Origin of the sequence: Pseudomonas graminis (assembly GCF_001705435.1) — a bacterium.
Lineage (GTDB): Bacteria > Pseudomonadota > Gammaproteobacteria > Pseudomonadales > Pseudomonadaceae > Aquipseudomonas > Aquipseudomonas graminis_B.
On the sequence record NZ_MDEN01000060.1, the window covers coordinates 57,672 to 115,342 of the forward strand.

Consider the following 57,671-nt stretch of genomic DNA (forward strand, 5'->3'; position numbering starts at 1 on the left):
GATCCGACGCCGATCACTGGCACCACCGGCGGCGACATCATCGTTGGCGACGTCAGCGGCACGACCATCGTGCAGGGCAAGAGCTACAACATCGCCTTCATCGTCGACAGCTCGGGCAGCATGGGCAAATCCCTCGACACGGCGAAAACCCAGCTGCAGTCGGTCTTCGAGAAACTGGCGAACGGTGCTCAGACGGCCAACGCCGGCAAGATCAACGTGCTGCTGGTGGATTTCGATACCAACGTGCGCTCGACCGTTTCTGTGGACATGTCTGACAAGGCTGCCGCCTTGAAAACCCTGGCCGCTGCTCTGGCGACCATGACATCGGGCGGTACCACCAACTACGAAGATGCCTTCAAGACCACGGCGAACTGGTTCGCCGGTTTGAACAGCACCAACCCGACGGGCGAGAACCGCACCTACTTCATCACCGACGGCGAGCCTAACGTTTACCAGAACACCAGCACGGTGCTCGGTACGGTGAACGGCACGGCCATCACATTGGCGACGGGCCTGGAAAGCTGGCATCTGGGCAGCACGTATTCGGTGAACGGCAAAGTCGCCATCGACACCGTGGGCCACGTTTACAGCTACGCCAGCAGCACGACCGGCAAGCTGATGGGCACCCTCGCCAGTCATGCCGACGGCAAGGGCGGTACGGAATACAGCCTGAATTCGCCTGAAACCAACGGCAGCAGCGTCGTGCTGGCTGAAGCGGACACCGGTTACGCGCTGTTGCTGAAGCAGTCGCCGACCATCGAAGCGATCGGCCTGAACTCGGCGGTCAAGACGAGCACGCTCAATCACTACGACAGCGACGGTCACGCGCAGACCAACGTCAACGCTGACGATCTGGCCAAAGCGGTACTGGGCGACCAGAAAGATATCGCGCCGGGCAGTGACACCCTCAACGGTGGCGACGGCAATGACATCCTGTTCGGTGACCTGATCACCTTCAACACCCAGGGCGGCATTACGGCGCTGAAGGCGTTTGCGGCGGACACGCTGCACGTCAACGTGTCGACCATCGATGACAAGACGCTGCATTCGTTCGTGACCAACAACCTTGACGCAGTGGCTCACCTGGCCAATTCGTCGTCGACGTCGCAGGACGGCAACGACACCCTGCTGGGCGGCAATGGCAATGACATTCTGTTCGGCCAGGGTGGCAACGACATCCTCAATGGTGGCAACGGCAACGACGTCCTGATGGGTGGTAAAGGCAACGACATCCTTACCGGTGGCGCAGGTGCCGATACGTTCGCCTGGAAAGCAGGCGACACCAACAGCGGTGGCTTTGACGTGATCAAGGACTTCAACAAGGGCGAAGGCGACCGGATCGACCTGCGTGACCTGCTGCAGGGTGAAGACACCGACACCCTCAGCAAGTACCTGCAAGTCACCAACGATGGCCGTGACACCATTCTGCAAGTCAGCACCACCGGACAGTTCGCGTCGAACGTGACCGCAGCCGCCGCTGCCAACACGGCCGACGTGCACATCAAGGTGGAGGGCGTGACCTGGAGCAATGCCATGGTTAACTCGCTGGTGAGCGGTGCGGATCCGACCATCAAAGTCGATCACCACTGATAGCTGAGTCGCGAGAGCTGTTGTACTGTGCTGGCATCCGTCGCTGACGGTTGCCAGCCCGGTCAGTCCCTGAGGAATGAGCCATGTTTTACGTTCAGCGCGATGCCGATGGCACGCTAATTCGCGTGGAAGCGACGGCCTTTGCCGAAGCGAGCGAGCAACTGCCCCCCGATGACCATCAGGTGCAAGCCTGGTTTGCCAACGAAGTGGTCGAGAAGAGCCTGATCCAGCTCAAGTCCAGCGACATGGACATGATCCGGGTACTGGACGACCTGATTCAGGTCCTGACCAGCAAAGGCATCCTCAACATCACCGACCTCCCCGCCGCCGCACAGGCGAAATTGATGGATCGAACCCAGGCCCGGGAAACACTGGGCGGCCTGAGTGACTTGATCAATGATGATGAACAACGGCTGATCTGAAGCTGTTACTTTCAGCACTTACCTTTCTGCAAACGACGTGCATACCCGATCTCGGGTATGCCCGTGTTCGCGTGCGCTGCCAGCCGATCGCGGCTAAGGCATGGTAGGCTATGCGCCGAAATTTTAGGCAGGGTCCAATCGGTTTTCGGGCCCGAGAAAGTATTGAGCGGCATCTACAACTGACAGGACGAAACGAGCATGGCAGGTGGCAAGGACACAACCACGAATGAGAGCGAAAACGCCGAGTTTTCAATTCCGCAGTCCGGCGGCGCTGCAACTCAGCATTCCGATGTCCGGGGCCCACAACGGATGTCAATAGCGTCCGAGGGCTTACAATCCTCCACCGCCAGCAAACCCCAACGGAAACTGGTCTCGATCATAATTCCTTTCTACAACGAGGAAGATAACGTTGCGGCGACGCTGGAAGAGATTGGCCGGTGCGTCAATCACGATCTTTATGACTGGGAGGTGATCGCAGTCAACGACGGCAGCAGCGACGCAACGCTTGCTGTGCTTGAGGCAAGCCGACCTCATAACGTCTCGCTGGTGATCGTCGATCTTTCCCGAAACTTCGGTAAAGAGGCTGCCCTTTCGGCAGGTCTTGAGCAAGCCCGAGGCGCCGCGGTCATTCCACTGGATGCGGACTTGCAAGATCCACCGGAGCTACTGGCCGAGATGCTGGCGCTCTGGGAAAACGGCCATGACGTCGTTCTCGCCAAGCGCATCGACCGATCCAGTGACGGCGCGCTCAAGCGCATGACCGCCAGGGCTTTCTACAAAGTAATCAATCGTCTGTCCGACGTTGAAATCCCTAACGATGTTGGCGATTTCCGTCTCATGGACCGACGTGTTGTGGACGTCCTGTGCTCTCTTCCTGAAACCCGCAGGTTCATGAAAGGCCTGTTCGCCTGGGCAGGCTTTCGCACCACTACTGTCAATTACACCCGTCCAGAACGCGCACTCGGCACCACTAAGTTTTCAGGTTGGAAGCTCTGGAATCTGGCGCTCGAAGGCATTACTTCCTTCTCCATTGCTCCATTGAAGATCTGGACCTACATCGGATTCGGGGTCGCATTACTGTCTTTCATGTACGGCGGTTTCATCGTCATAACCACTCTGATGTTTGGCGCCGACGTACCGGGCTACGCATCGTTGGCCTCAATGATGCTGTTCATGTCAGGGTTACAGATGATGGGCCTGGGAGTTCTGGGCGAGTATGTCGGCAGGACTTATCTGGAGTCCAAGAACCGTCCGCCGTATGTCATTCGCTCGGTCCGAAACCGCAAGGCGCAAAAACATGACGGCTAATGGCGACCTGCATAAATTCATCAAATTTGCGATGGTGGGCCTGCTCAACACGGGTATTCATATCGCAGCGGTTTACCTGCTGGTAGAACAGGCAGCGGTCGAACCGCCACTTGCCAATGCGATCGCGTTTTTATGCGCTAACGCATTTTCGTACCTGATGAATTCTATGTGGACCTTTAAAGCGCGCAAGGAACTGAAGGTTTACTTAAAGTTCCTGACGGTGAGCACGGTAGGATTGGCCATTTCGTGGACGTGCGTGTATTGCACGCGATTCTTCGATATCAACTACATGTACGGTGTCGTCGCGTCCGTATTCGTTGTTGCCATCGCCAGCTATTGGCTAAACAGCCGTTTCGTTTTTGTCGAATCCCGAGCCAACCCACTGAACTAAGAGCTTTATATCCCGGCTACAGCAGGCCGGGATCATTCACTCCCATGGCGTCGGATCACCCACAAGTTGCCCTTGCACGCCCTCGATACCCATTTCGGCAATCACCTGACGTTCGCCCTCGGTTTCTACTCTCTCGGCAATTAGAGGCAAATCGATACTATGCGCGGCACGTTGCACCGCTTCTATGAACAGACGCTTGTGGCTTTCCTCGTCAATGGAGCGAATGTAGCTGCCGTCGATCTTCAGATAAGCCAGGCCCAGATGCGCCAGATTCCCGATCATGCTGAAGCGCCCGCCGAATCGTTGTAGTGCCAGCGAAAAGCCATGTGCCTGAAGCCGTCGGGTAAGCTGCTCCAGCACTGATTGTTCAGGTAACTGCTCTTCGCCGATTTCAAAGGTCAGGCGGGGGCCGAGCTTTGCATGCTGTCGCAACAAGTCGAATATTTCTTCAAGCGCTTGCGCATCGGCCAGCGTAGCGGCGGAAAGGTTCAAGGCCAGGGACCGGTCATGCTGGCGTAGATCCGACAGTACGTTGCGCAACATCCACAAGTCCAGACGACTGGACCAGCCAAATCGCTCGATCCACGGTAAGAAGCGTCCAGCCGGAATTGCCTGGCCCTGCTCATCGACCAATCGGGAAAGTACTTTGTAATGCATCACCCGAGTGATATCGCTCGTCCTGACGACTGGCTGGAAGAAAAGCTTAAAGCCACCCTCAATGAGCGCCTGATCAAGCACGCGATGCCACGTGTGCTGGTCATCACCGGCACTTACGACTGCACCGTTCTCGGCATAACTCCAGGTTTGCTCACCTTGGGTTTCAGCCAGTGACAAAGCCTGATCCGCAAGGCCTAGCAAGGTGAGCGTCGCCTCCCCCGGCATGTAAGCTGCCAAGCCCATATGTGCCACAGGAGAAATGTCAGAAACCCCGGTGGCGCCAAGGTCTTTGAGAGCGTTCTCTATATCCTCAACCAGCTCCAGCGTTTCCTCTCGCCCCATCCCCGGCGCAAGCACTGCAAATTCGCCCCCTCGAGAACGACTGATCAGGTGGCGGATCTTGGGGTACTTCTCACAGTGGCTGACAAGTAAGTGAGCCACCGCGACCAGTAACGAATCAGTTCGTTTTCCACCAAGGCGCAGGTTAAGCCCGGCCAGATCTTGAACCCGCAATAACAACAGATGCCCTGCGAGCTCCTCCTCCGGATTGCTGACGTGCATTTTAAGCTGCATATCGAAATAACGGCGATTGGACAGCCCGGTCAGGCTGTCCTGATACGACTCAATGCGCAGCTTCTCGCTGCGCTCGGTGCTTTCCTGAAACAGCGCCTTGAGCTTCTCGACCATCTGGTTCATCGCCTGCACCACCCGGCGCAGCTCCGGTGTGCGCGGCAGTTCGGGCAGAACGAGAAACTCGCGACGGCCAATCGCCTGGGATTGCGCCACCATGTAATCCAGCGGCTTCAGCTGCCGGCGCAACAGCATCGCGCCGAGAATCGCACTGACCACGCCGCACACCAGCAACCAACCCAGGCTGCCCAGCGCGCTCTGCCACAACTTCGCCAGGGCGAACATCGGGTGGCTGACCACTTCGACCCGCGCCGTCTGCTGCCAGCCACGGCTGACAATCGCCTCGCCGCCTGCCGGCTCAAGCCCGATGGCGTTGATGAACCACTGCGGCACGCCCTGATTGTCCGGCGTCGCGCTGCGCTCGACGAGCGCGTTGCCACTGGCCAGATCCACCACGCGGATGCTCGCGTAATAACCGCTGTCGAAGATCGATGCCACCATCAGCTCGACCATCGCCGGGTCGTCGATATTGGACGTCAGCGACAGTGCCAGCGAGGTCGCGGCGTCCTGGGCGTGGGAGCGCAACTGATTGACGTACTGCGCCCGCGAGCTTTCCAGGCTGACGACAAAACTCCCCGCAAAGGCAACCACCATGAACAGACAGATCGCGATCAACAGCTGTTTGAACAGAGACATCAGTACTCCTAATTCTCGGGCTCGGTGGGGAAGCCTTCTGCAGACATTTTTTTCAGCACGTCCTGCCACCGGGACAGACGCTTAGTGTCGCTCACTTTCTTGTTGCCCTGCGCGCCCGGCAGCCACAGCCCTTCAGCGTTGAAGGCATACACCGGCAACAGGTCGGTTCGTTGGCTGGCGGGTTTGATGTCGTCGATCAGGCTGTCGAGCACCAGCGGCATGGCATTGGGGCTCGAGTAATAGGTCAGCACCATGTGCGCGCGGTTCAGGCGCAGCGCCTTGACGTAGGTGATCAGCAGCTTCTCGCTGGGCACGCCCAGGCGGCGCAGGCTGAAATACTTGGCGATCGCGTAATCCTCACAATCCCCCGCGCCCTTGATCAGCGACTCGATCGGCGTCGCCCAGTAATCGACCTCGTGCCACAGGTCGATGTCTTCGGCGTAGCGCATCTGCTTGTTGAAGAACAGGTTCACGACCTTCAGCTTGTCCAGCTCGCTGACCTGCTTCTCGGTTGCCAGCAAATTCTGCCAGGCATCGATGCGCTGCTTCCCGGCGCCCAACGGTCCGTACAGCGCCTCGGCGCGGCGGCTGATCAGGGAGAAATCCCAATCCGCGCTCAGATAGCCGACACACGCCGTGCACGTCAGTGCAAGCGCCAGAAGCATCCATAATCCGGGGCGCTTTTGAGCCGGGCGTGTCGCCAATTTGTCTCGTCCATCAGGCAATGGATAACGGAAAGCGATGGTGAGGGGTTGGGGAGGGAAACGCAATGGCGCGGTGAGATCATGACGACCTCTGGACCGTTGTTTTTAAAGGGGACCCGCCACACTGCGCCTGGGCAACAGGCTGGTCGATGACGGCCATGCTCAGTGCGGTTAAAGTGTGCCGCTTGTTCTGTCCACCGTTCTTATGAGAGATAAAGAAAGCATGCACGCGACCCCACTCGCTATCCCCGATGTAATGGCTTTCGAGCCCAAGGTGTTTGGCGACGAACGTGGGTTTTTCTTCGAAAGCTTCAATCACAAAGTTTTCGAAGAGGTACTCGGACGCCAAGTCAGTTTCGTTCAGGACAACCATTCGCGCTCGGCCAAGGGCGTGCTTCGCGGGCTGCATTATCAAGTCAAGCAGCCTCAGGGCAAGCTGGTGCGCGTGATCAGTGGTGAGGTGTTCGACGTTGCGGTCGACTTGCGCAGGCGTTCTCCCACCTTTGGCCAGTGGGTGGGCCTTCACCTGAGCGCAGAGAACAAGAAGCAGCTATGGATTCCGGAAGGGTTCGCCCATGGGTTTGTGGTGCTGTCCGAAGTGGCGGAGTTCGTTTACAAAACCACCGACTACTGGGCGCCTGAGCATGAACGCAGCCTCGCCTGGAACGACCCGACAGTAGCGATTGACTGGCCGCTGGACCGTGCACCGAGTCTCTCGGGCAAAGATCAGCAAGCGGTCAGTCTGACTGCCGCCGACGTATTCGAATAAAGGTAGCTCGAACGCGCCGTCAGACCTGTCTCCACGTGTGGGCTACCCCTTGGCCGTCCACACGTAAGCGATGCCGATACCCTAACGCTGCTGACCGTCCAGCAGACCGCGCAAGTACTGGCCGTAGCCAGTCTTCTTCAGCTTCTCGGCCTGTGCCGCCAGAACCTCGGCGGAAATCCAGCCGTTGGCGTAACCGATCTCTTCCAGGCACGCCACCTTCCAGCCTTGGCGCTGTTCGATGGTGTGAACGAAGTGGCTGGCCTCCAGCAGCGACTCATGAGTACCGGTGTCGAGCCAGGCAAAGCCGCGCCCGAGCATCTGCACGGTCAGACTTTTCTGCTCAAGGTAAGCGCGGTTTACGTCAGTGATTTCTAGCTCGCCACGCTCGGACGGCTGGATGCCTTTGGCGATCTCGACAACCTGATTATCGTAGAAGTACAAGCCAGTCACTGCGTAGCTGGACTTCGGTTCGGCTGGCTTTTCTTCGATGCTCAGCGCACGGCCGCTCTCGTCGAACGAGACCACGCCGAAACGCTCGGGATCGTTAACGTGATAACCGAACACGGTGGCGCCTTCGGTCTGCTCGCACGCAGCGCGCAGATTGTCCGAGAAGTGCTGGCCGTAGAAGATGTTGTCGCCCAGGATCAGGCAGCAAGGGTCTTTGCCGATGAACGCTTCGCCGATGATGAACGCCTGGGCCAGGCCATCCGGGCTCGGTTGTTCAGCGTAGTTCAGCTCGATACCGTACTGACTGCCGTCGCCCAACAATTTGCGGAAGCTGGGCAAGTCTTCCGGCGTGGAGATGATCAGTATCTCGCGCATCCCGGCCAGCATCAGAACCGACAGCGGGTAAAAAATCATCGGCTTGTCGTAGATCGGCAGCATTTGCTTGGAGACACCCAAGGTCAGCGGGTGCAGACGGGTTCCCGAACCGCCAGCCAGAATGATTCCTTTACGATTAGTCGTGTTCATTTGTTCAGAGCTTCCATAAGCATGCGGGTTATGCCACTTTGCCAATCCGGCAAGTGTAGAGAGAAGTCGTTGCGGAGCTTGTCAGTTGCAAGACGTGAGTTCAGCGGACGGCTCGCAGGGGTCGGGTATTCAGTGGTCGGAATGGGGTTGATCGTCTCGACTGCCAGCACCTCGCCGTTGGCTCGCGCGAAGTCGATGACATAGCTGGCGTAGGCGTGCCAGGACGTTTCACCTGTCGGCGCCAGATGGTAAATACCGCACAGCTCGGGACGTACCAAGGCCTGCTGCAACGCCGCAACAGCGACGTCCGCCAGCAAATCGGCGCCTGTTGGCACACCGATCTGATCGGCAATCACGTTCAGCGACGGCCGATCTTTGGCCAGTCTCAGCATGGTTTTGGCGAAATTGTTGCCGCGCGCCGCATAAACCCAGCTGGTGCGGAATATCAGGTGCTTGCAGCCAGAGGCAGCAATAAGCTGCTCGCCCTCCAGCTTGGTGGCTCCGTAGTAATTGACCGGCGCGACGATGTCGGTTTCTTTCCACGGTGTGATGCCGCTGCCGTCGAACACGTAGTCGGTCGAATAATGCACAAGCAGCGCGTCGAGCCGCTTCGCCTCTTCGGCCATCACCTGGCTCGCCAACGCATTGATCGTATGGGCCAGTTCGCGTTCGGTCTCGGCTTTGTCCACTGCGGTATACGCAGCGGCATTGAAGATGATCCGCGGAGCGACGCTGCGGATGGCTTCCCGCAGACCGGCGAGGTCCGACAAATCGCCCACCAGCGTGCCGTAGGGAGTGGCAGCCGGATGGCGATCAAGTGCAATCACCTCACCCAACACGCTCAACGCGCGTTGCAACTCCCAGCCGACCTGTCCGTTTTTACCCAGCAGAAGAATCTTCATGCCTTGTCAGCGCGCGCGGCGTAGTTCTTGTCGATCCATTGCTGGTAGCTGCCGCTTTTGACGTGCGCTACCCACTCAGGATTGTCGAGGTACCACTGCACCGTTTTGCGGATGCCCGACTCGAAGGTTTCCTCCGGAACCCAGCCCAGCTCACGCTGAATTTTGCTGGCATCGATCGCGTAACGCAGGTCGTGGCCGGGACGGTCCTGAACGTAGGTCAGCAGCTCAACGTGAGGACGGAACGCTGAATCAGGACGCAATTCGTCGAGCAACGCACAAATGGTGCGCACGACGTCGATGTTCTGCTTCTCGTTGTGCCCGCCGATGTTGTAGGTCTCGCCCACTTCTCCTTCGGTGACCACTTTGTACAATGCGCGAGCGTGATCTTCTACGAACAGCCAGTCACGAATCTGGTCGCCTTTGCCATAGATCGGCAGTGGTTTGCCTTCCAGTGCATTCAGGATGACCAGAGGAATCAGCTTTTCCGGAAAGTGGAATGGCCCGTAGTTATTCGAGCAGTTGGTGACCAGCGCAGGCAGGCCGTAGGTGCGAGCCCAGGCGCGAACAAGATGGTCAGAGCTGGCCTTGCTGGCCGAGTACGGCGAGCTTGGCTGATACGGCGTGGTTTCGGTGAAGAGGTCTTCCGGCCCTTCGAGGTCGCCATACACTTCGTCGGTCGAAATGTGGTGGAAACGGAAACCGGCCTTTCGGGTTTCTTCCAGCGACGACCAGTAGTTGCGCGCCGCTTCCAGCAGCACATAAGTGCCGATGATGTTGGTCTGGATAAACTCGGACGGGCCGCTGATGGAGCGATCAACGTGGGACTCGGCTGCCAGATGCATCACGGCGTCCGGTTGATGTGCGTGGAATACGCGGTCAAGATCTTCGCGGTTGCAGATATCGACTTGCTCGAAAGCATAGCGCTCGTTCTGGCCAACCGCCTGAAGCGACTCGAGGTTGCCCGCATAAGTCAGCTTGTCGACGTTGACGACCGAATCAGTGGTGTTGGCAATAATGTGCCGTATGACAGCGGAGCCGATGAAGCCTGCGCCGCCAGTAACTAGAATCTTCACTAGCGTTATCTACCTTGATCTGTCAGCAACGCCCTCTTGGCGCTGCATGAGTATGTGGCACACAGGCCTCCCGCGTGAGTCGGGAAGAATTCTGAGCAGAAGCACTGTCGCCCATTGCCAACTGACGGAGAATACAAGCTCTCACGCATCATTTACAGATTGAACGTGTCAGGCAGTACCGCGCGAACGTAAGCTTTCCAAGCGGTCTTCCTGTGCGAGAAATGCCTGAACTGCGAACGCGTGGTAGTCTCGCCAGCTTATTTTCATGACTCGCCGTTTTAGATTGAGAACACCTATGAATATTGGTTTGAGCTGCACCGTCTGGGCAGGATGTGAACGTGCCGGTCATCTCGATGGGATCGGCGTGTACACCCGCTCTCTGTGGCAGGCGATGGAAGCGCTCAAACAAAGCGAAGCCCCCGGCATCACCATCAAGCCCTACGCGTTTGGCCGCAATCTGCCCGAACTGGCGTGCGGCGTACCCAAGACGCTCTCGACTGATTTCCGCATTCAGGTGCTGGCGAGCGGCTTGCTTAGCCTGCCGCTGCCCAACTCCTCGGCAATCGCTCGCGATGTCGACATCGTCCACGCCTCCGATCACCAGATCCCGAGAATCAGTGGCGTCCCCGTGATTGCTACGGTCATGGACGCGATTCCGCTGATCCATCCCGAGTGGATCAGACAGAACCTCAAAACCCTCAAGGGCTGGCTGTTCGCGCGAAGCGTGCACAGCGCCGATCACCTGATCACCATTTCTGAGCACAGCAAGCACGATCTCGTCACGCACATGGGGATCGCCCCCGAGAAAATCAGCGTGACGCCGCTGGGCGTGGACCCGGTCTACTTCGAGCGCATCCCCCTCGAAACCCGCGACGCTGTGCTCGACAAGCATCAACTCAAACCCGGTTTCTTCCTGTTCATCGGCACGCTGCAGCCGCGCAAAAATTTGCCGAAGGTGCTGGAGGCGTTCAACGCGTTGCCGGAGTCGGTGCGCAAAGAGCATCCGCTGATTGTGGTAGGACGTGACGGCTGGGCTAACGAAGATTTGATCCCGCAGCTCAAGGTGCTGGAAGAAAAAGGCGAAGGGCGCTGGCTCAGTTACCTGCCGCAATCCGACGTGTTCGCGCTGCTCCAGAGCGCCAGCGCGCTGGTATTTGCGTCCCTATACGAAGGATTTGGCCTGCCGGTCATCGAAGCCTTTGCTGCCCAGTGCCCGGTTATTGCATCGAACACCACGTCCCTGCCGGAGGTCACCGGCAATGCCGCCTGGGGTGTCGACCCGCTGGATGCTGCAAGCATTTCGGCGGCGATGCTCGACGTGTTGAGTAACGATGCGCTCAGGACCGAGCGGATTGAGATAGGGCTGGAGCGCGCCCGTCAGTTTACTTGGGAAGAATGCGCGCGGCACACCCTGGCGGTGTACCGCAAAGTGTTGGCGGCACACCCCAAGGCGTAAGTCGCTGCAGGTTACTTAGGGGTTACTTTGATGTTACTGGGGGCTGAATTATTCAAGTCCTTTAGTGCTTCCGAATCATCGCCGCCCAGCCACACGTTCACGCTGGCAACGCTCTCTTGCGAAAGCTTGCCGGCCCAACGATTCAGGATGAACAGGTTGGTGATGAAGTCGTACTGCGATTTCAGCAGATCGCTGCGGGCTTTGAACTCGTTCTGCACGGCGGTCAGGACGTCGACGGCGTTGACGATCCCATAGCTAAAGGCTTTCTGTGCCGCGATGCTCGATTGCTTGGCTGAGGACAGGGCGTTCTGGCCTGCGCGGATCTTGTCTACGGCAGATTGAGCAGTGAGATAGGCGTTAGTGGTTTCCTTCACCACTTGCCGGCGCACACCCTCAAGGTCTTGCTCGGCCGCATACTGCTCATCATACAGCCCGCTCACCCGTGCTGAAGTCGAGCCGCCGCTGTAGATCGGCACTTTCAGGCCAATGGTTGCAACGTAGCTGTCACTGCGCGGAGTCAGCGTGTTGTCGTAGCCGACGTCACTCTGCGAAGCCCCGAGGTTGAAACTCAGCGAGGGATAGTGCCCGCCCTTGCCTTCACGGACTGCAGCATCTGCCGCCGCGAGGTTACTTTCGTAGGCTTTGAGCCGGGGATTGCTGTCGAGCGCTTGAGCGATCCAGGCGTCGAGCGGCAACGTCGGCGCCTCGAGCGCGATATCGTTACGAATTCGGCTCAAACGATCGTTGATCGGGCGACCGACAATCTCTGATAGCCCTTCCCGTGACAAACGCACCTGATTGCGCGCTTCAATTTCCTGGGCCAACAACGAGTCGACTCGCGCTTTGAGATCGAGCATGTCGGTAATCTTGGCCATCTGCTTGGCGTACATGGCATTGACGCGATCAAGGCTGCCTTGGGTGGCGCGCCGCTCGGCCGAGACCAGTTCCAGTGCATCGTCGGCAGCGAGCGCCGCAAAGTAACGCTTGGCCAGATCCACTGTCGCTTCGGCCTGCGAGTCCTCGGACTGCGACGCTTTCTGCAGCGTGACGCTCTTGGCCTTTTGATAGCGCTCCCACGCTTCCTTGTTGTAGATGAACTGGCTGAGGTTTAGCCCATAGCTTTTGTTGTCGTAGATTTCTCGCGACTGTTCATCCTTGCGCAGAATTCGGTTGATGTTGCTGCTCGCAGAGACCTGCGGCAGTAACCCACCGAACGCCTCTCTCTCCTGCTGTTTGGCAGACCGCGCGTGCGCATAGGCAGAGAGAATGCGTGGATCTTCAAGCCGAGACTCTTTGTACAACGTCATCAGATCAAGCGAGTAGGTAGAAGCGCTGACCTGTTGCGGAACCTCAGGCTGCGCCGCATTGGCGTTTAGTGCGAACAAACCAAGGAGGAGACCGGGAAGAAAACGGACCACTGTCATTCCTCGATCATCGACTTGGCAAACATGTTATTAGCAGGTTTCAAGAGGTACTGCAGCATCGTGCGGCTACCTGCATTGATCAACACGTCGGCGGGCATGCCCGGCTGGAGACGGCGATCACCCAACCGCTTTTTACCTTCTTCGGTAACCTTGACTCGAACAAGATAATAACCCTCACCTGATTTTTCGTCTGTCAGGCGGTCAGCTGAGATTCGCGTTACTTCGCCTTGAATCACCGGAGTCGTCGCACTATTGAATGCACTAAAACGGATATCTGTCCGCTTGCCGACAGTGATGCGGTCGATGTCATTGGTACCGACATGCGCCTCGACCACCAACTCTGAAGCCTCCGGCACGATGTCGAGCAAAGGGGTCGCCGCGCTGACTACACCGCCGATGGTGTGGACCTTCATGTCGAGGACCATCCCGTCCTCGGGCGCGCGAATAACGATGCGAGACAAACGATCTTTAAGCGCAGTTGCCTTTTCTTGCAGGTCAAAGACCTGGGCCTGCACATCACTCAGGTCCTTGGCGACATCGGAGCTGAATTTCTGGTTGGTCTGGACAATCTGCATCTCGGTTTCGTTGATCTGCAGACGCGTTTTGGTGATCGTCGATTGGTGGTCAGCAACCTCTGACTTGAGCATGTCCAGCTTGCGTTCTTGTTCCAGCAGACGCTGGTTATCGACGAAGCCTTGGCGCAGCAGATCCTTAAGCTCAGTGATCTCGCGGGTGTAGGACTTTTCCAGATTGACCTTCGTTCCGATCATGTCGTTTAGACCAATGATCTGCTGCTTCAACTGGCCAATCCGCTCTTTCTGCACTGAGATCTCGCCCAGCCTCGCGTCGTGCCGCGACCTGAACACCTGCGCTTCACCGTTGATGGCCTCACGCGCGCGATCACTCTCGACACCGTCGATGACCAGTGCGGGAATAGCAGGCAAATCATCACGCTCGGCGCGCAGGCGGGCTTCTTTGGCGCGCGCCGTGATGAGCTGGTTGCGGGTGGATTCGTATTCGGAACTCAGCTGGCCATCATCAAGCACGATCAACGGATCGCCCTTATGCACGGTATCCCCGTCTCGAGCGAGCAGTTCTTTAACAATGCCGCCTTCCAGATGCTGCACCGTTTTACGATAGCTCTGAACGGTGACGATACCGGTGCCGTAAACAGCGTTGCCCAGTGGAGCAAAAGCGGCCCACGTGCCGAACAGGCCAAAGGTCACCAGAACAATTGTCATCCCTACCCGGCGAATACCCCGGTCGGAGGTCGGCATATCGGCAGTATTTTCTTCAAGCACGGTCATGGTGTTGCTGGTCATTCGTGAATTCCTTTCAAGCGCTTGGCTGTTCTTCACCCGATGCCGCCGGTGCTGCTGCGGGCGCGGATGGCGTTGCCGCTGCCACACGAGGGTGAGCCTGACCTTGTGCCTGGGCTTGAGCCTTGGCCTGTTGTTGAGCCAGTTCCGCAATGACTTGGTCACGTGCGCCATACATGGAAAGCGTGCCAGCGTTCAAGACCATAACGCGATCCAGACGGGACAGAATGTTCGGACGGTGGGAAATAATGAACACCGTTGCGCCAGTTTCCTTGATCTTCTGCAGAGCCACGCCAAGTGCACGTTCGCCGACTTCATCAAGGTTGGAGTTTGGCTCGTCGAGTACAATCAGGCGAGGGCTGCCATACACCGCACGAGCAAGACCGATACGCTGCCGCTGACCACCGGAAAGATTCACACCTTCACTGCCTATAACGGTGTCATAGCCGTTAGGTAGCTGAAGGATCATTTCGTGAACGCCTGCGATACGCGCCGCCAGCACCACCTGCTCAGGGTCTACCTTGGCAAACCGGGCGATGTTATCGCTGATGCTGCCTTCAAAAAGCTCAATATCCTGAGGCAGGTAGCCTAAGTGCGGACCGAGTTCCTGCTTGTCCCAGGAACTGATGTCCGCGCCGTCCAAACGCACCGTGCCGTGCTGCGGCGGCCAGATGCCAAGCAGCGCGCGGGCCAAGGTCGACTTGCCCGCTGCGCTTGGCCCGACGATGCCGACGATGCTGCCCGCGGGAGCCACGAAACTGATGTTCCGGATAACCGGTGCCTTTGCGCCGGGTGGCGCAACTACAAGGTTTTCGACCTGCAAGTGCCCCTCTGGATCTGGTAACGACATGCGATTAGGCTCGGCGTTAAGCTTTTCAAGCGTGTCGTTCAGACGCTGGTACTGCATGCGGGCCGCTACGAATCCCTTCCAACTGCCGACTATCTGATCTATCGGCGAGAGCGCACGGCCAAGCAGCAACGAACCGGCCATCATAAGCCCTGGGTTTATCTCGTGGTTGATGGCCAAATATGCGCCGGCGGCGAGCATCATCGACTGGCCCCAGTTCCGGAAGGTTTTCGAGATTGATGTGATGACCCCACTCTTATCACTGGCTTCGGATTGGAGTACCAGCACACGTCGCTGGCGGACTGCCCAGCGTCCTATCAACGTGTCGAGCATACCCATGGACTCGATCACTTCTGCGTTGCGCAAATTCTTTGTAGTGTGAAGATTTGCGGTGAGGCTCTGCTTGTTGGCCTCCGCCAGCGTGTTACTTGTGTAGCGATGAGTGAGGTATGCCAGTGCGATTAATACTGCCGCAGAACCTACGGTCATCCAGCCAAACCATGGATGGAACATGAACATGACAGCGGTATAAATCGGTAACCATGGTGCGTCGAAGACCGCGAACAGACCGCTACCGGTCAGGAACTGTCGAAGCGAAGTTAAATCGTTCAGGGATTGGGCCGAGGCGTCCATCCCACCGCTGGCTAGCGCTCTCTTGAAGCTCGCACGGTAGACATCACGGCTGAGTAGCACGTCCAAGCGATTGCTGATGCGAACCATAATCCGGGACCGAACCCACTCCAGCGATCCGAGTGTCGCCATTAAGAGGGTCAAGATTAACGTCAGCATGATGAGCGTGGACGTGCTATTGCTAGGGATTACCCGACCTGATATCTGGATCATGTAGAAGGTGGGGACCAACATCAACGTGTTGACGAAGAAGCTGAAAAACCCTACTGAGATGAAGCTGCCCTTACAAACCTTGAGGGCAGCTTGCAGATTGTTTTCGTGTGAGCGACTCATGGAATCCATTACTGATGAGATTGGGCTGCGAACGCGGCCGAGTGTACCATCGGCATCGTCCCCGGGCAGCATTAAAGGGCCACCAAAAAGACGCCCATCCGGCGGATTTCATGAAACTTTTTTTAAAAAAGCAACTACCTGTCTAGCCCGGGCCTTACAGATTCCTCCGATCGATTGGTAACTTGCCGGAATCGCCTAACTGCCCCTCTTATAATTTCGAGATATTTCCTTATACAACTTCTGAACTCCGCAGGAGTGGCCAGGAACGGCTTTAATATGCGCAGCTAATGCGTCATTAGTGTCGCTTACCGCCCTCATAACACCATCCCACCCCGCCCTCATTTGGAGGCTTTGGCAAACGAGAACACGGGCAAGAAACGAGTCAGCGAGCCAGCGATACCGAAGCAGCACAGGAACGGCGGACGCGCAAAATAGAAGCAAAAATCCCCATAAGGCGCGCACTCATCAAAAATATTTTTTTAGTCCTTCTCCCATGACGAAAGCGCTCTAGGACGGGCTAAAACGGCTGGCGCCCGCAGTTGCAACGGCCGCGCTGTCAATTTCTTTAGCGCCAAACGACGATCGGTCATGATTTGTAAATATCGCCTCACCGCGGCCGGCTAGGCTCGTCGAAACGACTGCTCAACCCTTCGGCTTTTGAGCTGACCAACGGTCCCCACAAATCAGTGAATCCATATCACTATGCCTGCCGGGATGTTCTTACCTCATCTGAGGAAATTTCCTACCAATGAATTGACATTTTCGTTGGATCCATTAGTCTCAGCTCTCGGCAAATGCCACCAGTACGCCATTAAGTTGCACGGTATCTGGAGTGAGTTGATTGGATTGAGACTCTCAACTGCTGTCAGCTCGGGATAAGAAGGAAACTTATTGAGTGCAGTCGCAAACATTAGATGGCTTGAAAATTACCTCCCGCGTAACTCTGCTTGAGCCCGGGATGTATATCTTTCGCTACGCCTCCCAGCCCATTGCAGAGCGCAGCGTCTGCATTGCCTTGCAGCAAGCGCCGCTCGGCAAGGGCGTCATTGATTTCTTTCCTGCGGAAGGCGTGTCCAAGAACATGCTAACCAAGCTCGGCGACTGCATCATCGGGCGGGTCAAGGGCGCGGTAACAACCGTCTTAATCACTGAATACTATCTGGCCGACGTCGCCGTCGACCCTGTCGACTTGCGCATTGACCGCATCGATACCTCTCCGGCAATTATGCGCAATTTCCTGCCAGCGAGTCCGACCCCAGAGGCCGTGGCTTTCTCACGCACGACGGCTGTGCGGGCCGTGCTGAAGCTGACCGGCCATGTAGAAAAAGCCGGCGACATTTCCGTAGTGGATGAATGTCTGGGTGACGCGCGCAGTAGCGAACGCCTGGAAGGCTTTTCCGTTCACTGGGATAACAAACCTACGGGCGTTGATCTGGCTTACACCAGCACCATCGCCGGCGCAGGTCCCAGTCAGAAGGTACTGACGGGCAGCTTCACAGGGGCCCGCAATAAGAACGCATCACTGACCGCGGTTGGCTTCGGGCTGACTGGCCCTGATCGTTCTCAATATGAATTGACTGGCTACGTCGTGTTTGCGGGCGCTGCGCCCCAGCCTATCGTCGCAGAACAGATGCTTTTCGGACCCAGGGGCAGTGAGCCGCTGGTTGCTATACAGCTTTCGATTACTCCCGTTACCGAGATCAACGCTCTCCGCCATAAGTCTCTCAGGGAAAAACCTGCGTCTACGCAGACAGATAGCAACATCGGCCAATTGGCCTGATACATCAGGAATATGACTCATGGCATTGCAATACGATACTCCGGTAACAGCAGCAGACCTGTCCTCCTCCCTGGCAGCCAACCCATCGATCTCCGACTCCACCATCGCAGCTATCAGCTCCCTGCTGAATCTCGATACCGCTAGCACTACCGTCGCCGTTGCGTCTTTCGATGCAACCACCGGTGTTGTGACTGGCCCAGAAGGCGTCACTCCAGAAGTCGTCACTATCTCGGCAGACGTGAACACGCTGGCACGCGCCGCTGCTCCTCAGATCAATGTTGATCTGAAAGCCGTTGCTGATGCTTCCGTCTTCATCATCCAAAGCGATGCAGGCGTGACTGCGACCCTGGCTACAACTGCTGGCGCTGACAAAATCATCGTTGGCGGTAACGGTAACGACAACATCACCGTAACCGGCGATGCGAACGTAACTGTTGACGGCGGTGACGGCAACGACGTAATCACCACTGGCGGGGGCAATGACACCGTCATCGGCGGTATTGGCGTTAACTTCATCACCACCGGTGCAGGCAACGACACCATCATCACTGGTGCTGGCATTGCAAACACCATCGACGCTGGCACAGGTTTCGACACTGTTGCAATCGGCGGCGCACGCGGTGACTTCACCGTTGCTCAGTCGGGTTCGACTCTGATCCTGAACGGCGACGACCAGACCACCAGCGTTACTCACGCTGAGTTCCTGACCTTCACTGACGGCCAGACTCTGGCTATCGCTGACAACGCTGACGATGCTGCTGTTCTGCGGCTGTACGAAGGCCTGCTGGGTCGCGACGTCGATGCCAACGGCGCTGAGTTCTTTACCACAGCTCACGACAACGGCGTTAGCGCTGCTTCGCTGGCTGATGTCGTCGTTAACTCTGCCGAGTACAAAGACGTCCTCGTCGATAACTACCTGGACAGCCTGTACAACAACCTGCTGAATACTGGTACTGGCGCTGACCAAGCTGGTCAGGACTTCTGGTCCAATGCTGTCGCAAACGGTCAGAGCCTGGCTCAAGTTACCGCGAGCATCGCTGCATCGGCTGAAGCTCAAGGCACCACCATCACTGATACTGCCTTCGTAAATAGCCTGTATGAGTCTGCTCTGGGTCGCGCTGCAGACACCAGCGGCCTGGACTTCTGGGTTGACGCTCTGTCCAACGGCACCAGCCGTACTGACATTGCTTCGGGCATCATCACTTCGGGTGAAGCCGCTGACCACGCTAACGTCGAGTTCGTGAACTCCCTCTACGCCAACGCTTTGGGTCGTGACAACGACGCAAACGATGTAGGCGGCAAAGCGTTCTGGCTGACCGCTCTGGACAACGGTGTGTCGCAATCTCAAGTGGCCATCGACATCGTCGGTTCTGCTGATGCACAAGCTCACATCACCAACGTTGTAGTTGTACCTGGTTCGGTCTAACTCACCGCTCCTTAGTCACCCCGAATACCTTCGACCGCAAGGTCGGGGGTTTTCAAAAAAGGGGCACCCTCTCGGGCGCCCCTCTTTATTTATATGCGAATCAGCCAATGGCCACTTCTACCCAACTTGACCTTGAGCCAGGCACGCTCATGGAAAAATTCCAGCTCGCTCGTCAAGGTGGCGAGTCGGACCGGGCCATTTTTTTTCTGGAAAAAGCGCTCCAAACCCCCGAATACCGATCCGAAGCCTTGATATGGAAAGGCATCGGCGCCATGCAGAAACAGCAGCTGCACCAGGCATTTCTCTACCTCAGTTCAGCGGCCGCCTGGCTACCGAAACGGGCAGACATCCAGGCATTGACTGGGCGTGTCGTGTTGGCCCTCGGAAAACCCATGTTGGCGACGCAATTACTGAAAGCCGCCTGGAAACAAAACCCCACCGACGCCGCATTGCGCTCGATGCTCTGGCAGGCACGCAGTCGGACTGAGTCGCCCGAGAAGCTGCGCAAGCTGATACTCGCCCTCCTCCCTGAAATCAAAGACGCGCAAGAGTTGCAACTGATCGCCGGTCTGCTGGCGAAGCAAGCAGGCGCTTCGAGTTTCCTTGGAGTCGCGCAGTACGATGCCGAGCGTTGTGAAGTCTCGGGCTGGGCGATCAATCTCAAGTCGCCGGAAAGTCATGTCCGTGTGGCCGTCCACTCTCAAGATGAACGTCATGAATGCGTGGCTGAGCATCCCCATCCGTTTTTGACTCACTCAGGACTGTGCCTGGATCACGGTGCGTTCCGGCTGCAGATCAAAGACCCGGCTAAGACGCTCCATGTCCTATTCGAGGACGGAACCGCGTTGAGCGGAAGCCCCCTTTCCAACTTGCCTGTGTTTGTTCCCCCGGCGCCCGTTGGCAAAAACGCAGCTCGCCTCGAGCCTGTTGACATACTGGTGCCAGTTTATGACGGCCTGGAAGAAACACTCGAGTGCCTGCACAGCGTGTTGCGCAGCCGTGAGTTCAACCGCACAGCCCACCGTTTAGTCGTACTGAACGATGCAACTCCGAATCCGGCCCTGCGTCAGGCGCTCAGGGACCTGGCGGCTACGGGCGATATCGAACATGTCGAGCACGCCACCAACCTGGGTTTTATCCGTAATGTGAACCGAGGCATGGCGCTGAGCCCGGAGCGCGATGTGGTGTGGCTTAACGCCGATACCCGTGTGCACGGCAACTGGCTGGATCGCTTACGTGCTGTAGCGTACAGCGCAAAAGACATCGCCTCCGTCACGCCATTCACCAACAACGGCGAACTGATGAGCTTCCCGGTGAGCCGGGTAAGCCACACGATGCCCACTGCCCGGGAGCAGGCCGGGCTTGATGAGTTGGCCCGAGTCACCGACAGCCCGGCCGTGGAGATCGAAACCGGATGCGGTTTCTGCCTTTACATCAAGCGCGATGCCATCGATGAAGCAGGCTACCTCGATGAAGTCCACCTACTGCGCGGCTACGGTGAGGAAACCGACTGGTGCCTGCGGGCTCGCTCCCTGGGCTGGCGCCATATGGGGGCACCGAATGTCTTCGTCGCCCACCAGGGAGGCATTTCATTCGGTGAAGAAAAGTCCCTGCGTGTTGCGCACAACAACGCCATTCTTAAACGCCGATACCCGAATGCCTCCGCACGCTACCAAGACTTTTGCATGCGCGATCCACTCAAACTTCCCCGGCAAGCACTCCAGCGGGCACGCCTTGAGCAACTGGCGGCGTCGATGGCGAATGCATCTGCCAGCGCCCGCCCGCCTAACCGGCTGAGACAGTTGCATATCCATAAGGGCGCATCTTTTAAAACGCCACTGAGCCTCACTTGGCACTTTGAGGGCAGCCATACGGTTGTGACACTGCAGGCCGAGTTGCAGCCTTTGCTGCTTAGCCTCGAGTACCGACTGCCCGCCGAGGCAGGCGACTTGATCAACGACTTGCGCAAGCTTCCGCTGGACGAGATCGTGTATCGACAGCTCACTGCCTGCCCGAAAGAACTTGTAGCGCTGGCAGCCACGCTGGAAAAACCGTACCGCATCCTGTGCCAGGACGATGAGCTGCTGGATCAAGAAGCCTCTCGTGACTGGCGGGAGTTCGGCGCACGGGCGATGAGCGTTGTCGTGCCGTGGAAAGCGCAGCGGGCCCGGTATGCCGATGCTTTGCCGAACGCCACTATCACTGTCGACAGCAAAAAAACCAGGAACACGCGGCCCAGCAAAAAAGCCCCGCAGGTGTTACTGATTGCCGATGAACTGCGTAATGCCGAGGTCGCAGGCCAATGGATTGATCTGGCGCGCAGGCTTACCCGGGAGCGCCTCAACGTAGTGTTGATCGCCCTCGGCGATGGCCCGTGGCTAAAAGTATTGCTGGCCACTGGCGCAGTTCATGCTTTACCCGAGGTTCAAGGGCTCGATCAGGCTGAGTGCCTCAACCTCGTCGACTGCCAAGGCGCCCTCAGCCTGGATAAGGATCCCGGGGCCGGATGGAAAGCACCGGAGCTGGCAACAATGCTTGGGCTGCCGCTTTACGCAGTGCCCGGACCGGTGTCCCGCGATGCCGGTGCCTTGCCGATCAATCAACTTCCCCTTTCACTGAGCCGGGCATGATGTCAGAAGAAGTCGTAACCAAGCCTGTCCCCAGAGCGCAGGTCAACCACAGCTCACTGCGTGGCGCTATCACGGGGCTCTATGGTGACGTGGTGCAAGGCTGGGCACTTAACATGGCCGACCCGGATGAGCGCCTGGTCATCGAAGTAATGGTGGACGGGGCCTGCGTCGCGCTCACGCGCGCAGATCAATTCGAACCCAATGCAGACCTCGGCGACCAGTTCCATGGCTTTGGCGTACAGCTGCGAAAAAGCTGGCTAGCCGATGCACGACACATCACTGCGCGTGTCGCTAACCGGGAGTTCCATCTCAGTGGTGACCTTCAGCTTCCCGCCGCGCCAAGCAAAGAACCCGCCCCCGTCGCCTCGCAAGTGTGGCACAGCGGCGGTTTGCGGCTGAGCGGGTGGTCCTGGGACCCTGACGCACCGCAGCGGCATGTCCAGATCACTGTTCGTGAGGAGGACAGCGTGCTGGTACGCGCGTCTTGTGATACTCACCACCAGGCACTCGTATACCGCTCTACCAGCGACCACGGATTCACTGTTGATTTGCCATGGGATTTGGCCGACGGCAAACCCCACACGCTGCACATTGAAAACGACATGGGGCACGAACTCTCTGGAAGCCCTATAAAAATGTGCTGCTGGCCGGAGGGCCTGGAAGGTCTTCTAAAACAGCACGACTCCCATGGCCCCGACGAGCAGACGCTCGCGTTGCTGAACAGCGTGGCAAAGGAGCAGACACTGCGCTCACCGAAAAGCGCAGGCTTCAACCATTACCCGCAATGGTTCGAAGTGTTCCAGTACAGCCCGCCGCGAAACCCTCAGCCTCAAAAGACAAAGCCAGGCGTGCTTTTGCTCAGTGAAGGCGATATGACCCTGGAAGGCGTCAGCCTTGCGAGTCTGCGCGCGCACAAAACAACCCCGTTTGAGGTCGCCAGGACGTCCGCAGATAATCTGCTGCCGGCCCTGAAAGAACTTTTGAAAGCGGGCTGCGATTGCGTCGTTCCTCTGAGAGCCGGTGATCACCTTGCCAGCCACGCGCTGGACCATTTGACCGGTCTGCTCGATGACAACGTTGCCTGGGCCTATGCCGACTGTGATCGTGATGGCCCCAATGGAGAGCGGAGCCTGCCGTGGCTCAAACCGGTATGGGACGTGGACTTCTTCATCGGCGCGGACATCTTCACACCCGGGGCGATTTTCAGCACGGACATACTTCAGGCTGCGCTGTCCTTGCTTGCGCCCGCCAGCGAGTTGCAATCGTTGAACTGGGACTTTTTGATCGCAGGTATCGTCCTCGCCACCGAAAAACTCGAGGCGAGCGTCGTGCACTTGCCCCAAGTCATTTACCACCGGGACCACCGAGCGCCGGCCAGCCCGGAGCAGGCCTGGCCATCGATGGACCGCCATCAAGCAATCGCATGGCTGTGTCACTCGCTGGTACCCGGCACCACCGTTAAAGCGTTGCCTAGGTTCCCCGCACTGCTGCGGGCCCATTGGCCGCTGCCGCTTACCCTGCCCCGGGTCAGCCTCATCGTGCCGACGCGCGACCAAGTGGGTTTGCTTCGAACATGCGTTGAGGGGCTGCTTAACAACACCGATTACCCGTATCTGGAAATCATCGTCGTCGACAATCAGTCCAGCGACCCGGCTGCGCTGGAGTACCTTCGCTATTTGCCTACGCAAGGCGTTAAAGTGCTCCCGCATCCGCACCCATTCAATTACTCGACGATCAACAACCGCGCCGTCGAACATGCTTCCGGGGGAATCATTGGCCTGGTCAACAACGACATCGAGATCATCGAATCGGGGTGGCTGAAGGAAATGGTCAGCCAATTGCTGCGCGATAATGTCGGTGCTGTGGGGGCGAAACTGCTCTGGCCGAACCGCATGGTTCAGCATGGCGGCGTGGTGGTTGGCATCAATGGCTTGGCGGCACATGCAGGCAACAATCTTGAAGAAAACGATGCGGGTTACCTGGCGACCAACCAGCTCACTCGGCGTCAAAGCGCGGTAACGGCGGCTTGCCTGCTGGTACGTAAATCGGTTTTTGAAGAGTTAGGCGGACTGGATGAAAAAGCGTTCCCTGTTGCGTTTAACGACGTCGACTTTTGCTTGCGTATTCAGCAGTCGGGGTTGAATTTGGTTTGGACAGCGTTTGCGAAGTTGATCCATGCTGAGTCAGCGAGCAGGGGGAAGGATGCAAGCCCAGAGAAACAAGCCAGAGCTCATCGCGAGCAACAGAGATTTATAGAGCGCTGGACATTGGGGGGATACAGGGATCCCTATTACCATCCAGCATTGAACTTAGAGTATCAGTTCAGCCCCTATACTGGGCTCGGGTTATCTCCGGGGGTCGAGACATTAGGCAGAAAACCGCCACGCAAACGAGATTTTTCGCGCTGACTCAGCCGTCTCTCAGATTGGTGAAATCAACGCCAGTATGATTTTGCTCTAAATCGCGTCGCAGGACGTCAACTCAAAACGACATATTATCCACCATGAAAATACACGCGGACGATTTGAAAAACCTAAGTTTGCAGCCTGACGAAATCACACCGACGATCAGTCCATCTTTTGTCAGAGCTTGGTACAAAGAAAAGACCCTGCTGACAGACGAGGAAATTGTCGACTCTCTTTCTCATGACAAAGATCAGTGTAGTTACATCTTAAATTTCGAGAATTTGTTAGAGGCTCACAATCTTTCATTGAGAGATGTACCACGAAACGTAGATTGGACGTCTTACAGCAAGCAACATCCAAGCATTAGCGCGGGGGCAGGGACTGAATATCATATTATATTTCATTATTTGAAAGAGCGCAGCCGGTCTAAGCATTTCAATATTGATTTCTACCGCGGGTATTACGGAATAGATCACAGCATTACCGACAGCGAACTTATCACAAATTGGAATAGCGACACAGAGCAAAACAAAAGATTTTGCTCATTTGGAGAACTGTTGTCTTACAACGGCCTTGACAACATATTTATTGATGAAAAAGTTGTATTAAAGGAGCTCATCGAGAGAAACCGCTGGGGCCAACGAGAAGCGTGGGACGATCTTGTAACAGCACTGAAACTGATGCCGATGAGAGTCCTGCAACTGACCGGATCCAGAGAGACAAACGCAGGTATCTACGAAAGTCTCCATCGCAACTTCATTCAGATGGGGCTCATTCTAAAAGCTTCGAAGCTGGAGTCACTAATAGTCGAGCTTGGCTTAAAAGCGCATAGCAATATAACAACACGCTTTAATTCCGATGAAATAACAACCTCAAAGCACACCAAAATAGATCCGGACTTCTATTTCAGCTGGTACAGCGACCTCAAGTTCGGTGACAAACTCTTTCTAGAGCAACACTGGCTAAACTTCGGATTTGATGAAGGCAGGTCACCCACTTTCGAACATGCACTTCACCGGCTGGGGCTGAAGATTGAGAAACTTCCCCTTGAATTTGACTGGCGAGAATATATCCAGAACACAGCCGAGCTTCATTCAAAAGATAGCTTCTACAAAGCAGCAGCTCATAAAATAAAGAACACTGATGATGATTTTAGCTTTGATACCGACTTCTACACCTCAGCATATGAAGATGCCAGACATCTTAAACACCAACCAGTTAATGCTGAGCTGCACTGGAAATCTAAAATGCTCGTAGGGATGCGCGCCCGTAGCCCGAAAGAATTTATGAGCTTTTTGGAACTGCCCTCTTCGCTTTATCCGTCTTGGCTTGATATAAACAAGGTTGAACGCCTTAATCAAGAGTTGCCTCAGGATGCTTTAGATACATTAAAGGACTTATTCACATCCACTCCAGCAGTGCGCTTAAGAGTAGCCGAATCAGACCAGCTAAACTCAGAGTTCTACTGTAATATTGGTACTCATTACGAATCCATAGGACAAAGAGGACGTGCTGAAGAGCTATACCTGATTGCAAACGGATTCTTGACAAACGGATTAGCCCTGGAACACCTTGGCAATATATATCTAAACTCCGGATTGCACAGCAGAGCAGGCACATTCTATTCTCTTGCTATCGCAACTGGCAACTGCAGCGAATGGGCTTATATTAACCAAGCTGGATGCATGGCTGCGCAGCTGAATATCGATGAAATTGACAGCGTATACTCCAAGGCATACACTCACTTCCCAGAAAGCAGTAAATATGAACTTTCCATTAAAGAAAACATCGCCACCATCTGGAACATAGCTTCCAAAAAAAGCGCGTCTTTGATTAAAGAAAACCATCGCTCAAAACTTATATCGCTCGTTTCGAACACCACCAACTCGATTTATCATATTAATGCCACTCAGATCCGCTTGGGCAAATTAGATCGCTACCGAGGAAGTATTAATAAGAAAAACGTGACGATCATTGGTGACTTTCATCTACCTCAATGTAAGCGCTACAGGATAGATCAAAAAATTGAACAGCTACAGGCTGCCGGGATAACTCCCAATGTTGCCTCATGGACCGACATCCCATATGCCCAACAGCTAATGAGCTTTAGCGACGTGTGCATATTCTACCGATGCCCAGCCTTACCTGAAATAGTGAAGCTTATCTCCACTGCAAGTACTTTAGGCAAGGTAACGATCTACGAAATTGATGATCTGATATTTGATCCTGCATACCCTCAACACATTTCAACTTATGGGGGATATGTATCGCAAGAAGAATACAATGACCTCGTCATGGGAATGGCGCTTTATCGATCTGCAGCCATGTTATGTGACTATGGAATAGCCTCCACGCAACCTCTATCAACAGAACTTGCAAAGCTAGTGCGTACAAATAAGAGCTTCGTTCATAGAAACGCTTTAGACAAGTACAGCTTAATGCTCAGCCCTGGCCGCAGCGCAGAAACACAGTATGTGAATATTTTTTACGGCAGTGGAACTAAGGCACATAACTCTGACTTCATTCATGAAGCACTGCCTTCAATCCTACGTGTGCTAAAGGAAGAGCCACTTGCGCGTCTGACAGTGGTTGGCTATTTACAACTACCCAAGAAAATTCTAGAAGAATTTGGTGATAAGATCGTCAACGCACCGTTTACTTCTAGCTTCCTTAGTTACTCCACCTACTTGGCATGCGCTGATATTAATATAGCCGTACTGAAACGCGACAAAATTAATGATGCCAAAAGCGAATTAAAATGGTTTGAGGCCGCCCTGTGTGGGGTGCCATCTGTAGTGAGCGCTACGCAAAATTATATCGACGTCATTGAAGACGGCGAAGATGGCTTTTTAGCCCGAAGCGACCAAGATTGGTACAAGATATTAAAAATGCTTGTCTCCAACCGAGAGTTGCGCACATCAGTTGGAGAGCAAGCAAGAAACAGGGTGCTTGTAGAATACGGTGTAGATAACATGGCAACACGGGCGTCATCGATAATCGATCTTGTAGTGCAGGACCATCAAGAATGTTTGACAACAGGCTCACTCGGAAAGATCTCATCATGAACAGAAAAAAAATCGCGATCGTAAATGTTTTTTTTTCACCTCAAGCCATTGGCGGGGCTACCAGGGTCGTGATGGACAACGTCGATGTTTTGATTGATGACTACAACAACAAATATAATTTGGTTGCTTTCACTACGAATCATGAGATGCAAGAGCCGCACTCTATCTATACATATTTATACAAAGGCGTTCGCGTTTATAGAGCGGGGGTGATTCACCGAGTGAACATGGATTGGCACGCAAGGGATGAAAAGATGAAACATTTATTCAAAGATTTCTTGCTCTTTGAACAGCCCGACGTCGTCCATTTCCACTGCGTTCAACGTCTCAGCGCATCAATAGTAGAAGCCACCTTGGAATTAGGGATTCCTTATGTCGTCACCGTTCATGACGCTTGGTGGATCTCCGATCACCAATTTTTGATGGACCAGAATGGACGGATCTACGCCGAGGCTCATCCCGATCCATTTAACCCGGCGCTTCTTCCCGATGAAATTAACCTTTCTGACTCTACGGAAAGGCGCGCATTTCTGAAATATCTGCTGTCACGAGCTAATTTAGTGCAGATAGTTTCAGAAGCTTTTGCCAGAATATATCGTAAAAATGGTGTTATCAACCTGACTGTGAATAGAAATGGTGTTCAACCCAGGGAATGGGAACCGAGAGGAATATCCTCGAGACGTAAAATCTGTGTAGCTCACATCGGTGGTATGTCTGACCACAAGGGCTATCATCTATTCAAGCAAGCACTAAGCAGCTTTTGTTTCAAAAATCTGGATGCTTTAGTGGTTGATCATGCCGCCTCTGAAGACTCGAAAGTGGTCGAGCAATGGGGGTCAGTTACTACGCGATTCATACGAAAGGTCCCGCAAAGGCAGGTAGAAACGCTATTCTCACAGATAGACGTGCTTGTGGCGCCTTCTATTTGGCCTGAGAGCTATGGGTTAGTCACCCGTGAGGCCACCGCCGCCGGCGTTTGGGTTATCTGTTCCAATAAGGGAGGCATAGGCGAAGACGTATTAGAAAATCGTTCGGGTTGGGTTATTGAACCTACTCTGGAAAATCTTATCATCGCGTTCAAGAAGCTTGATCAATTTGAGCAAGCTCCCTCACCCGACATCGAATCTATAAATGCAATTCGTTTGGTATCTGATCAGGTACGGGAACTAGATGTGCAATACCAGGAAATCGTAGGATGATCAAGGGTTGGTGTTAAGATGGACCACATAGCAATCGGTCATCTAGATCAATTAGTAAATAATCGATTAACGGGCTGGGTGTGGTCGCCAATAATTCCCGCGGACAAACTGGCGGTCTATATCTTTGTCAATAAGGTACTCGTTGGTAAAGCACTCGCTCGCGATCTTCGTCCCGACCTCTTAAAAGCAGGGATTGGTGACGGCAGATACGGTTTCGCTTTCGTTTTCGAAAAGGGAAATCGTCTAAACAAAGATGATATAGTTGAAGCAACAACTCTCCAGAACAACAGTTTTGTCAACCTAATTGGTAGTCCGATAAACGTCGACGACACCAATGTTATAGATGGCCAATATGCGGTCCGCGATGACGGCCTCGTCCACGGCTGGATAGTTTACGAAACAGGCGATTCAGCCCCTGACCTGGAGCTAGAAGTAAACGGAAAGTTAGCTGCTAGTTTTCGAATTGATCAATCCAAATCCGTTGAGACTTATCACGACGGCAGTATTAAAGCCAGTTTCGAATGCTTAATACCGAAAGAATTGGTCGGGCATTCCACTGTATCAATCCGCGTTCTTTGGGGCAGTACGTCATCTGCACTACAACCAAATTTAACGGAATTTAGTTATCATGGGAGTTATTTCGAACACCAGGATGAGGCTGAGAATTCTAGATTAGGCGTGCGCAGCATGATTTTAGAACAGCTACTAAATAAACCTTACATTTCAGTTTTGTTACCTACTTACAATTCAAATATCGAATTTTTAAATTTAGCCATTGAGTCTGTTTTAAGCCAATCATATTTCAATTGGCAGCTATGCATTGCAGACGACAACTCTACCAAAAGTGATGTCAAAAAATTAATAAGGCACCACATCGCTAAAGACCCAAGAATTTGCGCAGTTTTCAGAAGTGAGAATGGAAACATATCCGAAGCTTCTAATTCTGCCCTGAGCATCGCGAACGGCAGCTTCGTGGCCCTACTTGATCACGATGACCTATTAGATGAAGACGCGTTGTTGCATATAGCGCATACCATAAATACGCACCCGACAGCTTCATTGATTTTTACGGACGAGGACAAATGCAATTCGGTTGGCCAGCGGTATGACCCGTATCACAAGTTGGGGTGGAACCCTGAGCTGATGCTGGGCCAAAACTGCGTAAGCCATTTAGGCGTATTTCGCACGACTCTCATACGAGCAAGCGGCGGCTTTCGATCGGAGTACGACGGCGCTCAAGATTATGAGTTAGTGCTTAGGATCTCCAACAACATCAGCGCCGATCAAATAGTACATGTTCCGAAGGTGCTGTATCACTGGCGAGCAGTGTCAGGATCAACAGCTCTGTCTGGAAATGAAAAACGGTATGCATCTATAGCCCGGCGAAGAGCGGTAAGACATCACCTGCGAGAAAGAAATTTACAAGGCAGTCTTATCTCGGACAAGAGCACACATCATCTCCGCTTCAAGCCTGCGCTAGACAAGCAAGCGGCTTCAGTCTCGGTGATAATCCATCATCAGGGGTCTCTAAAAAATCTAAATATACTTCTTCAATCGATCAGAAAATCGGTGACGGTCACAACTGAAGTACTCGTCGTTAGTTCCCGATCTGTGAAACCTAGATCTAGACTGGTAAAATCGCTCGGCCCCATGAGAATCCACTGGAACACATTCCCTGCCGATAGCTCAGCCGGGGAGGCATTTGTCCAAAGCATTAACCAGGTAAGCGGAGCCGTCTTGATTTGGATTGATTCAAGAGTAATTCCCTCTAAGAAATGTCCTGGCTGGTTAAATGAACTCGTTCGTCAGGCATTGCGATCTGAATCAGGATTTGTGGGTGCCAAAATTACTGACCCCTCCGGGAAAATCGAAAGCTTTGGCTACGATAGGCGTGCTGGGGAGGGCTTGACTGAACAGTTTAAAGGCGTCCAAGCTGGTGAGTATGGACTTGCTGGAATCGCTCAACTTACTCGCAATGTCGCGGCGGTATCTAGTCATATTTTTTCCATAAAGTTGAGCTTATTACGCGCCATAGTGGAGTCACATGCTGCACCAGTACACAGCGAAAGCTGGATCGCAAGCTTGTGTGAGCATTCGATGCTACTTGGTGCGAAGAATTTAGTAACACCGTCGTGCCTTTTTTCGACGGTTCGTGGATAGCGCCAACTAGCAGTCGAGTAGGGCGATATTTATAACTTTCATATTCACTGACTTGGTAGCTAACATGTTCGATGAGGACGAGTTGTTTACATCATATATGGATTCTTTGATCCTGGGTGTTGATTTGCGCAACTCAGGAAACCTAGACGCCGCTGAAAAGCATCTGCTTCGGGCTGCGATGCTTGATATTAACGAATGGCAACCTTTTTTTGAGCTGGGAGTACTATATAGTGAACGAGGGAATCAAGCTAAAGCCAGTAGCTTATTCTCGCAAGCGTTCACTAAAAGCCCCGGAGAGATGGAGGTAATAAGAGCTCTTCTATCAAGCTGCGTGGCGTCTAAAGACCTTGCTCATTTCGTACAAATTGTCGATCAATCTAACATCCAAAGTGAGGACGGCCTTAAGCTATTAACGGTTTATTACCAGCTGATGGATTACGTTAATACATATCACTTGCGATATGCTGGCAACACTTACGAAATACTGCGCCGTAATTCTCGGGGGTGGCAACTTATTTCAGAGGTTGTGGCAGAAATAGCTGGGTGTTTGAGCAACAATACACCTTACGCTTTCATTAGGCTTGGCGACGGGGAAGGTACATGGCTCCACCATAGCAGTAAAGATGAGATGCGCTTCAACGCTCTATATTCGAGAAATCGGGATGAATTTTGGGATATCTGGTATGGCGAAGCATCAGCGCACCATCGAGGGGCGTTTTATTCACAAATGTCGATGCTGGCGGGATGTCTAGGAGAAGCAGACCTCATAGGGGTACCTCCTGACACATGGATTGATCACGAGTTTTCCATCGGGAGTATGAGGGGTATACCTGGCACCCTTAACGTAGTAAGAATGCTGGAGCAAACAGATCTTTCATCAACCGCGCTGTGCACTCAATTGATGCACTATGAGCTCGGCGAATCCATTGATTTCTTCGACCTTCTGTCATCATTAGATAAGATTGGCATTATTTCCTGTCATCCAGAAATCGTAGATATCGTTAAGTACAAGTTCGGCATTCAAGAAGTTGTTTATTTACCTATACCCGGCGAACCATCGCGATTGGCTTTGTTGGGAAACAACTCAATCCAAGGCGAACATTTCCCAAGCGCATTCATTGCTACTCTTGACCACATAAAAAGCATCAACTGGGGTGGCATGTTATGTCTAGTTGGCGGAGGAATTTTAGGCAAGCAATACTGCATTCAAATCAAACGGCAAGGTGGCATCGCTATCGACATTGGCTCCATTATGGACAAATGGAACAACAAAAAAACTCGCCCGGATTTTTGAGGCACTAATGAAAAACATTACGGTTGTGGGCACGGGTTATGTTGGGCTATCCAACGCTATTTTACTTTCACAACACAACCCGGTTATAGCTTACGATATTGACCAAGCTAGAATTGACAAACTAAATCAAAGAAAACCTACCGTGGCAGACTTTGAGTCCGAGGAGTTTCTTCAGACAGGAAATTTGACGCTCACTGCGACTACAGATGAACTAGAAGCATATAGCGGAGCGGATTACATCATTATAGCGACACCGACTGATTACGCATCCCAAACAAATTCATTCGACACCAGCTCCGTTGAAAAAGTTATCGCTGATGCGCTGAGAGTCAATGACCGCGCAACCATAATCATAAAATCGACCGTACCGGTTGGTTTCACAATCAGAATGCGTAAGGCATTCAACACGAAATCCATTATCTTCTCCCCTGAATTTTTACGGGAGGGTCGCGCGCTTCACGACAACCTTTTCCCAACTCGGATAATTGTTGGCGACAATACTGAGCGAGGTCAGGTATTCGCAGATCTACTGGCACAAGGCGCTCATGCAAAAAATATTCCAATTATATTAGTGGGCTCAACTGAGGCAGAAGCTATCAAGCTGTTTTCGAATACATATCTAGCCATGCGAGTCTCGTACTTCAATGAGCTTGATACATATGCATCTGTCCATGGCTTAAACACGCGGCAACTGATCCACGGCGTAAGCTCGGACCCCCGCATTGGTAACCATTACAATAACCCTTCGTTCGGTTACGGCGGGTACTGCCTCCCAAAAGATACAAAACAACTACTAGCCAATTATTCAGACGTCCCCAACACACTGATTAGCGCTATAGTAGAGTCAAACTCAACCCGCAAGGACTTTATCGCAGACTCGATCACCAAGCTGAAACCTAACATTGTGGGAATTTATCGTCTTACTATGAAAGCGGACTCGGACAATTTTCGTGCCTCTTCAGTTCAAGGCGTAATGAAGCGTTTAAAAGCCAAAGGAATCACAGTCGTTGTGTACGAACCTGCTTATCAGGGGAGCAGCTTTTTCGACTCTGACATTATATCTAACCTAGAGCAATTCAAATCAATGTCAGACGTTATTGTGGCCAACCGAATCTCGGTGGAAATCATAGATGTTATTGAAAAGGTTTACTCTCGCGACCTTTTTGGGGAAGATTAAATTACTACCTTCAGTGCAAGGCGCTCCCTACGATTGATTGCTTCATGCGCCATACTCATTGAGATTTTGGCTGTCAAGCGGTGGGAGGTAATCGGAAGCCTGTTCAGGTAGGTCGGTCGGACTAGACTACTGGGCTAGGTTTTCTCTGGTATTCTCGCCTTGCCTAGAATTGAGCCCCCTATCGGTCCGCCGACGCAAGGCACTTTCCGTTCAGCAACCGATCGGGTTGTACAACCTAGGCGAACATTCGCTACTTTTGATCAGTTTTATGCCAGCGTCGTGTAAAGGAAACCCATGAATTTAATACCCGTAATTTTGTCAGGCGGCGTCGGCAGTCGGTTGTGGCCCGTTTCTCGCGAGGCCCATCCCAAGCCCTTCATGGTGCTGCCAGACGGCCAGAACCTGATTCAGAAAACCTTCCTACGCGCTTCCGCTCTGGCGGGTGTATCGGAAGTCATGACTGTCACCAACCGCGATCTGCTGTTCAAGACCGAAGACGAATACCGCACCGTGAACAAAACCGGGCTGGCTCAAGGCTTCATCCTTGAGCCGTTTGGTCGCAACACGGCTGCAGCGGTGGCAATGGCGGCGCTGCAGATTAAGCAGCTGCATGGCGCCGACGCCCACATGCTGGTCTTGGCTGCCGATCACCTGATTCAGGATGAGAGAGCCTTCGCCGCTGCAGTGGCTAAAGCTGTAGAGCTTTCAGAAAAGGGTTGGCTTGTGACCTTCGGCATCAAGCCGCAGTATCCAGAAACAGGCTTCGGCTATATTGAAACGGGCGATTCAGCTGGGCTGGAGGGTGGCTTGAAGGTCGCACGGTTCGTCGAGAAGCCTGACTTGAACACTGCAGAGTCCTATGTGGCCGCCGGTAACTATTTCTGGAACTCGGGGATGTTCTGCTTTCAGGTCGGCACGGTGCTGGAGGAGTTCGCCGCGCACGCGCCCGATGTGCTCGAGGCTGCCGCTGCGTCGATCGCCAGTTCCCGCCTGACCGAAGGCCCTGCCTATCACTGCCTGTCCATCGACCCGGACTCATTTGCGAAGGTACCGGACATCTCCATCGACTACGCGTTGATGGAACGCTCCAATAAGGTGGTGACTGTTCCTTGTGACATCGGCTGGAGTGACATTGGTTCGTGGAACGCCGTGAGTGAGCTGACGGCGCAGGACGAGCACGGCAACCGGTTTGAAGGCGAAGTATTGGCCCACGGTTCGCGAAACAATTATGTGAACAGCGAGGATCGGCTGACTGCGCTGGTGGGTGTCGAGGACTTGCTTATCATCGACACGCCGGATGCCTTGATGATTGCGCACAAGAACCACGCGCAGGACGTCAAGCACATCGTTACCCAGCTCAAGAGCTCCGGGCATACGCTCCACCAGCTGCATCAGACCGTCCATCGCCCATGGGGTACTTACACCACCCTGGAAAACGGCGAGCGCTTCAAGATCAAGCGAATTGTGGTCAAGCCCAAAGCTTCGCTGTCGCTGCAGATGCATCATCACCGTAGCGAGCACTGGATCGTCGTCAGCGGAATGGCCGTTGTGGTCAACGATGACCAGGAACTGATGCTCAACACCAATGAGTCGACCTTCATTCGTGCCGGACACACACACCGCCTTACCAATCCGGGCGTTATCGATCTGGTGTTGATTGAGGTGCAAAGCGGCGACTATCTGGGCGAGGACGACATTGTTCGCTTCGAGGATGTCTACGGTCGCGCTGACGCTTGATGGCTGTGGGCTAGCCTTGATGTGGCACTTTTACATGACGTGGTGCGCTCGTCGGCCGGTATCAACGGCCGTCGACCATATGCGTCGACATCATGTACATCCGCGTCTGCGCCATGCATATACTGCCGCCCCTGAAACCAACCCCGGAATTGTTTCCATCCTTCATTCCCTCACAACACCCGTCGGCATGCATCCAGGACGACAGTCGTTCACTGTCCGCTCCGGGCTCATGAAGCCGCACGGCCACTGTTTCTCAAGCGACCCGTTCGCTCTAGTGAAAAACACCAAACGCGTCAACGAGGACCTTGCATGTTCGGCATGTTGAAAGGGCTTTGGGAATACCGAAGCTTCATCGTCACCTCCATCCGCAATGAGTTCATTGCCCGGTTTGCGCGCAGCCGACTCGGCGGCCTCTGGATGATCATTCATCCTCTGTCTCAAGTCGCGATCTACGCGCTTATCCTTTCTAACGTGCTGGCAGCCCGCTTGCCAGGCATCGACAACAAATATGCGTATGCGCTGTACCTGATGGCTGGGGTGCTGGCGTGGAACCTGTTTTCCGAGATTGTCTCGCGATGTCTGAATCTGTTCATTGAACAGGGCAACCTCATGAAGAAGATGCGCTTCCCCCGCATCGCGTTGCCGGTCATCGTAGTGGGGTCATGCCTGCTCAATAATTTGCTGCTGTTTGTCGCCGTGCTGGTGGTATTTGCGGCGCTAGGCCAGATGCCTTCGCTGGACATGTTTTGGCTTATTCCGTTGACTCTGGTGGTTACCGCGCTGGCCGTCGGCCTGGGCTTGGTGCTTGGTGTAGTTAACGTGTTTGTTCGCGACATTGGCCAAGTCGTACCGATCATATTGCAGGTGTGGTTCTGGTTTACGCCAATCGTCTACTCCGCCAACGTGATCCCCGAATACCTGCGCTCGTTCATGAACTTCAATCCGATGTTTTCTGTCGTGAATGCTTACCACGACGTCCTGGTTTATCAGGTGTCACCCGACTTGAACGAGATCGGCATCACCATCGGTGCTTCCATCCTGCTGATGCTTTTGGGGCTGTTCATGTTTCGTCGCGCTGCACCAGAAATGGTGGACTCACTATGACACTGCTTACCGTTGACAACCTGGGCAAGGCCTACCGGACTTATAGCTCTGAATGGAAGCGCATCGCTAACTGGTTCTTTGCAGGTGCGAAGCCCAACCATGAGCACTGGGTGCTCCGTCATATCAGCTTTGCCATCAGACCGGGTGAAGCAATCGGGATCGTCGGACAAAACGGCGCAGGCAAGTCGACGCTGCTGAAGATGATCACTGGCACTCTGCAGCCCACTGAGGGTGCGGTTCACGTAAATGGCCGTATTGCCGCGATTCTTGAGCTGGGAATGGGGTTTAACCCAGAGCTGACGGGTCGTCAGAATGTCTATCATGCCGCAGGTTTGATGGGGTTCAACAATCACGAAATTGACGGCGCCATAAAGGACATAGAGGCTTTCGCTGAAATCGGTGAGTACTTTGACGAAAGTGTTCGCACCTACTCCAGCGGGATGCAAATGCGAGTGGCTTTTGCGGTTGCCACTGCTTTCCGCCCGGACATCTTGATCGTCGATGAGGCTTTGTCTGTCGGGGATAGCTATTTCCAGCACAAAAGCTTTGCGCGGATCAAAGAGTTCCAGCGGCAGGGTACGACTCTGATCATCGTCTCGCACGATCGCGGCTCGATTCAGGCGTTGTGTGATCGCGCCATTCTTCTGGAAGGCGGTACTGTCATCAAGGACGGTGCCCCGGAGGAGGTGATGGACTATTACAACGCGCTCATCGCCGATAAAGAAAACGCAAGCGTTGAAGTGGTCTCGCTGGATGATGGTTCCAAGCAAACACGATCCGGTAGCCGTAAAGCGACGATTGAGAGCGTCTCTTTGTATGATCGCGCCGGGGCGGCGGTGGAATACGTAGGTGTGGGGGATGAAGTCACCCTATGCATCAAAGGGGAAGTCCACCACGATTTGCCCGAACTAGTGGTGGGATATGTCATCAAGGACCGGTTAGGCCAAAGCATTTTTGGCACTAATACGCACTACCTTGACTGCAAATCGACCAGTGTGGCTGCAGGAAAAAAATTCACTTACAAATTCACGTTTCCGGCAAATCTGGGCATCGGTTCTTACTCCGTAGCGGTCGCGCTGCATGCATCGGAAACGCACATTGTCGAGAACTTTGAGTGGCTAGACCTGGCGTTGGTTTTTAACGTGGTGAACGTCGCCCAGGACACGTTCGTAGGTCTGAGCTGGATGCCGCCGAAGGTCGAAATAGAAGCGTGAATCCGGCCACACGGAACAAAACCCGGACTGATTACGGGGCCTGGCAGTTGCTGCGCGAAAGCGCAGAACTGCCGGTTGCACCGCGTTGCGGACTTCGTCTCATGCGCCAAGCCCGTATCAACGAGCACACAACTGCTGGATAGAATTGGAATCAGGAAGCGCCCGTGAGCGAATTTTACCGATCATTTGAAGACAAGCACCGCGGTTCTAGGCAACTCATCCTTGATCGTCTCAAAGTTTATTCGCCGTTCCTCGAACAGCTAAAAGTCTGTTGGGACCTGCCTGTCACCGATCTGGGTTGCGGCCGAGGTGAGTGGCTCGAACTTCTGACGTCGATGCAGATTCGTTGCCACGGCGTCGATCTGGACGAGCAGATGCTGACGGCATGTAAGGAACGAGGGTTTTCCGTCACCCAAAATGATGCCATCGCGTACTTGAGGCAACTTGGCGATGCCAGCCAGATGGCTATCAGCGCCTTTCATCTGGTTGAGCACATCCCATTTGATCAGCTGAATGCTCTGGTCGAAGAGGCCAAACGGGTACTCGTACCGGGGGGGCTGTTAATTCTTGAAACACCGAATCCGGAGAACCTGACTGTCGGCACGTCCAGTTTTTATATGGACCCGACGCATGTCAATCCACTGCCTCCACTGTTGCTCCAATTCATTCCGGACTTCCACGGTTTTGCACGTTCCACGGTCTTACGCTTGCAGGAGCCTGAGCCTATCCAGGAAGTCCCAACGGTCACGCTGATGCATGTCCTCAGAGGCGTAAGCCCCGATTACAGCGTGGTTGCTCAGACTGCCGCCTCGAGTGGGCCTATCCCTGATCTTGATGCGCTGTTCGCCCAAGAATTTGGCGTGACACTTGATGCCGCCGCCTCTGCCTACGAGGCGAGAGTGGCCGGTATCGAGACCGTAAATGCTACTCAGCAGACCACACTCAGCAGCGTTGAGACTTATCTCGCAAGCGTCGAAGCCACTGCAGCGCGATCTGCTGAGAATCTGAACGAAATCGTGGGGGCTTTGAAAGGGGATCTAGAAGCGCTTCAGCGAAGCCACAAGATTCAGCTAAACGCTGTGCACCTGGAACTGCGGACGCTTCGCGAAGAATATTCCAAGGTCAGTCTGGAACTAGCCTCTCAAGAAAGGCTTATTCATAAGGCTGCTGTTGACACAGCAAATCTTCATAAGCATGTCGTGCACTTGGACCATCACTTGGATATCACAAGGGGTCGCTTGCATGCGCTAAGTGTCATTTTGCCGGGATCGGTCGTAAATACCGTTCGGTACGCACTTTTGCAGCGGCAGTTGCTCAAGCGCGACGGCGTCAAGATCCGCTCCAAGTTGATGGCCCGGAAAGTCATCTTCTACGCCATCCGCAAAGCCAGCCCTTACAAGCCGGTGAAGAGCGTTGGTATCGCTGTACTCAAGAAAATCGGCGCCTATGAGTTTCTGCGTAGCCGATACCACAAGAAAGAAATCCCCATATTCCGGTCGACCATTGACCCGACGATCCCCATCGATACGGAAAACTTGTCGCCTCATGCGCGGGCTGTGTTGGCCAAAATCAAATTAGCGGAAAAGACCCGGGACAGGATTGAATAATGCGTATTGTTATTGACTTGCAAGGAGCCCAGACGGAAAGCCGGTTTCGCGGCATCGGTCGTTATAGTCTTTCCTTAGCATTGGCGATTGTGCGTAATCGCGGCGATCACGATATTCATCTGGTCCTGAATGGCATGTTGTCGGACTCGATCGAGTCCATACGGGCAGCTTTCGAAGACTTGTTGCCGCCTGAAAACATTCACATTTGGTACGCCCCTGGTCCCGTCGCCGAGATGGACGCCGCCAACCACGAGCGGCGAAAAGCAGCGGAACTGATTCGAGAAGGCTTCATCGCCAGCTTGAAACCCGACATTATCCATGTGTCGTCGATGATAGAGGGATACGTGGACGATGCTGTAACCAGCGTTGGCCGATTCGATACCAAAACGCCGGTTAGCGTATCTCACTATGATCTGATTCCACTGCTCAACCCAGCTCAGTACCTGAAATGGAACCGGGACTATAAGCAGCACTATATCGGCAAGGTCGATGAGTTGCAGCGTGCTTCGTTAATTTTGTCCATTTCCAAGTTCTCATGCGCTGAGGGCATTGAATACTTATCCGTTGATGAAGCGAATTCGATCAATATCTCTACTGCCATTGATGACAACTTCCAGAAGTTGACCATTTCGCCTGCAGAAGCGTCGGTGTTCCTCCACAACCTAGGTATCAGCAAGCCCTACGCCTTTTACACCGGCGGCTCGGACGATCGTAAAAACCTGACACGCCTCGTTCAAGCCTTCGCTGGCCTGCCTGACGAAGTGCGCGACAATTACCAGTTGGTGTTTGCGGGCAAAATCCCACCCCAGCACTCCAATGCGTTAATTGCCGTCGGGGAAAAGCTTGGCCTCAGAACCGAGGACATGATTTTCCTGGGATACGTGGACGACGTGCAGTTGGTCAAATTGTATAACCTCTGCCGGGTTTTCGTGTTTCCGTCCTGGCACGAAGGCTTCGGGCTGCCTCCGCTTGAAGCCATGGCATGCGGCGCAGCGGCAATCGGATCGAGAGCTTCGAGTATCCCCGAGGTCATTGGCTGGGATGAGGCGCTATTCGACCCCTACGACGTCCGGGCCATTACCAACAAGCTTTATCAGGCAATGGAAGATGACGAGTTCAGAGCGACGCTGATTGCTCATGGCCTCGAGCAGCGGAAGCTGTTCTCTTGGGATCACTCGGCAATTACTGCCATTGAAGCGTTCGAGAACTATATCGCCCTTCGCAATCCCGAGAGCAATAACGGCAAATCCATCGTCAAGAAGCGCATGGCATTCGTGTCCCCGCTCCCGCCCGAGCGCACTGGTATCGCCGGCTATTCAGCAGAGCTGCTGCCCGAGCTTCACAAGCTTTATGACATCGAACTGATCGTATTCCAGAATGAAGTGACGGATGAGTGGGCTCTGCAACATTGCTCAATCCGCGATCCGCAGTGGCTGATCGATAACAGTCGATCGGTGGACCGCGTGGTTTATCAGGTAGGCAATTCGATCTTCCACCACCACATGCTCGAACTGATGGCATTGGTGCCGGGCGTGGTCGTTTTGCACGATTTTTTCCTGAGCGGCCTGAAGTCCTATTTGCAGGACGAGAAAATCGAAGTGGGCGCGTGGGATGAAGCGCTTTATTTCTCCCACGGCTATGGCGCTTTGATCGAGAAATACCACACGCTGACGCCTGACGACCTGCGCCTCAAATACCCGGTCAACCTGGAAATATTCCAGCGAGCCCACGGCGTAGTGCTTCACTCGAACTACGCCAAAGGTCTGGTCAAGCAGTGGTACGGCGAAACGCTCGAAGCCAAGTGCGACGTCATTCCTCTGCTAAGGCAACCATCGCCGCCGGTAGACGCCGCCAACGCAAGAAGTGTCCTCGGGCTCGCTGCAGAAGATTTCATGGTCTGCAGCTTCGGATTTCTCGACCCGACAAAGATGAACCATTGCCTGCTTGAGGCCTGGGTCGACTCTTCGCTCTCGCAGGATCCTCACTGCAAGCTGGTGTTCGTGGGAGACATTCATCACCTCCCTTACAAAGAGCAACTTCAGCAAATCATGGCGCGGGCCGCATATCCGGAGAACATTACGATCACCGGCTGGGCTGACACTGAGACCTACAATCGTTATCTGGCGGTCTCTGATGTTGCCGTCCAGTTGCGCAACAACTCCCGAGGGGAAACATCCGCGGCAGTTCTGGACTGTATGAATTATGGAGCTGCGGTTATCGTCAATGCGAACGGATCGTTTGCTGAACTTGATCCTGAAGCCACGATCATGCTTGCTGATGACTTCCAGACGCCTGCGCTAAAACGCGCTCTTGAGTCGATGTGGACCGATGGGCCAATGCGCCGAAAGCTCGGGGCGACAGGGGCGAAAACCATTCGCACGCGGCATGCACCGGACTATTGCGCCAACTTGTACTTCGAGGCCATCGAGAATCATTACCTCAACAAGCGTTACGGACTGGATGCACTGACGCGTCGGATCATCGACAACTCCACTGATGCTCATATCCAAGACAGTGCCGTGAAGCTGGCGGACTGCCTGTCGCAGAACTTCCCACCAGAGCGCTCTTTCAGAACGGTTTATCTGGACGTGTCAGCGACTCGTGCGACTGAATTACGAACCGGAATCGAGCGTGTTGCAATCTCGATCATGCTGGCACTTTTAAAGCAGACAGATAGCCAAATTCGATTCGAACCCGTGTACCTGTGCAAAACAAATGAGGTCTGGGGTTACAAGACAGCGACTTCGTTTACATTGGCCAGCATTGGCGCCCCCCCGGATCTGCTGAGCGAAGAAATCGTCACGCCTCAGCAAAGCGATATCGTGTTGACTTTGGATTGGTCTGATCGCCTGGTGCTCGCTTACGAGAGCGGTTACCTGTCATACCTCATGAATAATGGGGTAAAGCTATACGCGACAATCTTTGATCTGCTTCCTGTATTGCTGCCGGAATACTTTCCACCCCAGGCAGAACTGCCGTCTCACCGCTGGTTGCAAGTAACGGCCAAATTGAACGGGGCGGTGTGTATTTCCCAATCGGTGGCAGCGGAGTACTGCGCGTGGGTCGAAATGCAGGAGATCAAACAGAAGTCGTTCAACGTCAACTGGTTCCACTTGGGTGCCGATCTCATAAATGCACACCTGGATAAGGGAGAGTCGGACACGGCCGACCTGCCGGCGGTGCCGAAGCTCGGTGGCAAGCCCACTTTTCTGATGGTGGGCACAATTGAGCCGAGAAAAGGACATCTGCAAGCTCTTCGGGCATTCACCAAGCTCTGGAACTCAGGTGTAGATGTGAATCTGGTTATCGTGGGTCGTGAGGGGTGGAAAGGCGTCGACGCTGAATCGAGGCGCAACCTGCCTGAGATCATCGATGCCCTCAGCAACCACCCAGAGCAAGGGAATCGTCTGATGTGGATGTCCGACGCCAATGACGCCACATTAGAGGCGACCTATGCGTCGGCGTCTTGCCTGATTTTCGCCAGCGAAGGTGAAGGCTTCGGGCTTCCCATCATCGAAGCCGCACAGAAGAAGTTGCCAATCATTGCGCGTGATCTGCCGGTTTTCCGGGAAATCGCTGGTGACAACGCTTACTACTTCAAAGGCGACGAGGAAGGCGTAATGGTTGAAAGCTTGCAACGCTGGCTTGCACTCTACTCGGATGACGCGCATCCAAAATCCAATGCTATTCAATGGCTCACCTGGGAACAGAGTGCGAGCCAACTGCTTGAGGTTATCTTGTGACCCCTTTTTCAAATGCTGCTGTATCGCCCAGCCAAAGGCCCGCGTGGCTATCCTCCACCGGGACGCTAGGGTTATTGGTAGCAATGGCGATTGCCGCCATTTTTGTCTACCGATACTTTCCTGAAGGCTTTATTGCCGGCACGTCTTCCTATTGGATGAGCGAAACCGAAGACGTCACTCAATACATCGCCGGCTTCAATGCGTACTTCCACTCGCCATTGAGCTTCCCGCTTTTGGCGTTTGACACGTTCAATTACCCGGTGGGAACACGTGCCACCTTCGTCGACATCATCCCGATCTACTCGCTGCTGTTAAAACTGGTGCTACCGTCCGGCATGGCGCCGTTCAATCCTTTCGGCTACTGGGTGGCACTGGCGTTCATCCTGCAATCGGTAGGGGGGTGGTGGATTCTGCGGGAGTTGAATGTAAGATCCTGGAGCACACTTGTCTGCTGCACAGTGCTGCTGGTTTGCTTCCCGGCATTGATGGCCCGCCTCGGCCACATTTCCCTGATGTCGCATTGGATTCTGTTGATGTCCATTGCGCTGTACATCAGAAGCAACCGGCTGCGACAGTTTGCGACATTGGGATGGACACTGATTCTGGTCGTGAGCATCAATGTCCATGCCTACCTGTTTGTCATGGCGCTGATGATTTATCTATGTTCTGCGCTCAGCTCCCTGGACAAACTGACACGCCACTCCGCGCTTCGCATCATCATCCCGTTTGTAGTGCTGATTTTGGTTATGGCAGCGGCGCTGCTGCCTATGCCGGTCGGACAGGTGTCCCCTGAGTGGGGGTTCGGCTACTATTCCATGAACCTGCTGGCTCCAATTACCGGCGGGTCTTATGTCACGATCCCCGATGCAATGATGCCGGGGCAATATGAAGGCTTTAACTACCTTGGCCTGGGCGTCATCGCCAGCTTTGTTTACGCACTGATTCAACTTCGGCGCGAAGGCTGGGCGACGGTCAGACGCCATCGCTACCTTGCTATCGTGTTGGCACTGTTTGCGTGCTACGCATTATCCGACTCGATCTACTTGGGCACGCGCCAGATTGCGGTACTCAACTACCCCGACTTCATGAAAGTCTTGACCTCTCAATTCCGGGCGTCTGGCCGGTTTTTCTGGCCGGTTGGCTACATCATCGTCATCTTTTCGTTGCTGACGCTGTACCGAACCCTACCACGCAAGGTCCTGATCCCGGTAATGCTGGCATTATTGGTGGTGCAGGTTTCTGACCTAAAAATGCAGCGCTCCAATTTCAAGGCAGGTCTCAACCGCCCCTACACGCCGTTGATGACTCAGTCGGCTTGGGACGCCCAGATCGGGAAGGATGTTCGCAACGTCTACTACTATCCGAAGTTCCGCTGCGGAAAGGCAGACACGCTGACGACGCTCATTCCGATGATGAACTACGTGTCGTTGCATAATCTGAAAATGAATACCGGTTACATTGCTCGCCATCAACCGCCGTGTGACGAGAACAGTCTCAAGTCTGAGATCGCAGGCGCCGACATCGACCACTCAGTATTCGTGTTCGTGAAAAGTGAATTTGGCGATGCTGCCCATGTGAAGCGTCTATTGCCTGAGGCAGAGTCTGCTCAGTGTGCTGATGTTGACTTTGCAATGGTTTGCCACGTCAAACGCTAAGTCGAGGGCGGCATCGAACAACTCGATGCCGCCCTCGCTGCACCCGCTACTCAGGGCTTGAGACAGTTAAAGAACTGAATGTAGGCGTCGTCGATGTTTTTTGTAATAGCGCCACCTACCAAGAAATCGTCGTAGCTGAACGTCCCTGTCTTGCAGGTGATAGGCATCTCACAGATCCCCCACTCTTCTGCAATGACGAAGCCCGTGTCCAACAACAATAATCGCAGCTGATCCGGCGTGTATTCGATCTTGTGATCGGGATGGATGAAGTGATTCCCTATTGTGGCCGCATGAATGCGGCTGACGTGCCCATTTGGGGTGTCCAGGCAAAAACGACCACCCGATTTAAGTACTCGGTACGCTTCTTTGCACATGCGCATTCCCTGCTCTGGCGTCACGTGCTCGATACTCTGGCCTGACCATACCAAATCGACGCTATCCGAAGGGATGCCTTTAAGGTCCGTCATGTCCTCGTAGCGCAGAAAAACCTTACCGCCCTCCTCATCCAGCGCCACTTGGAAGTCCTTGTGACGCTCTTCGGTAGGCAAGTCGATAAGCACAATCTTCGAATATGCGTGGGGAAAGCCCATGTGGTGCAAGGGCGCGTTTGCACCGCCCAGATCAAGAATCGAATCACCCGCTGGCAGCAGATGCTTCACCATCTTTAGTCGAGCGTTATGGATGAGATACAGATGAATATCCATGACGCCCTTACTCGTCCGCTCAAGGCCGTCTTTGGACAGCAGCAGTACGCTGGCAACATCGATGTCGCTTTTTAGGAATGAATGATCGGAAACGACATGATCGATGTCCGCAATCGACGCATTTTTATTCAGTAGCTTATATATGCCGCCGACCATCTCATGCCGCGTTTCCCAAGCGTTCATCGATTCAACTCCCGGTGTCGTAAGGCATTGGTTTTAGCTCACCTTAGGGGCTTTAGCGAATTGACTGCCCAAATATTCATCTGAAAGACAGGCGCCGCAGATGACGATTCGTAACACTCCTGGCATTTCTTCAGAGTCCAATACGGGAGGAAGGGGCTGCTCCCCGCTCCAACAGGGCGTTTATTCGGGAATTCGGGCAGGATCGCGTTCCGCAACGCCGGCACTTACATCGTGTTACTGCGTGAGAGGCTTGGTACGGTAGATAACCCCGATGTACCATACGCACCTGCCCACATCATCTACCCAACACGTGCGGTAAAGCACTAAGACGGAGTTCAAAGGATTCGCATGAAAGCAATTGTTACCGGCATCACTGGTCAAGACGGCGCCTATCTGGCTGAACTGCTGCTTGGCAAGGGCTACACCGTCTACGGCACCTATCGTCGTACCAGTTCTGTCAATTTCTGGCGGATCGAAGAACTGGGCATCCAGAACAATCCAAACCTGCACCTGGTCGAGTACGACCTGACCGACCTGTCGGCCAGCATCCGCCTGCTGCAGACCACCGAAGCCACCGAGGTGTACAACCTCGCCGCGCAGAGCTTCGTGGGCGTTTCCTTCGAACAGCCGATCACCACTGCCGAAATCACCGGCCTGGGCGCTGTGAATCTGCTGGAAGCCATCCGTATCGTTAACCCGAAAGTCCGCTTCTACCAAGCGTCGACTTCCGAGATGTTCGGTAAGGTTCAGGCCATTCCTCAGGTCGAAGACACCCCGTTCTACCCGCGCAGCCCTTACGGCGTCGCCAAGCTGTACGCTCACTGGATGACCATCAACTATCGCGAGTCGTACGGCATTTTTGCGACCAGCGGTATTCTGTTCAACCACGAGTCGCCACTGCGCGGCCGTGAGTTCGTAACACGCAAAATCACTGACACCGTTGCCAAGATCAAGCTGGGTCTGCAGGACTCGCTGGTACTGGGCAACATGGACGCCAAGCGCGACTGGGGCTTTGCCAAAGAGTACGTCGAAGGCATGTGGCGCATGCTGCAGGCTGATGAGCCGGACACCTTCGTTCTGGCCACCAACCGCACTGAAACCGTCCGTGACTTCGTCGCGATGGCATTCAAGGCTGTCGACATCACCATCAACTGGAGTGGCGAAGCCGAAGAAGAAATCGGCACTTGCGCCGCCACTGGCAAGGTTCTGGTTTCGGTCAATCCGAAGTTCTATCGCCCAACCGAAGTTGAGCTGTTGATCGGCAACCCGGCCAAAGCCAAGGAAGTTCTGGGCTGGGAGCCTAAGACCAACCTGGAAGAGCTGTGCCGCATGATGGTCGAAGCGGACCTGCGTCGTAACGAAAAAGGGTTCTCGTTCTGATGAGTATCGCCGGCAAGCGAGCGCTGATAACGGGTATTCATGGATTTACGGGGCGCTACATGGCCGCCGAGCTCACAGCCCAGGGCTGCGAGGTGGTTGGCCTGGGCAGCAATCCGTCCGATGAAGCTAATTATTATCAGGCCGACCTCACCGATCTGGTGGGTCTGAGCAAGCTGCTGGCGGACCTTCAGCCGGACATCGTCGTTCATCTCGCGGCACTGGCGTTTGTCGGGCACGGCGCGGCGGATGCGTTTTACCAGGTCAATCTGATTGGTACGCGCAACCTGCTCGAAGCCATCGCCCACTGCGGCAAAGCGCCTGAAAGCGTTTTGATCGCCAGCAGTGCCAACGTGTATGGCAATGCGTCGGAAGGGTTGCTTGATGAAAGCACCAGGCCGGCGCCGGCCAACGATTACGCCGTGAGCAAGCTGGCCATGGAGTACATGGCCAGTCTGTGGTTCGGGCGGTTGCCGATCATCATCGCGCGCCCGTTCAACTACACCGGCGTCGGCCAGGCGGAAAACTTCCTGCTGCCGAAGATCGTCAAACACTTCCGCGAGAAGGCCGAGAAAATCGAGCTGGGCAACCTGGATGTCTGGCGCGATTTCAGCGACGTCCGTTCGCTGGTGGCCGCTTACCGCGGGCTGCTTGAAGCCAAGCCGTTCGGTCAGTACGTGAATGTCAGCTCCGGCAAGACTCACTCGCTGCGTGAAGTGCTCGACATGTGTCGCGCCATCACCGGCCACGACCTCACCGTCGAAGTGAATCCTGCTTTCGTGCGGGCCAACGAGGTGAAGACCTTGTGCGGCGACAACAGCAAGCTGAAGTCGCTGGTCCCGGGCTGGCAGACACCCGAGCTGAGCGAAACGCTTGGCTGGATGCTGGCCGACGCGTAACGCCGCAGTACCCAACCCGAAGCGCTGTGAGGCGCTTCGGGTTTTCCTTTATCCTCCGCTCCACACATCCCCGCTCTGCCCGCAACGCACCTATCGCGAGAACAGCGGACGTTATCGTTTCGTCAGAGAATCCTGATGACCAAAGTTTTGCACTTCTTCAAGACCTACTTCCCGGAAAGCAAGGGCGGTGGGGTCGAGCAAGTCATCTTCCAGCTGGCACAGGGTTGTCAGGCCCACGGGATCGAGTCCCAGGTGCTGTCGCTGAGCACACAAGGGGCCGCGCGAAACGAGACGGTCGGCAATCACATCGCTCACCGTTCAAAGCAGGATCTGTACGTCGCGTCGACGGGCTTTTCGCTGTCGGGCATTCGGGACTTCAAAGAGCTCGCGCGCGACGCTGACGTCGTGCACTACCACTTCCCGTGGCCGTACATGGACATCGCGCACTTCGCCGCGCAGATCAAAAAGCCGACGGTGGTGAGTTACCACTCGGACATCATCAAGCAGAAGACGCTGCTCAAGCTGTATGCGCCATTGATGAACCGCTTTCTGGGGAGCGTTGATCGGATTGTCGTTTCCTCGCCTAACTATGCCGCCAGCAGTGAGGTTCTGACCCGGTTCAGGGATAAGGTCGAGATCATTCCGTTCGGGCTGGATCGGGCCACGTACCCTGCCCCGTCTCAGGCGAAACTCGAGCACTGGAAGCAGCAACTGGGCGAGCGTTTCTTTCTGTTCGTCGGTGCGCTGCGTTACTACAAGGGGTTGGATTTTCTGCTTGAAGCGGCGCACAAGAATCGTCTGCCGGTGGTAATCATGGGCGGTGGGCACCAGGAACAAGAGCTCAAGGCGAAGGCCAAGGCGCTCGGGCTCAGCAATGTCGTGTTTGTGGGCAGCCTGCCGGATGACGACAAGAACGCGCTGCTGATGCTGTGTGAAGCGTTTGTATTCCCGTCGCATCAGCGTTCGGAGTCTTTCGGCATCTCGCTGCTGGAAGCGGCGATGTATGGCAAGCCGATGATCTCGTGCGAAATGGGCACGGGCACCACGTTTATCAACATCGCGGCCGAGACCGGGCTGGTGGTTCCGCCACGGGATTCGGATGCGTTGGCGGCCGCGATGAATACGCTGTGGAATGACAGAGAGCGGGCGACGCAGATGGGGTTGAAGGCGGCGCAGCGGTTTGAGTCGATGTTTACCGCGGAGAAGATGGTGCAGGTGTATGCGGATCTTTATCAGGATGTGCTGCGCCGGCGATAGGTATTAGCAGGATTGGCTTTAGCCGGGAAGACGCCGGTCGTCACGCCGCACAATTAATGGCGCTCACACTGCCCTCTTCCCGGCTGAAGCCGGTCCTACTGACACAGCGCGGTCCCACATTGATCGCGCTGAAGTCCGGGCACTGGTGAGAGGGCCCGGACTCTGCCGCTCTTCTTACGGCTTACGCTTGCGCGGTCCGGTGTTGAACACCGGCACTTTGCGCACAGGCTTGATGGACGGCACTTCTGCCGCCGCTTCGCCGCTGTCGACCCACTTGCCCAGATTGCGTTTGCCGCCTCCGCCGCTGGTTTTTGGTTTCTTTGGCTTTTTCGGCTTTTTCAGAACCTGCCCGGTCGCGTCGGTGGCCGGCACGCGGTGTTCCGGAATGAAATCCGGTTCTTCGCGGCGCTGCAGGGTCTGGCGGGTCAGCATTTCGATGGCGCTGAGCAGGTCGACTTCGTCGGCGCACACCAGGGAAATCGCTTCACCGGTCTGGCCCGCGCGGCCGGTGCGACCAATGCGGTGGATGTAGTCTTCGGCAACGATCGGCAGGTCAAGGTTGACCACGGTCGGCAGGTCATCGATGTCCAGACCACGGGCCGCAACGTCGGTGGCAACCAGGATCTGCACGTCGCCGCTCTTGAAGCGATCCAGCGCGCGCTGGCGAGTGGCCTGGGGTTTGTCGCCGTGAATGCCGTCGGCGTTGAGGCTCAGGCCTTGCAGGCGCTCCACCAGTTGGTCGACGCCGACGCGGGTTTTCGCGAAGACCAGCACCTGACCCCAGCGATGCTTCTTGAGCAGATGAATGAACAGCTCGCTCTTGCGCTTCTTGTCGACGGTGACGATCCACTGCTTGACCGACGAGGCCGCCACGTTGCGCGGGCTGACTTCGATGGTCAGCGGGTCGTCGAGCATCTGCCCGGCCAGCGCGCGGATCGCATCGGAGAAGGTCGCGGAGAACAGCAGCGTCTGGCGACGCTTCGGCAGCGCGGCATAGATGTCGCGCAGCTCTTCGGAGAAGCCAAGATCGAGCATGCGATCGGCTTCGTCGAGGATCAGGGTCTGCAGTTGGGAGAACTTCACGGCGTTCTGACGATACAGGTCGAGCAGGCGGCCAGGGGTAGCAACCAGCACGTCAACGCCTCGGCGCAGTTTCATCATCTGCGGGTTGATGCTGACGCCGCCGTAGGCCGCGTAGGTGGTCAGCGGCAGGTGCTCGGCGTATTGCGCGATGGCTTCGTGAACCTGCTCGGCCAGTTCGCGGGTCGGCACCAGCACCAGCGCGCGCACGGAGTTGGCGGCGACCTTCGGGCCTTCCATGGTCAGGCGTTGCAGCAACGGCAGCGCGAAACCTGCGGTCTTGCCGGTGCCGGTCTGGGCGGCGGCCATGAGGTCGCGGCCTTCGAGCACGGGCGGAATCGCCTGGGCCTGAACGGGGGTGGGAGTCTGGTAGCCCAGTGTTTCGAGGGCACGCAGCAGGGGTTCGATCAGGCCGAGGGAGGCGAATGTCATTTCAGTACCGTTGGAAAAAGGTCAGCGCACAAGAGTCTGTAGAAGACAATGGCGCGCAGTTTACCCTTTCTGCAACGGTTTCTGCTTGCGCCACTGCGGCAGGCCGATGAGCACGACGGCGCTGATGATCACCGCCATCGCTGCGCCTTCCGCCCAGCCGATGTGTTCGCCGGCGAACAACACGCCGAGCAACACCGCCACCGCCGGGTTGACGTAGCAATAGCTGGTCGCGGCGGCGGGTCGCACGTTCTTCAGCAGGTACATGTAGGAGCTGAACGCGACGATGGAGCCGAACACCACCAGATACGCCATCACCAGCCAGCCCGACAGGCCGGGGGATTGGGTCATGCGTTCGCCGCTGATGAAGCTGCCGAGCAACAGCACGGCGCCGGCCACCAGCATTTCGCAAGCACTGGCCATGGGTCCGGCGGGCAATGGCAGGTAGCGGCTCCACACCGAACCGAACGCCCAGGTCGCGGCGGCGAAGATCACCAGCGCCGCGCCCATGGGGCTGGCTTGCAGGTTCGAGCCGAGGTTGAGCAAAGAAATGCCGACAAGGCCGAGCAGGATGCCCGCCCATTCCAGCCCCGTGTTGCGATGGCCCCAGAACAGGCCGAACAGCAAGGTGAACAATGGCACCACGGCTACTGCCAATGCTGCGACACCAGAAGCAACGCCTGCGTGTTCCGCCAGGGTCACGCCGCCATTGCCGCAGGCGAGTAGCAGAAAGCCGATCATCCCGGCGGATTTCCACTGTTTCCAGGTGGGCATCGGCGCGCCACGAAAGCGCATGAAGGCGAACAGGATGGAACCGGCGATGGTAAAGCGCACCCCGGCCATCATGAGCGGAGGCCAGGTTTCAATACCGATGCGGATGGCGAGATAAGTTGAGCCCCAGATCACATAAAGCGCGAAAAAGGCCCCGATGAGCAGCAGGGGAAAACGTCGGGCGGCAGGCATGAAAGGCTCTAGTACAGTCGTTTATTGTGGGACTGATTTTAGAAATCTCAGGGCCGCCGGCGTCAGTTACAAATGTGGTTTATTCGACCCATACACTTTTGCTGGCGAGGTGTTCGCAGCGGCTGACGTGGGAGCGGCAAGATGATCGGGAATTGAAAGTACGCAGTAAGCGATAGGCGCCATGACAGCCCGGCGGGCAGCCTGCGACAACGCCTGCCCGGCCATCGCCCTCCTCCAGCCTCTCCCAGCGGTATTTCGTCGGCCCTGGAAAAAACCGCCTTCAGTCGCCAGAAAGCATGCCGACAACCTCATCAGGAATGGGCACTAGCGTCTTCGACCGTGCCCTGCCGTACCTTCTCGAAGAGCCACACCCTCGTCAAGACCAAGGCGGGTCAACGCGCGTGAAGGTCATGTAGCCCGTTTTCAAAGCTGGCTCAGCGGATTGAACTCATCACCGATCCCTACCCGATTATTGCGTCATTGACCTGGCCAGGCCTGCCTTGCCCCGGAGTTTCTACATGTGTTCGATGTGCGATGCGCTCACCCAACTCTGGACGGACGGAGCGAACAGCCAGGGTGTGAGCCAACAGACAGCCACCAGCCAGGCGACGCTTGGGCACCTGACGCTTGATCAGCAAGCCAACTACCTGACTGATGGCTATTGGCACGACGCCTATGGCGGTTCCCAACACCACTTTGACGTGCACGCCGGTGGGTCGCTCACCGTCAACCTGGCCAGCTTGAGCGCGAATGCTCAGGTTGTTGCTCGATATGCGCTGCAAAGCTGGACCAATGTCAGCGGCCTGAAATTTGTGGAAACCACCGCTGCCGCTGCGATCAATTTCAGCGAAAACAAAAGCGGTGCGTATAGCAGCTCCAACTATGCAGGCAGCATCATCTCGAACAGCAGCGTCAACATCGCTTCCGATTGGGTGAAATACGGTTTGTATTATCAGCAAACCTACATTCATGAAATTGGCCACGCGCTGGGGTTGGGCCATGCGGGCAATTACAACGGGAGCGCGACCTTCCCCAACAATGTTTTCTATCAAGAGGACAGCTGGAAATACTCGGTAATGTCCTACTTCAGTCAGGACGAGAATACCTATTCCAATGCCTCTTTCGGCTATGTCGCTACGCCTATGCTGGCGGACATCGTAGCCATCCAGTCACTGTACGGCACCGCCGTTACCCGCACAGGTGACAATACCTACGGTTTCAACAACAACGCCGGAACCGACTTCATGCCAGGTCTGGTGGGCACAATTTATGATGCGGGCGGCAATGACACGATCAACGTCGGCACCTATGCCGGCGCTCAAACAGTCGATTTGAGAAGTGAAGCTTTTTCCAGCCTGTACGGCGGTGTATCGAACATCGCCATCGCGCGCGGTACGGTTATCGAGAACGCCATAACGGGTGCAGGCGCGGATACGCTGATCGGCAACGCCAGTGACAACTTCCTCAATGGCAACGCTGGCAATGACCAGTTGTTTGGCGGCGATGGCAACGATCGGCTGATGGGAGGGGCGGGTTCGGACATGCTCAATGGTGGCAACGGCTTAGACACCGCCTTGTATACCGAGGCAGGTGCTCGCTACTTTGCCCACTACGATGCCGCGCTTGTGAGTGGTGCCAGCCTCAGCGTTCATGACGCGCAAACGTCCGATGTGGACTCGCTTTCAAGCGTCGAAAAGCTGGCTTTCATGGACCGCAATGCCAGTGTCGACGAACTGCTGATGGCTTTTCACAGCCGGTATGGCGCCTTTAATGCCGAGAGTGACGCCACTGTTTCATTGAGTTTTGGCATGGACCTACATCACACAGCGCTCACCGAGGATCAGGCTTACGTTGCCAGGCTCTACTCATTGTTCGGTCGGACGCCCGATTATCAGGGCTTGAATTATTGGCTGACGCATCAGGCGATGGGCAGTTCGGATGCAGAGATTCGCGATGGCTTTCTGAATTCCGCTGAAGGGATACAGCGCTTCAGCATGCTTGGTAGTCGGGACTTTGTGCTTGAGCTCTATCAGAATGTACTGCATCGCACAGGCGATGATTCAGGTGTGTCGTACTGGAACACGCTGCTGCAGCAGGGTTTGAGTCGAACAGCGGTTGCTGATGGCTTCCTGAATTCGCGCGAGAGCCATGACCTCTCGGAGGGCGAGGCAGGCTACATCAGGATCGTGGCTCATAACGCCTGGAACAATCTGGATATGGTGGTGGGCAAGGGCGTGGCCACCGGCACGGCTGGCGACGATCAGATCAGTGAGCAGGAAGTCAGGCTCGACAGCAATGCAGTTTCGCATCTGTCCGGCAACGCCGGTATCGACACCTTTATTTTCAACGACGCTGCATCCGCCTACACGATCGGCGCGCTCGATACCGACACGCTATCAGTCAGTCGTTCCACGGGAGCGGCGGCGAAATTCGACCTGAGTGGCTTCAATGTGCTGGATTTCGCAGATCGCGAACTGTTCGTTCTCGACTCGGCGCAGGCAAGCATTGGTCGCCTGTATACGATTCTGGATCGTGCTCCCGATATCGAAGGCCTGAAGTTCTGGCTGTCTCACGGCGCCGCAGGCGAAACCGGTGCCCAGATTGCGGATGGTTTTGTGCAATCTGCCGAGTTTTCCCAACGCCTGCCCGATGGCAGCAACGCAGCCTTTGTCGAAAATCTGTATCACAACGTCCTGGATCGAGGCAGCGACGCTGGCGGCCTTGCCTATTGGGTCCAATCGCTGGACGGCGGCACGAGCCGTGGGCAGGTCGCATTCAATATCGCCAACTCACCGGAGTCTGCTGCACTGACTCAAGGCGATGCCGGCTTCATTCACCTGATAGGGCATGCTGATTGGGTTTGAGCCACCTGCGCCACAGTCTGGCTAGAGCCCCCGATGCTTGCTGATCGCATCTGCAATTTTTTTCGCCGGGACTTTTTGCAGCGTGCACAGCAGCTGGTGGGAAACGCCGGCCAGACCGTGGGTGTCGCGCAGTTGATGCCCAAGGTGGAGCGTGAGGTTGGCGGCCATTTCCGCGTCGGCCATGGCCCGGTGAGCCTTGCCGGTGTGGGGCAAGCCGGCCCAACTGGTGAGGGTGCCGAGTTTGTGGTTCGGCGCGTGGGGCAGGAGACGTCGCGCCAGCAGCATCGAGCAGGCGAAGCTTTGTACGCGATTGCGCTTGATGCGCGACAGCTCGAAGTCCCAGAACTTCTGGTCAAACGAGGCGTTGTGCGCCACCAGTGGCGTCAGGCCGACGAACTCGGCGACCTCGTTCATGACCCGGTCAGCCGGCGGCGCCGTGCGCAGCATGCTGTTGCTGATGCCGGTCAGGGACTCGATAAAAGACGGGATGCGCACGCCAGCGTTCATCAGGCTTTGATAGCGCTCGACGATCACGCCCTGCTCCACGATCACCACGGCGATTTCCGTGGCGCGGCAGTAGCTGCTGGGGGAAATGCCGGTGGTTTCGAAGTCGATGACGGCGATACGTTCTTGCATGGCGTGGCCTTCAAATAGCGGGGTGGTGCGTTGACGTGAGAAGTATCGGGCGGCCTGATCAGCGCGCTGCTGGCATCAATTCTTGAGCAGCAACCCGCCCTCGATAGGCACATAACGACTGGCCGCGCGGATCAGCGAGTTGGCGGTCAACCCCGGCACACCGTAGGCAATCGCTTCGACGCCGTGCTTGCTGATGATGCGCTCCATCAACAGGTCGAAATCGCCATCGCCGGACGCCAGCACAACCTCATCGACATTCGGCGCGACGTCCATGATGTCGATGGTGATGCCCACGTCCCAGTCGCCTTTGGCCGAGCCGTCACTGCGCTGGATGTAGGGCTTGAGTTTGACGGTAAAGCCGAGGTTGCGCAGGATCTGCTGAAATTGCTGCTGCTTGCTGTCGCCACGGTCGATGGCATACGCATACGCCTCGACGATCTGACCGCGCTGGCTGATGTCAGCCCACAGGGCTGCGTAATTGAAGTGACAACCGTGAGCCTGACGCACTGTGTAATACAGATTCTGTACGTCGGCGAAGACCGCGATTCTTCTCACCCAAATTCCTCGATGCGCTGACAAGCGACAGGGATCCGAAAACCGGACCGGCGCTCAGTATGCCAGTTTGGGGAAGGGATAGAAGGATTGGGTGGAGGGTGCGGTTGTGCTGCGCAGACCTGATCCTTATAGAAACGATCCTGTGGAAGCGAGCTTGCTCGCGAAATGGCTTGGCCATCCGCCGAATCTTCAGCGACTGAAATGCCGCCTTCGTGAGCAAGCTCACTCCCACAGGGAGGGCGTTAGCTGCGGCTATCAGACGAACGAATCGTCGTCGTCAAACATGCCGCCACCGGTGTCGCTGCCGTAATCGGTATCGGCGAAGCCATTGGAATCACTGCCCCAGGCGTCATTCCCGGTGTTGTCGTTGCCAGTGACGCGCTGCTGGTCGTCACCCCAACCACCGCTGCCGCCCTGATCATGTTCAGCGGCAGGCTGGGCCGGCTGCTCCTGGATGATCTCGACGACTTCCTGCGGTTGGCTGTTGTGGTGGAACAGGCTGCTGATGCCTTCCGCCAGCATCACGCCACCGGCCACGCCCGCGGCGGTTTTCAGTGCGCCACCCAGAAAGCCACTACCGACGGGCGCCGCCGGTGCCTGTTGCGGTTGGGCATAGTTTTGCGGTGGCTGAGCATAGTTCTGCTGCGGCGCGTTGTAAGGCGGCGCGCTTGCAGGGCCACTTTCGCGCCAGCCGCCCGACGAAGGCTGCGGATTCGATGGACGCGAGAACGACGAAGCCGGTTGCTGAGCCTGAGGCTCGCGCGAACCGCCACCAAAGATGCTCGACAGAAACCCGCCGCCACTGCCGGACGGCGCAGGCGCCGCGGATTTTGACCGTTCCAGCTCAGCCCGCAGTTGTTGAATCTGCTCGTCGCGCTGACGGTTCTGGGCCTCCAGCTGCTTGATCGCGACTTCCTGCACCAGAATCGACTGCGCCATGTAATAAGGCGCAGCGGGCTGGCGAGTCAGGTGCTCCTTGATCAGCGCTTCGGCCTGCGCATCACGGGGGGCCGATTCGGTTTCTGCTTGCTTGAGCTTGCCAAACAAGCCGTCGATCAGGGTTTGTTCTTCGCTGTTCATGGCGACCTCGTTAGATTGCCGTAGGAATTCTGTTCTGAGCCATTGCTCAGGCATAGCCAGTAATGGGGCTGTTCAAGGGCGTTTCAATAGCATGTAAAAAAAGTTAAGAAGGCTCGCAGGGCGTGGCCGGTTGGCCGGTTCTGCGGCGCTACGTTAAAGTGTTGGCCTGCTTATCCTTGTGATCCGTTCATGAATCCGCTGACCCTTCTGCAAGACTCGTTTTACTTCTTCCGACGCAACTTCGGCAGCATTCTTACGCTGTGCCTGCCGCTGGTGGTACTGGAGGCCCTGACCAAACAGCTCGTCGGCTTCGGGGCGAGCACCGGGGCCGCGCCACTGTTGGTCGGGCTGCTTTTCTACCCGCTTTATACCGGCGCGCTGATCCTGTTTATGGACGCCAAAACCCGTGGCGAAGATCCGGTCAAATCCAACCTGTGGGCCGTTGCCTTGCGCCTGTGGCCCACCTTCGCGGTGCTGACGGCGCTGAGCACGCTGCTGATCATGGCCGGCATGTCGCTGTTCATCCTGCCGGGCGTGTGGGTGATGATCAAACTGGTGCTGTCGGAATACCTGCTGGTGTTGCGCGGGATGGGGCCGCTGGAGGCGATGCGCGAAAGCTTCAGGATGACCCAGGGCCATGTGCTGCGGATTTTCGTCTGCGTGCTGTGCGTTTACATCCCGCTGTCGCTGCTTGAGGCGCTCAGTTATTACGTGCTGCCTGACCAACAGAGCCCGGGGCTGTCGATTGCAGTGGACAGTATTTCCAGCTTCCTGCAGTTGTTTATCAGCGTGGTGATGTTCCGGTTGTTCATGCTCATCGACCCACCTGCCCGGTCGGCCTGACAAGATGGCACGCCCGACGCGGTATCTGCTTTACCTCGCGGTGTGTGCCGGGCTGTTCGGGATACTGCTGTATGACGTGACCTGGCACCCTGCCCGATACGAAAACGCGGCGGTGTCCTGCAACGCGATGGACGCAAAGCCACCGGTATTGGCGCCGGGTCAGACGCTCACAGTGATGACCTGGAACATTCAATACCTGGCCGGCAAACGTTATGTCTTCTGGTACGACCTGCCCGACGGCAGCGGCCCGGATGAACGGCCAACGCCTGAAGACATTGCGTACAACCTGGATGAAGTGGCGCGGGTCATCCGCGACGAGCAGCCGGACATCGTCTTGCTGCAGGAAGTCGACGACGGCGCGAAGAACACCGACTACGGCAATCAACTCGCCCTGCTCCAGGCGCGCGTCGCCGACCTGTACCCGTGCAGCAGCGAGGCGTTTTACTGGAAGTCCGACTTCGTGCCGGATCAACACATCTTCG

At 55.4% G+C, this 57,671-nt stretch carries 41 protein-coding genes (2 of these 41 cut by a window edge); 27 read left to right on the forward strand and 14 right to left on the reverse strand.

Annotation, left to right across the window (positions count from 1 at the left end):
* The 4 genes from BBI10_RS09660 to BBI10_RS09675 all read left to right on the forward strand — a co-directional run.
* A protein-coding gene (locus tag BBI10_RS09660; protein WP_065988310.1) for a retention module-containing protein crosses the window boundary here: on the forward strand, positions 1-1,590 show its 3' end. It extends 10,674 nt beyond the left edge of the window; only the last 1,590 of its 12,264 coding nucleotides appear in the window; the start codon falls outside the window, past its left edge; it ends in the stop codon at positions 1,588-1,590.
* A gap of 83 nt (positions 1,591-1,673) precedes the next feature.
* On the forward strand, positions 1,674-2,012 hold the full coding sequence (locus BBI10_RS09665; RefSeq protein ID WP_065988311.1) for a tryptophan synthase subunit beta: 339 nt from the start codon (positions 1,674-1,676) through the stop codon (positions 2,010-2,012).
* A gap of 309 nt (positions 2,013-2,321) precedes the next feature.
* Complete coding sequence (locus BBI10_RS09670; RefSeq protein WP_065988470.1) at positions 2,322-3,320, forward strand: glycosyltransferase family 2 protein; 999 nt, start codon at positions 2,322-2,324, stop codon at positions 3,318-3,320.
* Entirely contained in the window at positions 3,310-3,711 is a 402-nt protein-coding gene (locus BBI10_RS09675) for a GtrA family protein (RefSeq protein WP_065988312.1), read from the forward strand. Before BBI10_RS09670 ends, BBI10_RS09675 begins: the two co-directional genes overlap by 11 nt.
* A gap of 36 nt (positions 3,712-3,747) precedes the next feature.
* Here BBI10_RS09675 and lapD read toward each other — a convergent pair whose 3' ends face one another.
* Both lapD and lapG read right to left on the reverse strand, forming a co-directional pair.
* On the reverse strand, positions 3,748-5,694 hold the full coding sequence (lapD, locus tag BBI10_RS09680) for a cyclic di-GMP receptor LapD (RefSeq protein WP_065988313.1): 1,947 nt from the start codon (positions 5,692-5,694) through the stop codon (positions 3,748-3,750).
* Between the two features lie 8 nt (positions 5,695-5,702).
* Complete coding sequence (gene lapG / locus BBI10_RS09685) at positions 5,703-6,398, reverse strand: cysteine protease LapG (protein WP_065988314.1); 696 nt, start codon at positions 6,396-6,398, stop codon at positions 5,703-5,705.
* A gap of 223 nt (positions 6,399-6,621) precedes the next feature.
* Here lapG and rfbC point away from each other — a divergent pair, with 223 nt between their 5' ends.
* Positions 6,622-7,167 (forward strand): dTDP-4-dehydrorhamnose 3,5-epimerase, encoded by a 546-nt coding sequence (rfbC, locus tag BBI10_RS09690; RefSeq protein WP_065988315.1) that lies wholly within the window; start codon positions 6,622-6,624, stop codon positions 7,165-7,167.
* Between the two features lie 81 nt (positions 7,168-7,248).
* Here the strand turns inward: rfbC and rfbA are convergent, their stop codons facing one another.
* The 3 genes from rfbA to rfbB are packed head-to-tail and all read right to left on the reverse strand — an operon-like array spanning position 7,249 to position 10,114.
* Positions 7,249-8,139: a glucose-1-phosphate thymidylyltransferase RfbA gene (gene rfbA, locus BBI10_RS09695; RefSeq protein WP_065988316.1), complete on the reverse strand. Its 891-nt coding sequence runs from the start codon at positions 8,137-8,139 to the stop codon at positions 7,249-7,251.
* The gene (gene rfbD, locus BBI10_RS09700) at positions 8,136-9,041 is read right to left on the reverse strand and encodes a dTDP-4-dehydrorhamnose reductase (RefSeq protein WP_065988317.1); all 906 of its coding nucleotides are present in this window, start codon (positions 9,039-9,041) and stop codon (positions 8,136-8,138) included. Before rfbD ends, rfbA begins: the two co-directional genes overlap by 4 nt.
* The gene (gene rfbB / locus BBI10_RS09705) at positions 9,038-10,114 is read right to left on the reverse strand and encodes a dTDP-glucose 4,6-dehydratase (protein WP_065988318.1); all 1,077 of its coding nucleotides are present in this window, start codon (positions 10,112-10,114) and stop codon (positions 9,038-9,040) included. The genes rfbD and rfbB overlap by 4 nt, the downstream gene beginning before the upstream one ends.
* Positions 10,115-10,409: 295 nt before the next feature.
* Between rfbB and BBI10_RS09710 the strand changes: the two genes are divergently transcribed.
* Complete coding sequence (locus BBI10_RS09710) at positions 10,410-11,570, forward strand: glycosyltransferase family 4 protein (protein ID WP_065988319.1); 1,161 nt, start codon at positions 10,410-10,412, stop codon at positions 11,568-11,570.
* An 11-nt stretch (positions 11,571-11,581) separates the two neighbouring features.
* On the opposite strand, the gene BBI10_RS09715 is transcribed toward BBI10_RS09710, so the two are convergent.
* From BBI10_RS09715 to BBI10_RS09725, 3 genes are read right to left on the reverse strand one after another with little or no spacing between them, the layout of a single operon-like run.
* The gene (locus BBI10_RS09715; protein ID WP_065988320.1) at positions 11,582-12,994 is read right to left on the reverse strand and encodes a TolC family outer membrane protein; all 1,413 of its coding nucleotides are present in this window, start codon (positions 12,992-12,994) and stop codon (positions 11,582-11,584) included.
* Positions 12,991-14,316, reverse strand: a complete 1,326-nt coding sequence (locus BBI10_RS09720) for an HlyD family type I secretion periplasmic adaptor subunit (RefSeq protein WP_065988321.1) — start codon at positions 14,314-14,316, stop codon at positions 12,991-12,993. Before BBI10_RS09720 ends, BBI10_RS09715 begins: the two co-directional genes overlap by 4 nt.
* A gap of 13 nt (positions 14,317-14,329) precedes the next feature.
* Positions 14,330-16,123, reverse strand: a complete 1,794-nt coding sequence (locus BBI10_RS09725; RefSeq protein WP_065988322.1) for a type I secretion system permease/ATPase — start codon at positions 16,121-16,123, stop codon at positions 14,330-14,332.
* Between the two features lie 958 nt (positions 16,124-17,081).
* Here BBI10_RS09725 and BBI10_RS09730 point away from each other — a divergent pair.
* From BBI10_RS09730 to BBI10_RS09795, 15 genes are all read left to right on the forward strand, one after another.
* Positions 17,082-17,903: a hypothetical protein gene (locus BBI10_RS09730; protein WP_065988471.1), complete on the forward strand. Its 822-nt coding sequence runs from the start codon at positions 17,082-17,084 to the stop codon at positions 17,901-17,903.
* A 19-nt stretch (positions 17,904-17,922) separates the two neighbouring features.
* Positions 17,923-19,329, forward strand: coding sequence for a DUF4214 domain-containing protein (locus tag BBI10_RS09735; RefSeq protein WP_083233070.1), 1,407 nt, complete (start codon positions 17,923-17,925; stop codon positions 19,327-19,329).
* Between the two features lie 149 nt (positions 19,330-19,478).
* Positions 19,479-21,959: a glycosyltransferase family 2 protein gene (locus BBI10_RS09740; RefSeq protein ID WP_065988323.1), complete on the forward strand. Its 2,481-nt coding sequence runs from the start codon at positions 19,479-19,481 to the stop codon at positions 21,957-21,959.
* The gene (locus BBI10_RS09745; protein ID WP_083233079.1) at positions 21,959-24,367 is read left to right on the forward strand and encodes a glycosyltransferase family 2 protein; all 2,409 of its coding nucleotides are present in this window, start codon (positions 21,959-21,961) and stop codon (positions 24,365-24,367) included. Before BBI10_RS09740 ends, BBI10_RS09745 begins: the two co-directional genes overlap by 1 nt.
* 95 nt (positions 24,368-24,462) lie before the next feature.
* Positions 24,463-27,429 carry a glycosyltransferase family protein gene (locus BBI10_RS09750; RefSeq protein ID WP_065988325.1) on the forward strand — a complete coding sequence of 989 codons (2,967 nt, stop codon included), beginning with the start codon at positions 24,463-24,465 and terminating at the stop codon, positions 27,427-27,429.
* Positions 27,426-28,628 (forward strand): glycosyltransferase family 4 protein, encoded by a 1,203-nt coding sequence (locus BBI10_RS09755; protein WP_065988326.1) that lies wholly within the window; start codon positions 27,426-27,428, stop codon positions 28,626-28,628. Before BBI10_RS09750 ends, BBI10_RS09755 begins: the two co-directional genes overlap by 4 nt.
* Positions 28,629-28,646: 18 nt before the next feature.
* Positions 28,647-30,788 (forward strand): glycosyltransferase family 2 protein, encoded by a 2,142-nt coding sequence (locus BBI10_RS26550; protein WP_083233072.1) that lies wholly within the window; start codon positions 28,647-28,649, stop codon positions 30,786-30,788.
* Between the two features lie 64 nt (positions 30,789-30,852).
* Positions 30,853-32,082: a tetratricopeptide repeat protein gene (locus BBI10_RS09760; protein WP_065988327.1), complete on the forward strand. Its 1,230-nt coding sequence runs from the start codon at positions 30,853-30,855 to the stop codon at positions 32,080-32,082.
* A 7-nt stretch (positions 32,083-32,089) separates the two neighbouring features.
* Complete coding sequence (locus BBI10_RS09765; protein WP_065988328.1) at positions 32,090-33,259, forward strand: nucleotide sugar dehydrogenase; 1,170 nt, start codon at positions 32,090-32,092, stop codon at positions 33,257-33,259.
* 294 nt (positions 33,260-33,553) lie between these two features.
* Positions 33,554-34,996: a mannose-1-phosphate guanylyltransferase/mannose-6-phosphate isomerase gene (locus BBI10_RS09770; RefSeq protein ID WP_065988329.1), complete on the forward strand. Its 1,443-nt coding sequence runs from the start codon at positions 33,554-33,556 to the stop codon at positions 34,994-34,996.
* 309 nt (positions 34,997-35,305) lie between these two features.
* Positions 35,306-36,100: an ABC transporter permease gene (locus BBI10_RS09775; protein WP_065988330.1), complete on the forward strand. Its 795-nt coding sequence runs from the start codon at positions 35,306-35,308 to the stop codon at positions 36,098-36,100.
* Entirely contained in the window at positions 36,097-37,314 is a 1,218-nt protein-coding gene (locus tag BBI10_RS09780; RefSeq protein WP_065988331.1) for an ABC transporter ATP-binding protein, read from the forward strand. Before BBI10_RS09775 ends, BBI10_RS09780 begins: the two co-directional genes overlap by 4 nt.
* A 164-nt stretch (positions 37,315-37,478) precedes the next feature.
* Entirely contained in the window at positions 37,479-38,921 is a 1,443-nt protein-coding gene (locus BBI10_RS09785; protein WP_065988332.1) for a class I SAM-dependent methyltransferase, read from the forward strand.
* On the forward strand, positions 38,921-42,664 hold the full coding sequence (locus BBI10_RS09790) for a glycosyltransferase (protein WP_065988333.1): 3,744 nt from the start codon (positions 38,921-38,923) through the stop codon (positions 42,662-42,664). Before BBI10_RS09785 ends, BBI10_RS09790 begins: the two co-directional genes overlap by 1 nt.
* Before the next feature lie 83 nt (positions 42,665-42,747).
* A complete protein-coding gene (locus BBI10_RS09795) occupies positions 42,748-44,319 on the forward strand; it encodes a DUF6311 domain-containing protein (protein ID WP_065988334.1) in 1,572 nt (523 codons plus the stop codon).
* A 50-nt stretch (positions 44,320-44,369) separates the two neighbouring features.
* On the opposite strand, the gene BBI10_RS09800 is transcribed toward BBI10_RS09795, so the two are convergent.
* Positions 44,370-45,206 (reverse strand): class I SAM-dependent methyltransferase, encoded by an 837-nt coding sequence (locus BBI10_RS09800; protein WP_065988335.1) that lies wholly within the window; start codon positions 45,204-45,206, stop codon positions 44,370-44,372.
* Between the two features lie 348 nt (positions 45,207-45,554).
* Here BBI10_RS09800 and gmd point away from each other — a divergent pair, with 348 nt between their 5' ends.
* The 3 genes from gmd to BBI10_RS09815 all read left to right on the forward strand — a co-directional run bounded on the left by gmd (position 45,555) and on the right by BBI10_RS09815 (position 48,739).
* The gene (gene gmd, locus BBI10_RS09805) at positions 45,555-46,586 is read left to right on the forward strand and encodes a GDP-mannose 4,6-dehydratase (protein ID WP_065988336.1); all 1,032 of its coding nucleotides are present in this window, start codon (positions 45,555-45,557) and stop codon (positions 46,584-46,586) included.
* Positions 46,586-47,482: a GDP-mannose 4,6-dehydratase gene (locus tag BBI10_RS09810; RefSeq protein WP_065988337.1), complete on the forward strand. Its 897-nt coding sequence runs from the start codon at positions 46,586-46,588 to the stop codon at positions 47,480-47,482. The genes gmd and BBI10_RS09810 overlap by 1 nt, the downstream gene beginning before the upstream one ends.
* A 135-nt stretch (positions 47,483-47,617) precedes the next feature.
* The gene (locus BBI10_RS09815; protein ID WP_065988338.1) at positions 47,618-48,739 is read left to right on the forward strand and encodes a glycosyltransferase family 4 protein; all 1,122 of its coding nucleotides are present in this window, start codon (positions 47,618-47,620) and stop codon (positions 48,737-48,739) included.
* 174 nt (positions 48,740-48,913) lie between these two features.
* Here the strand turns inward: BBI10_RS09815 and BBI10_RS09820 are convergent, their stop codons facing one another.
* Both BBI10_RS09820 and yedA read right to left on the reverse strand, forming a co-directional pair.
* A complete protein-coding gene (locus BBI10_RS09820) occupies positions 48,914-50,251 on the reverse strand; it encodes a DEAD/DEAH box helicase (RefSeq protein ID WP_065988339.1) in 1,338 nt (445 codons plus the stop codon).
* A 60-nt stretch (positions 50,252-50,311) separates the two neighbouring features.
* Entirely contained in the window at positions 50,312-51,211 is a 900-nt protein-coding gene (gene yedA, locus BBI10_RS09825) for a drug/metabolite exporter YedA (RefSeq protein WP_065988340.1), read from the reverse strand.
* 518 nt (positions 51,212-51,729) lie between these two features.
* Between yedA and BBI10_RS09830 the strand changes: the two genes are divergently transcribed.
* Complete coding sequence (locus tag BBI10_RS09830) at positions 51,730-54,075, forward strand: DUF4214 domain-containing protein (protein WP_065988341.1); 2,346 nt, start codon at positions 51,730-51,732, stop codon at positions 54,073-54,075.
* A 21-nt stretch (positions 54,076-54,096) separates the two neighbouring features.
* Here the strand turns inward: BBI10_RS09830 and BBI10_RS09835 are convergent, their stop codons facing one another.
* The 3 genes from BBI10_RS09835 to BBI10_RS09845 form a co-directional block, all read right to left on the reverse strand.
* A complete protein-coding gene (locus tag BBI10_RS09835) occupies positions 54,097-54,711 on the reverse strand; it encodes a 3'-5' exonuclease (RefSeq protein ID WP_065988342.1) in 615 nt (204 codons plus the stop codon).
* A gap of 75 nt (positions 54,712-54,786) precedes the next feature.
* The gene (locus BBI10_RS09840; protein ID WP_065988343.1) at positions 54,787-55,266 is read right to left on the reverse strand and encodes an NYN domain-containing protein; all 480 of its coding nucleotides are present in this window, start codon (positions 55,264-55,266) and stop codon (positions 54,787-54,789) included.
* A gap of 255 nt (positions 55,267-55,521) precedes the next feature.
* On the reverse strand, positions 55,522-56,346 hold the full coding sequence (locus BBI10_RS09845) for a DUF2076 domain-containing protein (RefSeq protein ID WP_065988344.1): 825 nt from the start codon (positions 56,344-56,346) through the stop codon (positions 55,522-55,524).
* A 189-nt stretch (positions 56,347-56,535) separates the two neighbouring features.
* Here BBI10_RS09845 and BBI10_RS09850 point away from each other — a divergent pair, with 189 nt between their 5' ends.
* On the forward strand, positions 56,536-57,189 hold the full coding sequence (locus BBI10_RS09850; protein WP_065988345.1) for a YciC family protein: 654 nt from the start codon (positions 56,536-56,538) through the stop codon (positions 57,187-57,189).
* Between the two features lie 4 nt (positions 57,190-57,193).
* Positions 57,194-57,671: the beginning of an endonuclease/exonuclease/phosphatase family protein gene (locus BBI10_RS09855; protein ID WP_065988346.1), read on the forward strand. 617 nt of this gene lie beyond the right edge of the window; only the first 478 of its 1,095 coding nucleotides appear in the window; it begins with the start codon at positions 57,194-57,196; its stop codon lies off the right edge, out of view.

Bases quoted from the DNA above. Each gene is read 5' to 3' on its own strand.
- BBI10_RS09665 (WP_065988311.1), top strand. From the start codon at position 1,674: ATGTTTTACGTTCAGCGCGATGCCGATGGCACGCTAATTCGCGTGGAA.
- BBI10_RS09670 (WP_065988470.1), top strand. From the start codon at position 2,322: ATGTCAATAGCGTCCGAGGGCTTACAATCCTCCACCGCCAGCAAACCC.
- BBI10_RS09675 (WP_065988312.1), top strand. From the start codon at position 3,310: ATGACGGCTAATGGCGACCTGCATAAATTCATCAAATTTGCGATGGTG.
- lapD (WP_065988313.1), bottom strand. From the start codon at position 5,694: ATGTCTCTGTTCAAACAGCTGTTGATCGCGATCTGTCTGTTCATGGTG.
- rfbC (WP_065988315.1), top strand. From the start codon at position 6,622: ATGCACGCGACCCCACTCGCTATCCCCGATGTAATGGCTTTCGAGCCC.
- rfbA (WP_065988316.1), bottom strand. From the start codon at position 8,139: ATGAACACGACTAATCGTAAAGGAATCATTCTGGCTGGCGGTTCGGGA.
- rfbD (WP_065988317.1), bottom strand. From the start codon at position 9,041: ATGAAGATTCTTCTGCTGGGTAAAAACGGACAGGTCGGCTGGGAGTTG.
- BBI10_RS09710 (WP_065988319.1), top strand. From the start codon at position 10,410: ATGAATATTGGTTTGAGCTGCACCGTCTGGGCAGGATGTGAACGTGCC.
- BBI10_RS09715 (WP_065988320.1), bottom strand. From the start codon at position 12,994: ATGACAGTGGTCCGTTTTCTTCCCGGTCTCCTCCTTGGTTTGTTCGCA.
- BBI10_RS09720 (WP_065988321.1), bottom strand. From the start codon at position 14,316: ATGACCAGCAACACCATGACCGTGCTTGAAGAAAATACTGCCGATATG.
- BBI10_RS09725 (WP_065988322.1), bottom strand. From the start codon at position 16,123: ATGAGTCGCTCACACGAAAACAATCTGCAAGCTGCCCTCAAGGTTTGT.
- BBI10_RS09730 (WP_065988471.1), top strand. From the start codon at position 17,082: ATGTATATCTTTCGCTACGCCTCCCAGCCCATTGCAGAGCGCAGCGTC.
- BBI10_RS09735 (WP_083233070.1), top strand. From the start codon at position 17,923: ATGGCATTGCAATACGATACTCCGGTAACAGCAGCAGACCTGTCCTCC.
- BBI10_RS09740 (WP_065988323.1), top strand. From the start codon at position 19,479: ATGGAAAAATTCCAGCTCGCTCGTCAAGGTGGCGAGTCGGACCGGGCC.
- BBI10_RS09745 (WP_083233079.1), top strand. From the start codon at position 21,959: ATGTCAGAAGAAGTCGTAACCAAGCCTGTCCCCAGAGCGCAGGTCAAC.
- BBI10_RS09750 (WP_065988325.1), top strand. From the start codon at position 24,463: ATGAAAATACACGCGGACGATTTGAAAAACCTAAGTTTGCAGCCTGAC.
- BBI10_RS09755 (WP_065988326.1), top strand. From the start codon at position 27,426: ATGAACAGAAAAAAAATCGCGATCGTAAATGTTTTTTTTTCACCTCAA.
- BBI10_RS26550 (WP_083233072.1), top strand. From the start codon at position 28,647: ATGGACCACATAGCAATCGGTCATCTAGATCAATTAGTAAATAATCGA.
- BBI10_RS09760 (WP_065988327.1), top strand. From the start codon at position 30,853: ATGTTCGATGAGGACGAGTTGTTTACATCATATATGGATTCTTTGATC.
- BBI10_RS09765 (WP_065988328.1), top strand. From the start codon at position 32,090: ATGAAAAACATTACGGTTGTGGGCACGGGTTATGTTGGGCTATCCAAC.
- BBI10_RS09770 (WP_065988329.1), top strand. From the start codon at position 33,554: ATGAATTTAATACCCGTAATTTTGTCAGGCGGCGTCGGCAGTCGGTTG.
- BBI10_RS09775 (WP_065988330.1), top strand. From the start codon at position 35,306: ATGTTCGGCATGTTGAAAGGGCTTTGGGAATACCGAAGCTTCATCGTC.
- BBI10_RS09780 (WP_065988331.1), top strand. From the start codon at position 36,097: ATGACACTGCTTACCGTTGACAACCTGGGCAAGGCCTACCGGACTTAT.
- BBI10_RS09790 (WP_065988333.1), top strand. From the start codon at position 38,921: ATGCGTATTGTTATTGACTTGCAAGGAGCCCAGACGGAAAGCCGGTTT.
- BBI10_RS09795 (WP_065988334.1), top strand. From the start codon at position 42,748: ATGGCGATTGCCGCCATTTTTGTCTACCGATACTTTCCTGAAGGCTTT.
- BBI10_RS09800 (WP_065988335.1), bottom strand. From the start codon at position 45,206: ATGAACGCTTGGGAAACGCGGCATGAGATGGTCGGCGGCATATATAAG.
- gmd (WP_065988336.1), top strand. From the start codon at position 45,555: ATGAAAGCAATTGTTACCGGCATCACTGGTCAAGACGGCGCCTATCTG.
- BBI10_RS09810 (WP_065988337.1), top strand. From the start codon at position 46,586: ATGAGTATCGCCGGCAAGCGAGCGCTGATAACGGGTATTCATGGATTT.
- BBI10_RS09815 (WP_065988338.1), top strand. From the start codon at position 47,618: ATGACCAAAGTTTTGCACTTCTTCAAGACCTACTTCCCGGAAAGCAAG.
- BBI10_RS09820 (WP_065988339.1), bottom strand. From the start codon at position 50,251: ATGACATTCGCCTCCCTCGGCCTGATCGAACCCCTGCTGCGTGCCCTC.
- yedA (WP_065988340.1), bottom strand. From the start codon at position 51,211: ATGCCTGCCGCCCGACGTTTTCCCCTGCTGCTCATCGGGGCCTTTTTC.
- BBI10_RS09830 (WP_065988341.1), top strand. From the start codon at position 51,730: ATGTGTTCGATGTGCGATGCGCTCACCCAACTCTGGACGGACGGAGCG.
- BBI10_RS09835 (WP_065988342.1), bottom strand. From the start codon at position 54,711: ATGCAAGAACGTATCGCCGTCATCGACTTCGAAACCACCGGCATTTCC.
- BBI10_RS09845 (WP_065988344.1), bottom strand. From the start codon at position 56,346: ATGAACAGCGAAGAACAAACCCTGATCGACGGCTTGTTTGGCAAGCTC.
- BBI10_RS09850 (WP_065988345.1), top strand. From the start codon at position 56,536: ATGAATCCGCTGACCCTTCTGCAAGACTCGTTTTACTTCTTCCGACGC.